Source organism: Vibrio sp. 10N.261.52.C11 (assembly GCF_041471405.1).
Lineage (GTDB): Bacteria > Pseudomonadota > Gammaproteobacteria > Enterobacterales > Vibrionaceae > Vibrio > Vibrio crassostreae_C.
On record NZ_JBFROI010000049.1, the window covers coordinates 1 to 54,577 of the forward strand.

Here is a 54,577-nt window from a genome sequence, read left to right on the forward strand (position 1 = left end):
GAAATACGCGAAACGGGGTTGTTCTATCTTTAAATTTAATTACGCAACAAAGCCGACTATCTGAGTTATAAAAATGAGCATCATAACTATTTTATTATATTGCTTTATATAATATTAATTATGACCATCACAAGTTAAACTACCTAAATCGTAACCTAAGTTATTATAATCTAGCGTTTAATTTACAAGTGATGTCTTTAGTTGGGGAAATAGAGTGAGACGGAGAATTTACCTTGCGGTTATTAATTAATAAATATCAACATGACAATAACACGTAAATAATTCGCATTAAAAATGCCAGTAACATCGCTACTGGCTTACTAAAGATTTTCAACCTACTTTAAAGGGAGACAGACTCATAACTATCATCTATAGCATGATAAAAAAACGTGTACTTGGCTACCAAAGTAATTTTGGTCGGCCTCAGGAGTATCTTCAGGACCTCTATAATACGTGATACCACCGTTTTCACTGGTTGGTTCCACGTAATTATTAATGTAAAACTTATAGAGCAAACCATTTCCTCGGAACCAAAACTCATCTAGGTAACCGGAATGTGAATATATACGACCTGCAGGTATGGCTTTATATGCAGGGTCTGCATTCCAAGCGCTAGCAAACCGAAGTGCAATAGTTGACGAGTCAAATTCTTTCCACCCACCACCATCGAAGTTTATTGATGAGCAGTAATATTGAGTCTGGCTGCTATCATATCCAGACTCTATAAAGTTCGCGTCATCTGCGTTATACCCATAACTGTTGAGTAACGAATACGTATAATCGGCAGTATCATTCGGAGCAAAAATCGAAGTATTATTATCACTATAGCGGAGTACTTGTTCTCTCGTAAACAACGGAAGAAATTCACTTCCTTCATATGAAGTTATACCCAAAGGTGCGAGTAAAGTAACGTTCAAGTTATCACAAAATGAGGCATAGCAAGCTTCAATATTAACATTAAATTGAGGTTCTGTATTTGCGGTAGAATACGCTGTCAAGATACCTGTATGTTCATCAAAGGTACTAACGTTCGACTCAGTTACTGTCCAATTGACATATTCGGCTGGAACTTGTTCCATTTGGCCAATTGAGTTAGTTATAGTCGCCTGATATAATTGATGTTTATCTAGCTCTAAGTCACGTTGAATCGAAGTCACACCATTTAAACTGATAGATACTGGGGTGATTTCTGGGATATAAAAAGCATTAGTACAAAGAACATAATTTACCTCTTCATTATTACTAGCAGTGACTGAACCATCAAATAGATTGACTAGTGTTGTGGTAGTTTCATCAACCTGGTCACGAGTCCAATACGGTTTGTCATTTGGATATCTATAGTCTGTAAATATTTGACCATCAGGCTTCCAAGCATAAAGTTCTTGCAAATCTACTTGATCCGGTAAAAAAGCACCTCTTGCAGTACAAATTGCTTCAGCAACACCTTTCGAATGCGCTACGGTTGTTACATTATCGACGGCATTGGTGCCATCTCCTGTTCCTATTATTTCGAATTCAATACTCGCAGTTTCTGCCTGCTCCATAGTTAAAGGTGGAGTAACAGATTGATATACATTGCCTTCATTAAAATCAATTATCGGGTATAAGTCTTCGGATTTTAACTTTATTATCCCGGTGGCATAGCCTCCTTTGTTATCAGAGACAACGTAAGTGATATTGTGATAGCCAGAATTAGAAGTAGTAAACGTGAAAATAGTGTCATTGAACAGATTACCATCTAAGTTAGCATCTTCTATAATGGCAACATCAGCATCGTAAGCATAGACATCAATTAATTGTAATGAATCACCATTAGGATCAGAAATGAGACTCAAAACGTCAATTGTGACCGTTTTCCCGTATGGAACTTCTGACACTATTTTTAAGGTATCAGGATCGGTAAATGTCTGTATATATGTAGAGTTAGCTATTGGAGCACCATTTACTGTTGTTGAAACTGCAATATCCAGGCTACCACTAAGAACATTTACTCCATCACTATAGCTATATAAAACCCTCTCAACTCCGGATTCAAGTCCAGCACCTGGAGTATACTCTATAACGTTATTCGCGGGATCAGATACTGCTGATGAAAGCGTTGAATCGCTATTAGGCAAAGTTAGCGTCATACTAAGTGTATAGCGACTCGTGTCGACCTCGTACCCCAAATTTGCTAACTCGTCCTTCACGTTCACCGAAATGGGTGTTCCAGTTGAAGTTGCAGATGATATGGGTATTAATTGTTCACTGTTTTCAGCTATAGCGATTCGAGCTGTAGCCTCACTATAGCCATCATAAGATATCGCTGTTGACATTCTTGACACAGAGGATCCAACACGAAATCGGTAGTCACATAGGTTTACTTGCGTTGCTTTAATATAAAAACCATTTTGGTCGTTAGAAACCACATCGCAATGATAGTCAGAATTAAGGGATTCAACATTCAGCAGAGCAACAGGTGTCCCATCAGAACTTTCCATATTGTTGGAGAGATCAACATAAAAAGTTTCACGAGGTTTAGTGTGCTGCATGGTATCTTGAACGGAGTAAAGTACGTTCGATTGAGCTGGCCTATCTGGGCTCGAAGTAGAACCAACTCCTGAATCACCATTACAACCTGAAACAGCCAAGATTAAAGCTACCTGTAACAAATTAGCCTTCTTTGGCAACACATCTAACATATCGTTTGACCTTTTTAAAATTTAACCTTGTAGCATACGAATGCTACATTAGATTGCGATGTTATCTTTTTGTAACTGGATATGTTTAGCAAATATGCAAAATTGACTCTTGGAAATGCCTAGTCATAAAATCACGGCCAAACTTCAAATGATTAAATGTATATCTTGATGGGAATACTGATTATAAGCATTTGGTTATAAATAGATAAACTGGTAGGCATTAAACACTTGATACTAAGCTAATATCTTGAGATGTTTAAACGACTGTCTTATATACATAAAGACACCAATGCATTAGCTTTCGCCATACGTTCTATAATTTGAACACGGTTATCGCATTGAACCTTCATTGAATAAAAAGGATTTATCATGAACAAACTCGTCATTATCATCTTATGTGTACTGCTTCCGCCTGTTGGCGTGTTCTTCGCTCGCGGCGCCGGGAAAGATTTGGTGATTAATATCATTCTTACTTTCTTCTTCTGGGTTCCAGGAATGATCCATGGTCTGTGGGTAGCCACCCGCTAACCCTTATTAACAAATAGATACCGAATAAAATATCCATAAAAACAAGCTCCTAGCCATGAAGAGTTAAAAATAGGATGAAATGAAAGTACTTTTCCACTATCATCCTGTCGCCTAAACGTAAGCGATTGCTTTCACAGATTTCGCTGAGTTTAGGCTCCAACTACATAACACTTCAAATGGTGGGAGCCTTCAATGACACAACTTACGATTACTCGTCCTGACGACTGGCACGTTCATCTACGCGATGGCGAAGTATTAAAAGATACAGTTCGCGATATCAGCCGTTACAATGGTCGAGCGTTAATCATGCCAAATACCATCCCACCGGTAACCGATACCGAAATGGCTCTTGCTTACCGTGAACGCATCATGGCAGAGCAGCCAAGTGAACAATTCCAGCCTCTAATGGCACTTTACCTGACAGACAACACAACACCTGATGAAATTCGTAAAGCGAAAGAATCTGGCGCTGTTGTAGCAGCGAAGCTATACCCTGCTGGCGCGACGACTAACTCTGATTCAGGTGTAACTTCAGCTCAAAAGATTTACCACGTACTCGAAGCAATGCAAGAAGTGGGTATGTTGCTGCTAGTACACGGTGAAGTAACGGCTCACGATGTTGATATCTTTGACCGTGAAAAAGAGTTCCTAGACACAGTTCTAGCACCGATTGTTAACGACTTCCCTAACCTGAAGATCGTTCTAGAGCACATCACGACGGCAGATGCTGCGACTTTCGTTAAGAACGCTAACGAGAACGTAGCGGCAACCATTACTGCTCACCACTTGCTTTATAACCGCAACCACATGTTGGTTGGCGGCATTAAGCCACATTTCTACTGCCTACCTATCCTTAAGCGCAACACACACCAGTTAGCACTTATTGAAGCAGCAACAAGCGGTAGCAAGAAGTTCTTCTTGGGTACAGACTCTGCACCACACGCTAAAGGTGCAAAAGAATCAGCGTGTGGTTGTGCAGGTTCTTACACAGCGCACGCTGCGGTTGAACTGTACGCTGAAGTATTCGATTTAGAAGGCAAGATTGAGAACCTAGAAGCATTCGCGAGCCACAATGGCCCAGACTTCTACGGCATGCCACGTAACTCAGATACAATTACGCTCGTTAAAGAAGAGTGGAATGTTGCTGAAACGATGCCTTTCGGTTCAGACATCGTTGTGCCAATCCGTGGCGGCGAGGCGATTGCTTGGTCTGTAAAATAAGCACTTGGGCTGTTAAATAAACACCCTCCATTTAGCGAAAAGGGTCACCATAGTAATTATGGTGACCCTTTTTTGTTTCGATGAAAGACTGTCTTATTCCCAGCAGTAATTTAACGATTACTTACCGCGAATTTTTCCGATAGCAGTCCAAATAGCAACGACAATCAATCCAGATAAAACCCCAATCACACCATTTAATAGCGTTGGTACCACCGCAGTCGCAATCGTATGTCCACTAAAATCCATAATAATCGGTTCAATTAAATGATGAATCGCAGGAACGTTGTGCACCACAATACCGCCACCAACCAAGAACATCGCAGCCGTGCCGACAACCGCAAGCATCTTCATCAGCTTTGGTGCAAAGGCGACTAACCCATTACCCAATCTGGTTTTAATGGTACTCCCATTCGATGTGCGCTGGAGATAAAAACCTAAATCATCCAGCTTAACGATCCCAGTCACTAAGCCATAAACACCAATCGTCATCATAACGGCTATCAAACTTACGACAAGAATCTGAGTCACGATACTTGTACCCGTTACGGTACCCAGAGCTATCACAATGATTTCCGCAGATAAGATGAAGTCGGTACGAATTGCGCCTGAGACCTTTCGCTTCTCATACTCTTCAACAGATTCACCCGAGCTGCTTTCCTCATCTTTCTCTTCGTGTTGATGAGCATGAGGAAAAAGCTTTTCTAAGATTTTCTCTGCCCCTTCAAAACAAAGAAACAGACCACCAATCACCAGTAGTGGCATGATCAACCAAGGAATGAATGCACTGATCAATAGTGCTGCCGGAACCAAAATCAGCTTGTTTTTAAATGAGCCTTTTGCGACCGCCCATACCACTGGGATTTCTCTTTCAGCAGAAACACCGGATACCTGCTGGGCGTTAAGGGCTAAATCGTCACCTAATACGCCTGCGGTTTTTTTAGCGGCTACCTTAGACATCAATGCGACATCATCCAACACGGTTGCAATGTCATCTAACAGTGTTAGTAAACTTGCTCCAGCCATTTTGTTGTCTCTTTATAAAGAATTGAACCATCAATAAAATGTAACACCATCAATTCACTCATCAAAGTTATGAGTCTGTAAAAAATAAAGTCACAAGTTGTGTTTTCTATTGCTGTCTCTGTTAGACAGGAATAATCTGTCTTAATCTTTCACGAACATAAAAGAAAAAGTATAGATGAAAAGTGAATCTACCTACCCGATTGGTAAGCCAGGGCAAAAATGGCAACAAGCAGAACGTGAAGCATGGTTAGCTCAACGAACGGTTAAGCGTGAATACCAGCAAGAAGTTGTACCAAAGATTAAAGCACTTGCAGACCGCTTTGACATCGAACAATACGGCGCACTGAGCTACGACGAAGCTCGCTTCCCACTCTTCGCTATCAAGAGCAAAAACTGGGACGAGTCAAAGCCGACGATTCTGGTAACAGGTGGTGTTCACGGTTACGAAACCAGTGGCGTGCATGGCGCGATCAAATTCGCTGCGACTCAAGCAGAAAAATACACGGCGCACTTCAACATTGTTGTCGCACCTTGTGTGAGCCCTTGGGGCTACGAAGTGATCAACCGCTGGAATCCAAATGCTGTTGATCCAAACCGCTCTTTCTACGACGGTACGCCAGCAGAAGAATCAGCAAACCTACGAGCTCTAGTAGCGTCTCTGCCAGAAGTATTGGTTCACGTTGACCTGCATGAGACGACTGACTCTGATGAAACTGAATTCCGACCTTCACTCGCAGCTCGTGATGGCATTGAGTACATCGAAGGTATGATCCCAGACGGTTTCTACACTGTTGGCGATACTGAAAACCCACAACCTGAATTCCAAGCTGCTGTCATCGCTTCAGTTGAAAAAGTAACCCACATTGCGCCTGCGGATGACGAAGGCAAGATCATTGGTTCAGACGTCACTCAACACGGCGTGATCAACTACCCAATGAAGAAGCTTGGCTTATGTGGCGGCGTGACTGACTGTAAGTACGGTACAACCACAGAGGTTTACCCAGACAGTGACAAAGTAACAGACGAAGAGTGTAACGATGCTCAAGTTGCTGCTGTTGTTGGTGCTTTGGATTACGTTATTCAGCACGAATTGAACGCGTAAGCGTAAACCCGCTCATAGCTAGAACCAGGCACCTAGACTAATAACTAAGAGCCAAGAACTAAAAGAGCCACAAATGACTACTCACTTGTGGCTCTTTTTTGTTTCTCTTTCGCTGATGTCTTCTACGGCATAAAAAAGCTCCCTTGCTCGCGGTGCAAGGGAGCTTTGAATCTGCTGATTAGAGTAAGTTCCTATCTAGAGGTACTTACTTAGTGGCCGGAGTAACCGTTTCTTGCCCTTTACCGACTTCTGTCAGTAGGCCTTTCAACAAGCTCACACAACCAATCAAAAGAATGATCGTAAACGGCAGTGCTGCAATAATCGTAATAGATTGCAGAGCTTGGATTGATTGAGTACCACCAATCCACAGCATTACCATTGCGATAGCGCCTGAGATAACCGCCCAAACCACTTTCTGTTTCACTGGCACTTCTAGTTTACCACCCGCTGTCATGCCATCGATAACGATAGAGCCTGAGTCCAACGTTGTAACGAAGAACACAATGATCAGTGCGACTGCGAGAACTGACAGAATGCTACCGAACGAGTAAGCATCTAGCATGTAGAACAAGCTTAGAGATACGTCTGTAATGCCTTGGTCGAGGCCAAGTTGTCCCACATGGTTAATTACTTGCTCGATAGCTACGCCACCGAAGATCGACATCCAAGCCGACGTTACCAATGTTGGGATAATCAGTACGCAAAGTAGGAACTCACGAACCGTACGGCCCTTAGAAATACGCGCTACGAACATACCGAAGAATGGTGCATACGCAACCCACCATGCCCAGTAGAACACAGTCCAACCATGCAGCCATGTTGTGTCTTCACGACCCGCACTTTGGCTCAAAGCTACGATATTTTTCACATAGCCCGTTGCCGCCGTTGCCATTGAATCAAGCACAGTTGTGAAATTCAATACAGCGATAAGACCAAGGAATATGAATGCAATAACCATGTTCAGGTTACTTAGGAACTTAACACCACCGTCCATACCACGTAGTACAGAGATGATCGCCAAGCCCATGATCAGAACGATGATAGATTGCTGAAGGAAGATGTTGTTTTCCAAGCCGAACACGTGGCTAATACCACTTGCTGCTTGTGTACCACCTAAGCCCAATGAAGTCGCAAGGCCAAACAGAGTAACCAGTACGGTTAGTACATCGATTACATCACCAGTTTTGCCCCACACACGCTCACCCAGAATTGGGTAAAACACAGAACGCATTGATAGCGGTAAGCCTTTGTTATAAACAAAGTACGCCAGACAAAGCGCCGTCATGCCATAGATAGCCCATGCATGAAAACCCCAGTGGAATACGGTTGCGCCCAGTGCTAATTCACGACCAGCGGCTGTGAAAGGTTCTGCGTCTAATGGCGTTCCGAACCAGTTCGTGAAGAATGCAGTTGGCTCTGCAACACCCCAGAAGATAAGTCCAATACCCATACCTGCTGCGAATAACATCGCAATCCAAGATGACATTGAATAGTCCGCCGTCGCGTCTTCACCACCTAAACGGATTTTACCCAACGGTGAAAAAGCAAGAACAACAGCAAACGCTAGCATGATGTTAGCTCCCCACATAAACAGGAAGTCAAACTTTGATAAAACAGCACCCTTAATAGAATCAATAGCAGCTTTAGCGTCTGCTGGAGGAAGAGCAAGAAGAGTGATGATGAAGAGAAGAGATAAGCCAACTGAGGCTATGAAGACGGTGTTGTGGACATCCATGCCCCATTTACTGACGTTATCTTGACCAACTTGATAGTCAGTAGAATCGATACTGTATTTTTTTGATTTAAAACTCATAAATTATGATGTTCACATATCCGAATCAACGAATATAAGGACGCTCTCCATATCCAATTACTACTTGATTGGCTCGCCGCACCACCCAAATAAAGGCGATAAAAATCACAATGATTGGTGATAAATGGACTTACTGGCTCAATCCCAAGGCGCGTATTATAGCACAGGTCGAAGCATTTTGATTGAGTTTTAGCTCAATAGTTACCCAAACCACCGTTGATAGTGATAGTTAACCCAATAAAAACAGAATAAAATAAACAGACAAAAATCTTAAAATACAATACGTTAAATTAAAATGATGCACCGTAAAATCTCATACAAACTTTCTACAGATAATATTAACAACAACCTGATTTATTTATAGCTCTAATAAAAAAGCCCCGCTATAGGGGCGGGGAAATTACCAAAGGTAAAAGAGAAATCAGTATTCAAATGTCAGTGCTGCGTCTCACAGATCAGCACTGCACATTTCAAAGACAGTTCGTTAGATTGCGAAGCAAAAACCTAGGTTATAGTCTTCACCATTTTTCGCTGTGAACTCTTTGTCTTCACTTGATGCATTCGGGCGGCCACTTTCATCGCCTTTTACTAAGCTCACCCAGTGACGGATGCCAGAAGAACGGCTGGCCTCAGTTTGACCAAACGTAGTGCACGTCTCTAATTGGATATCTTGAATATCAACCAACTCCAGACGGCCTGTGCCTTTACGAGCGCCGATTGTCACTTCAACGTGCGTACCGCTTTCATCACGGAATAGGATTGCTGAAGGCTTAGATTTATCACCTGTGTAAGCTACAAAGTGTTTAGCGCGTTTTAGGCCGGTGTGCTCACCGTTTTTGAAGTAAACCTGAACATGTCGGTAATCAATCTCGTAGCTCACCGCGTCTTCGTGTGAACCCGCCTCAAGAGGAAATAAAGTATCAAGCAACTGTTTCGCCATTTTCTGTTTTTCGAGTTGCTTGTCTGCTTTCACCATTTCGACGGCAAAGACAGCTTCAGCAATAAATGTTGAATGGTTTCTGTGAAGTTCTGTTTTGTCTAGTGTCAGCATATTCATAGTCTATCCCTCGTACGGCTTTAAATTTCATTTAGGTCAAACATCCCAATAGACCCTTTTCAAAATTGTTCTTTACTGTGTGGTTTCCATGTTTTTCATACTACTGTTATTTTTGAAACAATTTCACAACAAAAATTACACAGTGTGAATTTTACTAAATTGCTTTTTTACACAAACCGGCATTTCGAGCCCCCAGCCCTTTATTTAACTGGGTTGAGGTTTCCGTAGAAACGCGTTTACGTGTTGTTTGAATTTGTGTAATAACCCACCCCAACCAACTTATTGTCGATAACTCGATAGTAAGTGTGCTTAGTTTCCACTTTGCTCGACAGCGGATTTAACCATCGATAGGTGTAAACGCCACGACCATTTTCTTTGGCTAGATTTAACATCTCAGTGAGAATCGGTTTATCGTCAGGACTTAGAATCTCGCTGTGCGAACGCCCAACTAGCTCAGGAGAGACCCCATGCGCCAGCAACTTTCCAGAGCTCATATCCATCACAAACACATACAAATCCCCTTCTACAAAGCTGCCATCGGCATCATTAAACTCATTTAGGCTCTCTTGTTCTGACTCCACTATCGCGGTCATCGCTCTCGCCAGTAAATTCTTTGCTTCGGCCGCACTGGAACGTTCAGGGTAATAACCGACAGCGACAATCACATCACCCACACGTTCAAAGAAAGTCGTTTTCGGCTCACCCATTCGATCGGTCGGATTGGTCCAGTGATACTTCACTTCACCAAAACCCTTGTGGACCGCTTTGGTGATCATTTCACGGAAAAAAGGATTGCCGTAAACGTCTTGGGTATCCAACACACTGTCGCCTACCAGCACCATGGAAGAGCCGCCACTGGCAAGGAATTGGCCATCAATACCAAGAGCAAACACATAGAGCTCACCGTCTATATATTCGGCATCACTCATGAAGTCTTTGACGCTATCGTCGCCCTCTTTTTGAACGTGTATCACTGCCTTGGCAAGCAAGGTTTTAGCTCTTCTTTCAGCGTCACTGACCACATGTGGCTCAGAAATATCGAGCACATTGACTGGCTTAATCTCTTTCTCGACTTCTGAATGCTCTGCACGCAATCCAATGCCGCTGACCACAGCAAACAAGGCGCAGCCAATAAGGATTATTCTGGATAGATTCATCGTTGTGTCTCCTAATAGCCGACTAAGGACGGTAGCCAAAGCGTGATTTGTGGGAAGAAAGCGATAACGAAAACGCCCACGACAGATGCAAGTACAAAGGGATGGATCTTCGCGGTGATCTGCTCAACCGTAGAGCCACCAATCCCCGAGGCGACAAAGATATTTTCCCCAAGCGGCGGCGTTGCAAAACCTATCGATAAGGTACACACCACCACGATGCCCACGTGAGTTGGATCAGCGCCCAGCATGTACATGATTGGCAGTAACACTGGCACGATGATCATGATCGCCGCTAAGGTTTCCATAAACATGCCGATGAACAACAACAAGGTAATGGTTAGCGCCCACACCATGTACATGTTGTCGGTAAAACTGAGTAATGATTCAGCCACGACAACCGGGATCTTTTGCTCGATCAACAAGCGTCCAAATACTGTTGCTGCAAAGAGGATCAACAACACACGTCCGGTGATCCATGTCGTGGTCGATAGAGATTTCATCACACTTTTGAACGACAATTCGCGGTGAATAAATACACCCACAAACAACGAATAGAATATCGCTACAACCGCAGATTCTGTTGGTGTGAACATGCCGCTGTAGATACCGCCAAGAATCAAGAACGGCGCTAATATCGACCATAAACCGCGGCGCAAGTAGTGCCTTACATCGCCAAACGACCAGGTTTCAGTCAACCCTTTATAGCCTTCTCGCTTAGCAATGAAGTAGTTGGTTACCACCAGCGTCGAAGCCATGATGAAGCCCGGTACAACCCCAGCAACAAACAGTTTTGGAATAGACAAAGAAGCAAACTGGCCGTGTTGAGCAATGGCTTCCGGTGGCGCCATTAAGCCCATTGCGGAGATACCAAAGATAACCAAGGGAATGGATGGTGGGATGATAATGCCCAAGCCACCAGATGCAGCAGTAACTGCCGATGCGTAGCTCTTATCGTAGTCACGCTTGACCATCGCAGGCACCATTAGCATGCCTACCGCAGCGGTGGTTGCAGGGCCTGAACCCGAGATAGCACCAAAGAAAAGACACGCCATTACCGTTGCTGCACCAAGGCCACCTGTTACGGGACCCGCTAAGCTTTCGGCGATATCCACCAGACGTTTGGAGATACCCGCCGCCTCCATTAATGCACCCGCAAGAACAAAGGCTGGCAGGGCCATTAGCGGGAAGTTACCCACCGAGGTAAACGCGATTTGTACTAAAGCGATGGGATTTTTGTCGAGCAACATATAGGCCGCCATCGAAGCGCCAGCCAGTGATACTGTGATTGGTGCGCCCAGAATTAACAGCGTTAAAAAGCCACCAAATAAAATTAGAGTTAAATAGGATTCCATTATTACATCTCTCTATTACGACTATTCTCTGTGATGACTACTGCGCTGACTTTTGTGCCGTCATTTTGCGCAGCTCTTTGACTTCTGGATCTTCGTTGGTTGCGCCTTTGAATAAACGCTCATAGTTGTTCCAGATAATTCGAATCATCATCAGTGAAAACGCGATAGGTAAAATCATGTAGAAGTACTTCATCGGGATACCTGTAGTCTGAGACTTCCAAAACAGATTCATTTTGTTGAACACGAAGTCGTAGCTGAGGTAAACGAAGTAGCCGTTGAAACAGAGCCATAAGAAGTCAGCGATGGTTTCACTCACGGTCTGCACGATTGGCGGAAAGAATTTAAAGTGAAAGCTCACTCGGTTGTGCGCCGACATCTTGGCCGCAACAACAGCCCCTAGATAGGCAAACCAAACGAACATGTAAGTAGCGACCTCATCCCCCCAAGGGATAGAGTAATCAAAGAACTGACGAGTAAGGATTTGTGTAAACAGCAATAGGACAAAGCTTGCGAGCAGCAGACAACAGGTATATTCCTCAATGTTGTTTAGGTGCGTTTTTATTGTTTTAGCGACTGACATATAACCTCCAATGTTGATTTCCACATGACAACCAGTCGCTCACGGTCCTAAAAAGATCAGGTACAGAACAGATCAACGAGTACAGCCATGTAAATGCCCTATCTCACTGTTCTATCGCTAGGTGATTAAGTAGCGCAGAACAGCAGATAGGGCGAATCTAATCGTTACTTTCTACCTAGTAACTCAAGAACGTCGTCTAGCTTGTCTTTGCCTCCAATGCTTGAGTAGAACTTAGGCCAAACTGACTTAGTCACCTTGCTGATCCACTCTTGCTCGTTGTCTACTGGGTCTGTGAATACCATGCCTTTCGCTTGTAGCTCTTCACGGATCTTGTTTTCCGTATTTTCTAGATAAGCAAAACTGTGCTCTGTCGCTTCCTGACCTGCTTCAAGAATGATTTTTTGCATTTCAGGAGTCTGTTGTTGGAAGACCGTTTCACTCACAATTAGAGGTTCCAAAGAGAAAATGTAGCGAATGTTGGTCACGTACTTTTGTACTTCGTTGAATTTCATCGCGTGGACTGTGATGTAAGGGTTATCTTGTCCATCTACCACGCCTTGTTGCAGGCCAGTGAAAGTCTCAGACCACGCCATTGGCGTTGGGTTTACACCCCATGCTTGATAAGACGCGATCATGATTTCGTTACGAGGAACACGAATCACTAGCCCTTTCAAATCTTCTGGTGAAGCAACAGGCTTTTTCGAGTTGGTCAAAACCCTAAAGCCAGAATAAGCCCAACCGACAATACGAACACCAGCGTCACGAATCGTGTTATCAACTAAATCTTGGCCTACTTGACCTTGAGTCAGTAGCACTGCTTCTTCTGCGCTTTGAATCACGTAAGGCATGGTCAATAGACCAACGGTTGGAGAGAAAGGCGTCACGTTGTTGATCGCCAGTACAGAGAAGTCGAGAAGACCGATTGCTGCGTCGTTTACGGTGTCTTGCTCATTGCCTAATTGGCCATTCGGGAACAGGTCGATTTTCACTTTACCGTCTGTTTTTTGCTCCATCAGTTCAGAGAATGAGGTCGCTAATTCCCACTGCGTACCACCAGCAGCATCGCCGATAGCCATTTTAAAATTCGCTGCTGCCGCGGTATGAGATAACACCGCTGTTGCTACAATAGTGACACCAGCAATAATTTTATTTTTAATCAATTTCATAGTCTTAACCTTTCCTATCATACAGACGTCCTGCCTGTACTTTGCTCACAAGGTGACCTGGTACAACTTTCCTGGTCGTAATTCTATTTCCCTATTTTGGAAACAATGTTCGGGTAGTTACAGCCTTTCATCCTTTAACGAATACCACTGATAAAGGAACCGCTGCCCTACTCTTCGAAATGGTGCAAACATCTCAGATTCCACCACTTCCCTCACGTTGGGGAACGGAAGTTTTGATTCAAATATTGGCAAGTCAAGCTTATGACCTTCACCTGCGATCCACTGGGCAAGGCGCTTGCCTGCTTGAGCGGAATACATCACACCATTGCCGCCATACCCTAGTGCGTAAAAGATGGATTGCTTTGGATTCGGCTGATAGATTCTTGGCATCATATCGTGGCTAACATCCACCCACCCCCACCATGAATAATCGATTTTGATCTGATCGAGAGACGGGAATTTTCGGGTTAAATCCGCTCTCAACATGTCTTCGTATTTCTTTTCAGGTGCGTTCTTGCCACTGATGGCACTGCGTGTACCTATCTGCACTCGGTTATCGGGTAACAAACGGTAGTAATGACGCAGGATTCGGGTATCAGTAATCACCTGATTGGTTTTGAAGTTACACGCGGCAATTTCGTCTTGAGTTAGCGGACGCGTCACCATCGAATTAGAAAGTACCGGCAACAAGCGATTCTTAAGCTCTGAATGCAAACCTTGGCTAGTGTATCCACCGGTACAAACCCCAACAGAACGTGCCTTCACAACACCGCCGGGCGTTTTTAGGTAATGCACACCGTTGCGTGTTTCCCAACCCATAACAGGGCTAGTTGGATGCACTTTTACACCGAGTGCTCTCGCCTTTCTTAGATAGCCAAACGCCAATTTCCCTGCATGAATACCAATGCCTTCTGGTTCATGCATTGCGCCTGCCGCTTCTTGGTCACCAACGTAATCTCGTTTTACGGTTTCCGCATCTAAGATCTGCGCATCGTAATCGAACGTGTCGCGCAGCAACTTGGCTTCTTTTTCAAGTGTTGCCATCACTTTGGGACGATGGGCAACGTATAAGTGGCCGCCCGACTGTGGGTCACAATCAATGTCTTTGATCAGAGACTTAAAGGTGTTCATACCATCGACGCATTCGCGATGCATTTTCAGTGCGGTTTCTAGTCCCCAGCGTTCAATCCACTGAGAACGCTTCAAACGTCCTGACGCACACTGAGCCTGGCCACCATTTCGGGTACTGCAGCCCCAACTCATACGGTTAGCTTCAATCACAGTCGCTTTAATGCCGTACATTTCAGCAAGGTGTATCGCGGTGCTTAGGCCTGTGTAGCCTGAACCGATTATCGCCACATCCACATCCATATCCGATGTAATTGGACCATCATCTTCAGGTGGCGCGCCTGCGGTATCTACCCAATAAGTCGGGGCGTATTCCTTACCGTGACCTGGGCTCTTGTCTTTAAGTGGATCGTATTTTGGATCGTATTTATCTTGTGCTTGGGTGCTTTCTTTTGCTTGGGTGCTTGTCACCTTTGGCGGCACATCGGCTGCCGGTTGTTCCATTACTAAACTCATAATTCGACTCTCCTAGTCATAACACGTGGACTGATTTTGGTTTCGTGTCTAGCTCTTGGGAGTGTTGTTAGGAGTCAAAAGAGGTCGTGTTTTACGGAAGGCATTTTTTACGCTGATTTTTCCATCTTTCAGAGTAAACACGTCGACCATGCGAGCTTCGATGATGCTGCCATCCGGGTTAGTCGCAGAGAACGTTGATTCACTTACCGCGCGGTCGCCACACACAAAGTGGACAGGGTCGCTCCAGGCTGCATCTGGAAAGTTCTGCCAAACCAATTCAAAGCTATTACGAACGGCTTCGTACCCTTCGATAGTGTTTCCAAGTTCGCCTTCTCCTGCCACGGTGTGGAAGACACAGTCTTCGGTCATAAACGACATTAGCGCTTCAATATCATGGTTATTCCATGCATCACTAAAAGACTGTAAAAAGGCGGTGTCGACTTGGTTTTCCAGCACGAATGTCGCTGCATTGGTTTGCATATTCATATTCCAGAATCCTTTATGTTTTCGTTATTGGTTTAAATTTCAGTAGCTTTGCGCCACTTTTTTATTAGAGTGTTTAAACTAGATCTGTGAAAATTTAACAACTTGACAACAAGATTCGCCACTCTAACTTCGAGTTACTTTATAAACAATCTTTAAGCTCACAGATTTCATCTTTTTATAAATTAATTAGTGTTCTGATTTTATTTATCTCGTAATCACTAGATTTATATGAGGTCTAAATAAAATCATTAGAAATATTAGACTTTAGTCGAAATCAAAATCTTGATGGTACTTTCGGCCATACTGCTCAAGTTTACGGTTATGGGTATTCACTTGTAATTCAATATTCCCCTCACCTTTATTAATAACTTGATTGTTATCTATATGGGCTTCATTTTTTATATCGGTTAGCTTCTCTTCGATATAATCAGTCGGTTCATTTAAAACGTTCATGGATATTAACTCCTTTATCAGGTTTACTTTTACTGATGGAAGAATATGAACGGACACTAGACCGTTTGAATATTCTTTCTCATCGTACAGAGGCTGAATGGCATCATTGCCACCTTCCTTAAATGGGTGAATGGAATACCACTTGTCCTTGCGCGGCTCTTGCTGATCGCAATCCGCCACATTAAATATCTGAGTTTTGTTGATATTACACGGCGAGCTAAAAACACTAACCCGCTGATAATCAATAGCTTTAATTATGTTTATGCAGTCTTTACTTTGGCTGTGACACACCGACCAAAGCGCATTTAACAGGTTATCGGTCCATTCCAGTAAACGGGTGGGAAAGCCCTGCTTTTTGGCTAAACACATCAATAACCAGTCATTTATGTCGTTAGAACTCAGCGAGTGACCACCGTAAACTCTCACTGTTGAAAGCAACTCTTGTTCGACACGGCGTATGTTCTTACGATTGGAACGGCCTAAACTTGGCATTAGATTACTGTTTTCATAATCACACACGTTATACATCAAACCACGTTGGTCACTGCATTCATTCATTAATGAATTAATTATTTTATACAGCTCTTCGAGTGAGCTTATATAACGCTTATTGTTCACAGCATGCATGTAATAGGTCACTTAATTTAAATTTATTACAATTAAAAATTAACTATCATGGTTAATCAGTATCGTTACGAATGATTTTAAAAATGACAATAGGTATATGTCTTTATCAATGGCCATATATCCTCATCAATAACTAACAGTTATAAAACCATTAACTAAGGAGCAATTAGCTAAGGGTCGATTAATAAGGAACGACAAAGTTTATATAACTAAAACCACTTATATGTACCACAGCCATTTAATTCATGTTCTAACGTTTGACTAAGGATTATTGAAATACGGGTTGCCGGTATTCACTTAAGTACATTGCCAATACCCGTTAATATTGCCCGACCACATTCTCGATTGCACTTTCTCTAACACTCTCGAAAATACCGTGGCCGGACAAACTTCCTACGACTTATACGTAATCTTTGTATTTATCTAGGAAACGAACCGGTGTTGATAGCGCATCTCGGCGGAACGGGTCGCCCAACTCCTGAGTACACATGATTTCAATGATGGTTGTTTTGCCTTCGTTCATCTGCATGTCGATGGCTTTTTGCAAGGTTGGACCTACATCTTCTAGCTTATCAACCGTGATACCTTCAGCGCCCATTGCTCGTGCGATTTCAGCAAAGCTTTGGTTATCTAGCTCACCGGCAACAAAGCGTCGGTTGTAGAAGTCGACTTGGTTCTTCTTCTCTGCACCCCATTGACGGTTGTGGAATACCACGGCTGTCACTGGAATGTTATGACGAACACATGTCATGGTTTCCATCAGGCTCATGCCCCACGCACCGTCGCCTGCATAAGAGATAGCTGGGCGATGAGGTGCTGCTGCTTTCGCGCCAATGATGGTCGGGAACGCGTAACCACAGTTACCAAAACTCATTGCCGCAAAGAAACTACGTGGTTTTTCAAAGCGTAAGTAGCTGTTTGCCACCGAGTTGATGTTACCGATATCGGTTGAGACCATTACGTCTTCTGGCATCGCTTTTTCTAGCTCACGCAATACTTGGCGCGGGTGAAGGTATTCACCACCAGAGAACGGAGTCTCGTGTGAGTTTTCTTCAATCATATCCAAGCTGAACGAGTCACGTTCGTGTGTCCACTCATCAAGCTCTTTTTCCCAAAGTGCTTTCTCTGTTGCGACCGTGTCTTGACGAGCGCCTTTATTGTCATCACACAACAATGCACGGCCTTCCAATCTTTCAGATAGAGCAACCGCAGCTGCTTTCGCATCACCACAGATACCAACTGAAATCTTCTTAACCAGACCTAGCATCTTGTTGTCGGCATCAATCTGAATGATTTTCGCGTTCTTCGGCCAGTAGTCCATACCATGTTGAGGCAACGTACCAAATGGACCAAGACGTGTACCCAAAGCAATAACCACATCCGCTTGAGCCATCAACTTCATTGCTGCTTTCGAACCTTGATAGCCTAGAGGACCACACCATAATGGGTGGCTAGCAGGGAACGAGTCATTGTGTAGGTAACTGTTTACTACGGGTGCTCCTAGTCGTTCTGCCAGTGCCGCACACTCTTGAACGGCATCAGCCATTACCACGCCGCCACCAGAAATGATGACTGGGAATTTCGCTTCAGCAATCAAGTCTGCCGCTTCGTTCAGAGATTTTTCACCACCTGGGCCACGGTCTAAACGTGCTGGTTGAGGGATCTCGGTTTGAGTTTCACCGTAGAAATAGTCACGTGGAATGTTCAGTTGAGTTGGACCCATTTCACTCATCGCACGGTCGAAGCATCGACCTGTGTATTCCGCCATACGATCTGGGTGCGTTACGTGTCCTTGATACTTAGTAAACTCTTGGAACATTGGAAGCTGGTTACATTCTTGGAAACCACCTAAGCCCATTGTTTTAGTGCCTGTCTCTGGCGTCACAATCACGACCGGGCTATGTGCCCAGAACGCAGCTGCAATTGCTGTTACACAGTTACTGATACCTGGGCCATTCTGCCCGATAACCACACCGTGGCGACCAGATACACGAGAGTAACCATCTGCCATGTGGGCAGCGCCTTGCTCGTGTACTACTGGGACCAATCGAATGCCAGCAGGAGCAAAGATATCCATTGCGTCCATAAATGCTGACCCCATGATGCCGAACATGTCGGTAACATCATTAGCAACCATAGTTTCAACGAACGCTTCTGATGGTGTCATTGTTACTGTGCCGGAAACAACCGTACGTTTTTCTTGCTCGCTCATTCTTCCATTCTCCTTGAGTTAACCAAAATTTCATTTTTCGGAATGAATCGTCTCTTTTTCGAATTCATTTTCACCTTAGTAGTAGAATTTTTGCGCGTCAACTTTTTATATTAAATTGGAACAATTCATTCTAATTAATAAAACTGGATCACATTATTGGTAGTTTTTCGTACAAAAAGTTCCGTTAACTTAACTGGAGCTGTTAATAATCGATGACATATCGCGATAGCAGCGACAAGTGATGAGCTATATAGAGGGAAATATGATGAAAGAGGCGGAATTGGTACCAACGCAGCCGGTAAGTGTAAGAGAACGCTTTGGCATCGACAGCAACCTAACGGTGATGGCATTTGAACATGCGGGCGAATATGTTCCTAAAGTCGATCCTAACTACTGTTTCGACCCCGAAGTGACGTTGGCTATATTGGCGGGGTTCACCTCCAATCGTCGCACATTGATACAAGGCACGCACGGAACGGGCAAGTCGTCTCACATTGAGCAAATTGCCGCGAGATTGAATTGGCCGTGTTTGAGGATTAACCTAGACGGACACTTAAGTCGATTGGATTTCATCGGTAAAGACAGCATCGTCATTAAGGACGGAATGCAGGTAACTGAGTTTAAAGAAGGCATTCTTCCGCAAAGCATTCAACAACCCATCGCACTGGTATTAGATGAGTACGACGCTGGTCGCCCTGACGTGATGTTTGTGATTCAACAACTGTTAGAACAAGACGGCAAATACACCTCTTTAGAGCAAAACCGAGTGATCACGCCTCACCCTTCTTTCCGCCTGTTTGCTACCTGCAACACGCTTGGCTTGGGTAACTTCTCAGGTTTGTATTCTGGCACTCAAGTGCTTAACCAGAGTCAATTAGATAGATGGAACATCATCGCCACGCTCAACTATTTAGATCCACAACATGAAACTAAGATCGTGTTATCCAAGCTTCCAGAGCTGAATAATGAGAGTGGTCGACAACTGGTCGAGAAAATGATCGCCACCGCAGGATTAACGCGTAACGGGTTTAGGGCTGGTGACCTTTCAACGGTGATGTCTCCGCGAACGGTGCTCACTTGGGCCGAAAACATCCAAATATTCGACGATGTAGCGACTGCATTTAGATTGTCATTCTTGAATCGATGTGAAGACGAAGAGAAAGAGCTGGTTAGCGAATACTATTTCCGTTGCTTTGGTGAAGATTTAGAAACGCCTACTCAAAACTATTCGCACTCGGAGTCGTAAACCATGGCCAATGTTTCTTCCCAGCAGAAAAAGATCCTCGATATTGGTGTGTCTGTCGCCAGAGCAATCAGTGGCGAACTCAATCTGAACTACCGGGGAGAACGTCTCTATAAAGGCAATAGCCCCTGTTATTATCAGTCTGCGCATACTAACAATCTCACCTTTGTTTCTCGCCACGAGCTAAAAAACAGCAAGCTATCGATGCAGGGCAAGATCGATTCATCGGCACTGCGATTATTGCTTTCAGACGCTGACCTCCACTATTCACTACGCCCTCAAAACGAAATAGAACGTCTGCTTTACGACTTCTGCGAACAGGTCCGAATTGAATCTCAAGTCCCGCCTTATCTAAAAGGCGTGACCACCAGCATCCAATTCAACTTTGCGTATTGGAGCAACCAATATCATCAAAATGGCTTTACCGAATCACGAATAGGCATGTTGCTGTTTACACTGATGCAAGTCATCTACACCCGCTTAACTGGCGTTCCGGTGTCTGAGCCTATCGCTGAGACCATTGAGTCGACTCGCGCCGGCATCGTGCCTACTTTCGGGTACAGCCTGAAGCGCTTAAAGCAACATAGAACCGACCAACAACAGTTTGCTCACTGCGCCAATGAGCTTGCTGCCCTTGCAAAAGAGCTCATCAACCAAGAGCAAGAGAGCGATAACTCGGCTACGCCAACGGTTGAAGAAGACATAAAAATCCTTGCGCAGCTTGCCCTTATCGTTGATGGAGACATTCAAGATCAAGACGTCGATACTGACATCACAGGCAGTAGTAAGGTGTTCGAGCTTTCGGGCGCGAATTATCAGGTCTTTAATTCAGAATTTGATCAAGTCATCGCCGCAGATAAACTCGTCAGGCGCGCCCTATTACTCGAACTGAGGCAGAAACTCACCGATCACATCATGGCGAGACAAGTAAACACTCGCCGTTTAGCCGCTATGCTCACCAGCTTTGTCGCCACGCCACAAAGGAACCGACGTCAGGACCATTTAGAAGAAGGCATTGTTAACGCCACCACCATCACCAAGCTCATCACGTCGCCATTGGATCGCACTGTCTTTTATCAACCTGACATCGGCGCATCTCATCAATGTGCCATCACGTTTTTGATGGATTGTTCAGGTTCAATGCAAAAGCACAGTCACAAGCTAAGTTTGTTGATGGATACGATTCTCAAATCCGTTGGATTGGCTGATATCCCATTTGAGATCATTGGCTTCACTACCAACAACTGGAACGGTGGCAAGGTCTATCGACAGTGGCTTAAACAAGGCCAACCAAAGCACCCAGGGCGCTTGAACGAAGTTCGGCACATCGTGTTTAAGGATTTTGATACGCATTGGAGACGATCTCGCCTTGGCATTGCGAGTCTTCGTAAAGCAGACGTCTTTAAAGAAGGGATTGATGGCGAAGCGGTGCAGTTCGCTAGCCAGCGGTTGCAACAGCACACTGCTCAACGAAAGGTTTTGATCGTGTTCTCAGACGGCTGCCCAATGGATACCGCCACCAGCACCGCCAACGATCAGTTCTATTTGGATAACCACCTAAAACAAGTCATTGAACGTGAGTCGACCAAAAACGGAATTGAGATTCATGGCGTGGGGATGGGAGTGGATTTGAGCCCATATTACCGCAACAACATTACCTTGGACGTACAAGAGAGCTGCTTGTTCGGGCTATGTAGGAACATCTTTGAGATGCTAAAGCGCTGACGTGTCAGTGAGGAGGGTGTCATCAAGCATTAAACGAGAATCAAGCCCTCCTCCTTCAAAGATAATTTTGATAAAGAAAACGTTCTAAGCCAAAAACAACGACCATACAGAGACCGCCATCAAGTACCCACCAATCAACATCAACACAATAAACACTAACTTTCTGAGTTGATCATTAGACAACGGCGGTGGGAAACGTCGAGCAAACATCGTGACAAGCGCTACCAAGGGAACAGCAATAGCAGATAACCACAGTATGCTCTGTTCCATGTCGCCTGCAGCGTAGACATTGACAGTACGTGACATCGACGTACAAGCGAACACCATCAGCAGTGTGCTTCGCACCAGATCGAGCGAAAAAGGTTGCCGATAGAGATGATAAACAATCGGTGGACCTGCCATCCCAAACAACCCTCCCGCTAAGCCAGAACTAAAACCAGACAACAAAAACGATACAGTTGCCGAACGATCCTTTCTGGTTTTAGGTTTGAACATAAAACTCAAACCTGCGAATAGCACCATCGCACCCAATAGTCCTCGGAGAATATGCGTTGCCGAATCGCTTAACTCGTCCAGCAAGTACACCCCCATCGAAACGCCGGGAATAATACCGATGACCAACACCACCAGAATCTTGAGTTCCCCAAGCAGTGGCTTACCCATCAATGCGACCAAGCAATTGAACAAGGTCACAATACTGACCACAGCGGCTATAACGGGTAAGGAAACCAGATTAAGGCTAACCGTTAAACCAATCACGATGATACCGAGGCCAAATCCGGTGACAGTTTGAAAATAGGTACCCACCGCGATGGTGGCAAGAATAGCGAGTAAAACAGGTAACTCCATCAGCAGTCCTAGTTAGGTTGTTTTTGGGGGTTGATTTGAATGTGAGTATCAGCTTCAGGAGCTAGATTTTAGTATCTAAAATCAAATGTCGATTCTTCTTTTTCTTCAACATCAGCTTCAGTATCAGCCTTAGAGCTAGACACTTTCCCTTGCTGCGCTTGTACGGCAGTCACCGCGATCACATTAAAGATGTCTTGTGCGCAACACCCTCTTGATAAGTCATTCGCAGGTTGATTCAACCCTTGTAACAGTGGACCAATCGCAACTGCCCCGCCTAACCTTTCCGCAAGCTTATAACCAATATTACCTGCTTCTAAATTGGGAAATATCAACACGTTCGATTGACCTTTCACCTCTGAATCTGGCAGCTTTTTCGCGGCAATCTCAGTCACAATCGCGGCATCGAGTTGAACATCCTGATCGACGGCGATTCCGGGACAACGTTGTTTTACGAGTTGAGCCGCATTACGAACCTTATCGACCGATTCGTGTTTGGCACTCCCGTTGGTCGAAAACGACAGCATCGCTACTTTAGGCTCTTCCATCAGTAGCGTTTGAGCACTGTTTGATGCGGCCACGGCAATCGATGCCAGCTCGGTTTCATTGGGGTTAATCACCAAACCACAGTCACTGAAAATCATGCCACCTTTAAGATTATGGAAAGGCTCACACAACATCATCAGAAAGAAGCTCGATACCAATTCACTGTCTGGCGCGGAGCCGATAATCTGAAGCGCAGCTCGCACCACATCAGACGTAGTATAAACCGCACCATTAACGGTGCCATCCACCAGCCCCTCTCTGACCATCAGATTGGCAAAAACGAGTGGGTCTAGAACCAGATCTAGCGCATCATCGTAAGTCATACCTTTCGCTTTTCTTAATGTATACAACCGCTCAGCGAGCACTTCTTTGAGTGATGACGCTTGTGGGGAGACAATATGAATGCCTACAAGATCAATGTGATGTAATTCTGCAGCAGCGATGATCGCCGGTTCATCCCCTACTAGGGTGATGTAAGCGAGCTGTTTGTCTATCGCCATTCTTGCGGCTGCTAGCACTCGCGGGTCCTCAGCTTCACTCAAAACCACTCGCTTACGATCTAAGTGAGCCTTGTCAATAATCCGTTCAATCGCCTTCATCTTAAATTCCATTTATTGAGATTAATTGTTCCATAATTTATATTTATATTATTGAAATAATAAAAAAGGTCAAATTTTATTCAGATAATTGAAGAATAATGATTTGGTATGTACACTCTTAGGCATAGACATATCGCAAGGATGGATCATTATATGCAAACAGAAACACCACCAGTTCAAGGGGATACACCGACTCTCCGACTTTTTGCACTATTAGAGGTGATAGCGCAAAAAGACGAGTTTATTTCTCTTCAAGGATTAGTCGAAGAAACTGGACTGCCAAAACCTACGCTGCACCGAATGCTTCAGCAGTTAGAAGCGGCAGGCATTATTCAAAGAGACGGCGATGAGAAGCACTACAGCTCAGGTATTCGACTCAGAAAGCTTGCCGAAAACCTATTGTTGAATAGCACCATGCACAGTGCCCGACGCACTATTCTTGAAAACCTGAGAGCAGAAGTTGGTGAAAGCTGTAACCTAACGGCGCTATCAAGTGGCGAGATCATCTATCTTGATCGCGCAGAAACTGAAGCACCCCTTCGTTTTCATCTACACCCAGGTTCTCGCGTCCCGGTGCATTGCTCAGCAAGCGGAAAACTGTTTTTGGCGCACATGTCTAAGTCACAGCGCAGACGATTAATTGAAAATGTGCCACTGACTCAATACACCGTGAACACCATTACCGACTATTCAATGTTAGAGAAAGACATCGAAGAAGCGAAAATCCAAGGCTTTGCGATTGATGACGAAGAATTTTTGCCGGGCTTAGTCTGTATCGCCGTGCTGATCCCGTCATCTACGGGTCAATCAAACCTCGGCCTAGCGATACAAGCGCCTGTAATTCGAGTCAAGCCTGATGAAGCGATCAAGTACCTACCCGCTCTTCAGAAAGCCGCAAAAGCGCTAGCGAAAATAGAGTCTGATAATTGGAGTCAACAATAGATCATTTTCTTAGATCGCTTCGAGTGGCTATCGCTTCGAAAGTAACAACTTAAGCACTAACGAGCTAACGAGCTAACGAGCTAACGAGCTAACGAGCTAACGAGCTAACGACCACTATCTTCGACCAATCAACGGTTGGTCGAAGTCATTTGAACACTCGCCAACCCGCATATAAGCAACACGTCTAAAGTAATCACAACAAAGGAATCACGATGCTAAACATTAAGAACCAGCACTTACTCTCTTTTATGGTGACAGAAGCGAACAACGCAGTTGCAGTCACAAACCCAGCAACGGGTGAACTCATCGGGCACGCACCGATATCATCAGAAACAGAGTTATCGAGCGCGATTGAACGAGCTCATGTAGCGCAAAAAGAGTGGGCAAAAATCCCTGCTAAATCTCGTGCTGCACTACTTCATCGCTGGCACCAGTTGATCCTCGAAAACAAGAATGACCTTGCTCGAATCATGACGATTGAACAAGGTAAACCGTTAGCCGAAGCGGCAGGCGAAGTGGTGTATGGCGCGAGCTTCATTGAGTGGTTTGCAGAAGAAGCAAAGCGCACTTATGGTGATTCCATTCCTAGCACAGTCGCAGGCAAACGTTTGGTGACCATCAAGCAACCGATCGGAGTGGCGTGCGCGATTACGCCATGGAACTTCCCTATTGCAATGATCACTCGTAAAGCGGCTCCTGCCTTAGCTGCGGGTTGTAGCTTTGTCGTGAAACCTTCGGATGAGACACCGCTTTCCGCGTTTGCTGTGGTTGAACTGGCTTATCAAGCGGGTATCCCTAAAGATCTACTTCAAGTGGTGCTTGGTGAAAGCCCTGAACAAGTGGGCAACCTATTCACTTCGCATCCGCTTATCAAAAAAATCTCTTTCACTGGGTCGACCCGTGTGGGCAGTATTTTGATGGCTCAAGCAGCAAAAGGCATCAAACGCACCTCAATGGAACTTGGCGGTAACGCACCATTTATTGTGTTTGACGATGCCGACATCGATGCAGCCGTTCAAGGGGCAATGGCGTCGAAGTTCCGTAATGCAGGTCAAACATGTGTCTGTGCAAACCGATTCTACGTTCACAGTAAAGTGTACGATGAGTTTGTGGCTAAATTCGATCAAGCGGTTCAGCAGCTTAAGATTGGTAACGGCTTAGATGAAGGTGTCACGATTGGCCCTGTTGTCAGCCTGAACGCAAAGAACAACATCCAAGCTTTGGTAAACCGAGCGATTGAACAAGGTGCCACGCCTGTCACGCCAACTCAGGAACTTAATGGGCTTTTCATTCAACCTGTTGTTCTTAAAGATGTAAAACACAGCATGGACATCGTTCAACAAGAGATCTTTGGCCCAGTCGCGCCCGTGATGAAATTCGACACGGACGAAGAGCTTATCGAGATGGCCAACGATACCATTTATGGATTAGCGTCGTACTTCTACAGTCAGAACATTCATCGAGTGTGGAACATTGCAGAAGCGCTTGAGTACGGTATGGTCGGCATTAATGATGGTCTAATCTCAACCGAAGTCGCGCCTTTCGGTGGTGTGAAACAATCAGGTATTGGCCGTGAAGGTGCGAAAGAAGGCATCGATGAGTACATGGACATTAAGTATCTTTGCTTTGGCGGAAAATAAGGTTGGTAGTAACTAAGTTCTGGCAGTGATTAGGGCTCGGAAATAATTAAGTCTTAGTGATCACTAACTTGACCCACTTTCCACCTTTCCCTTCACAAAAATGAATCAAAAAAAAGCCGCGCTATAAAAGCGCGGCACCTTGGGCTCGGTTAAAGGGGGGGTTCTTTTTTTAGTATTTTACATTCTCTATTTTTGTTATTCGGTTGCTTCGCTATTCCTGTGCTTTCAGTTTTAGACGCATCGCGTGCAGTACTGGCTCGGTGTAACCGCTCGGCTGAGCACAGCCTTCGAATACCAACTGACACGCCGCTGAAAATGCAATGCTGTTTTCAAAGTCAGGCGCCATGTTACGGTAGCTCTGGTCGCCAGCGTTTTGCTCATCCACCACTGCGGCCATGCGCTTCATGGTTTTCATTACCTGAGCTTCCTCGCAAATGCCGTGACGTAACCAGTTCGCAATATGTTGGCTTGAAATACGCAGCGTCGCTCGGTCTTCCATCAAGCCGACATCGTTAATATCAGGTACCTTCGAACAACCAACGCCTTGATCAATCCAACGAACCACGTACCCCAGAATACCTTGTGTGTTGTTATCCAGCTCACTTTGAATATCTTGCGCAGTCAGCTTTTGGTTGCCCAGTAGCGGGATAGTAAGAATATCATCAACATTGGCTCTCACTCGCTCACGAAGCTCTTTCTGACGGCTTGGTACACTCACCTTGTGATAGTGCAGCGCGTGCAAAGTTGCGGCGGTTGGAGAAGGAACCCAAGCAGTATTAGCACCCGCTTGTGGATGTCCGATTTTCGCATCCATCATCTTCGCCATGTTGTCTGGCTCTGGCCACATACCTTTACCAATCTGGGCTTTACCTTGCAGGCCACAAGCTAAGCCAAGATCAACGTTTTGATCTTCGTATGCGCCAATCCAAGTCATGGTTTTCAGCTGTGTTTTAGGAGCGAATGGTCCCGCTTCCATACTGGTGTGAATCTCATCACCCGTTCGGTCTAAGAAACCTGTGTTGATAAACACAACACGATCTTTAGCCGCTCGAATACATTCTTTAAGGTTAACCGAAGTACGACGCTCTTCGTCCATGATGCCAACTTTGATCGTGAATCGATCTAGCCCTAATGCATCTTCAATGCGACCAAACAGCTCATTGGTGAACGCGACTTCTTCAGGACCATGCATCTTAGGTTTTACGATGTTGATACTGTTCGCAGTCGAGTTTTGGTACGCGCTGTTGCCTTTTAAATCATGCATCGCAATTAACGAAGTGATCATGCCATCCATAATGCCTTCAGGCACTTCATTACCTTCGGCATCAATAATGGCAGGGTTAGTCATCAAGTGGCCGACATTACGGATGAACAACATGCTGCGGCCTTTTAGTGAAATCTCACCACCCGTCACGCTGGTGTATTGGCGATCGGGATTAAGGTTACGAACAATAGTTTTGCCGTTTTTCTCTAGTGATTCTTGCAGATCACCTTTCATCAAGCCTAACCAGTTACGGTAAGCCAATGCTTTGTCTTCACCATCAACTGCAGCAACCGAGTCTTCGCAATCCATAATGGTTGTTAGGGCAGCTTCGACCAACACATCTTTAATACCCGCCACATCAACGCTACCAATCGGTGCGCTTGGGTCAATTTGAATTTCGATGTGCAGATTATTGTGTTTAAGAAGAATGCACGAAGGGGAACTTGCGTCACCTTGATAGCCAATGAACTGGTCGCTATCAATGAGAGTGACTTCTTCGCCGTTATCGAGTGTCGCTATGAGCTTATTGCCGATGCTAGCGTTACTGATGCTGTATTTGGTCACGTCTTTATGAGAGACACCGTTTAATGGCGCTGCATCATCAAGGAACTCACGAGCATAAGTCACTACTTTAGCGCCACGAGCAGGGTTAAAGCTTCCGCCCTTTTCCGCGCCATCACTTTCACTGATCACGTCCGTTCCGTAGAGCGCATCATATAGACTGCCCCAACGCGCATTGGCTGCGTTAAGTGCAAAGCGTGCGTTCATGATTGGCACCACAAGCTGCGGCCCTGCTTGTGTTGCGATCTCAGGCTCTACGCTCGCTGTCGTCACTTGAAAGTCATCGCCTTCAGGAACCAAATAACCGATCTGCTGTAAGAACTGTTTGTACTCTACAGGATCTAGCGTTTGCCCGGCACGCTCTTGGTGCCAAACGTCAATTTGATGTTGAAGATCTTCACGCTTGATAAGCAATGCGCGATTTTTTGGCGCCAAATCTTCAAGAATAGTTGCAAATGATTGCCAAAAGTCTTCAGCGACAATGCCTGTTCCAGGAATCACCTGCTCATTAATTAATTGGTAGAGGGTGCTATCAATGTTCAAGCTTCCCTGTTGAATACGACTGCTCATAAAATCTCTCTCAAACTAATTGATGGCTACTCAATAAATTTTCGTGACTAGCTCAAATTTACTTTACTGATTTAAACTTACTTAACGGACATGAATTTAGCTAATTTATGCCGGTTATATTGGATATTCATATAAAAAATACCCTACAAACTATGTTATTCCGTCACTCCACTCTCGATTTCGTTAGCGACACTTTTAATCAAACGACGCATCCACTGATGGTCTGGATTGGTTTGTAACAATGGACTCCACGCCATCTTCACCTCAAAGGGTTCAATCGCAAATGGCGCAGGCTTGATCAACAATCTAGGATTATTGCGCTGCAGTTGAGCTGCTTTGGTAGGAATAGTCAGGATAAGGTTCTTCTGCTGAGCGAAGAGAATCGCCGACAAATAGTGTCGAGTAAACACCGTGATGTTACGGGTTTTACCGATGCGCATTAATGCCTCATCTATCCAACCAAGCTTTTGTGCTTCACTTGGGTTTATTCCCACTCCCGTTCCCATACCTGTCTTACTTACCCAAATATGTTGTGCCTTTAAATAAGACAAAATATCGAAGTTGTCGGCGATCGGGTTGTCACAACTAAATAGGCAAGAAAACCCGTCGTGCCAGAGGCTCATCTGGTGAAACGACTGAGGAATATCGTCAAATCGGTTGATAATTATATCAACGGTACCTTGCTCTACATCCTGATAACTCACGTCACTTGGCGTCATGATATCCAGTCGTATTTTCGGTGCTATCTCACTTAACCTTTTCAGAAGAGGTTGAATAATGGTCGACTCTGCATAGTCACTCGCCATGATACGAAACACGCGTTCACTGTCTTCTGCATTAAACTCTGTGGTCGGTTGCAGTGTCTTCTCTACATTCGCCAAGATGTTTCGAATCAGTGGCTGCAACTTATGCGCGCGTTCGGTCGGTATCATCCCTTCACTTGTTCTTACTAATAGCGGGTCTTCAAACAGATCACGCAATCGGCGAAGGCCATTACTCATGGCTGGTTGAGTAATACCCAATTGATTTGCTGCTCGTGTAACGTTTCTTTCACGTAGCAACATGTCTAAATACACAAGCAAATTAAGGTCTATACGAGCAATATTCATAAGAAAAATACCGAATATAATAACTATAAATTAACAAAATTATCACATGAGTGGTTATTCTTTGTCCATAGCAAAGTTTTAATCCAAGCCAATTTGGCAACCATACCCCACGTGAAACTAAGGAATAGTTATGTCGCAAATTACACAAGATATCGAAATGATAGAAGTTGCAAAAAGCGCTGCTGGTGCTCCATGGGATGCAATTAACCCTGAATCTGCTGCTCGTATGCGAGCTCAAAACAAATTCAAAACAGGTCTAGATATCGCGCAATACACGGCAGATATCATGCGTGCAGACATGGCGGCTTACGACGAAGACAGCTCTCAATACACTCAGTCTCTGGGTTGCTGGCATGGTTTCATCGGCCAACAAAAGCTGATTTCTATTAAGAAGCACTTTGATGGCAAGACTGACCGTCGTTACCTATACCTTTCTGGTTGGATGGTTGCTGCACTTCGCTCTGACTTTGGTCCACTTCCAGACCAATCTATGCATGAGAAAACATCCGTTGCTGGCCTAGTAGAAGAGCTATACACATTCCTACGCCAAGCCGATGCTCGTGAACTGGGTGGTTTATTCCGTGAGCTAGACGCTGCGCGTGAAGCAGGCGATGTGAACCTACAAGACCGTATTCAAGACAAAATAGACAACCACGTGACACACGTAGTGCCAATCATTGCCGATATCGATGCTGGTTTCGGTAACGCAGAAGCGACTTACCTAATGGCTAAGCAGATGATTGAAGCGGGAGCTTGTTGTCTACAAATCGAAAACCAAGTAGCCGATGAGAAACAATGTGGTCACCAAGACGGCAAAGTAACGGTTCCACACGCTGACTTCCACGCAAAACTTCGTGCGCTTCGTTACGCTTTCCTTGAGCTAGGCATCGACAACGGCATCATCGTTGCTCGTACCGATTCACAAGGTGCTGGCCTAACAAAAGAAATCGCCGTAGTGAAAGAGCCGGGCGACCAAGGTGACATCTACAACTCATACCTAGATGTTGAAGAGATTGATGTTGCTGATATGGCTGAAGGCGATGTTTGTTTCAACCGTGACGGCAAGCTAGTTCGACCTAAGCGTCTACCTTCAGGTTTATACCAATTCCGCCAAGGTACTGGTGAAGATCGTTGTGTATTTGACTGTATCGAAGCAATCAATGCAGGTGCTGACCTACTTTGGATTGAGACTGAGAAACCACACATCGGTCAAATCAAAGAGATGATGGACGGCGTACGTGAAGTACACCCTAATGCGAAACTGGTTTACAACAACTCTCCATCATTCAACTGGACGCTAAACTTCCGTCAGCAAGCTTACGATGCGATGGTAGCAGAAGGTAAAGATGTTTCAGCTTACGACCGTGCAAGCCTAATGAGCGCGGAATACGATGAAACTGAATTGTCTAAACGAGCTGATGACAAGATTCGCACATTCCAAGCGGATGCATCTCGTGAAGCGGGTATCTTCCATCACTTGATTACTCTACCGACTTACCACACTGCAGCGCTGTCAACCGACAACCTTGCAAAAGAATACTTCGGTGACCAAGGCATGCTGGGCTATGTTGCAAATGTTCAGCGCAAAGAGATACGCCAAGGCATCGCTTGTGTTAAACACCAAAACATGTCTGGTTCAGACATCGGTGATGATCACAAAGAATACTTCGCGGGTGAGAATGCACTAAAAGCCGCGGGTGAAGCGAATACGTCTAATCAATTTGATTAACCGCTAACGCTAAAGCCTCCCCCGTCCTTCTCTCTTACTTAGGTAAGATCCGGGGGAAGGCTTTGAGATAAAGCTTGTACTGCCAGCTTTATCTCAAAGCCTCAGATTTGTGTTCCACACCACGGTTAACCGAACAACTTCTGTTTAAGCTAACTGTATACGTATTTGTTCAGATTCCTATTTGTTAAGATTCTTACTTTTTGAGAGTGCCTATGACTTCAATACCTACACACCTACAAGATGCAAAAACGCTGTTATCAGAGAATGGTTTCGCGACGGGTGATACTTGGTATCACGGCACATCTTCCGCTTTATTGGCTTCTATTCAAGGCCAAGGTTTAAAACGTTCTGGAGACAAAGCGCTCAACGAAGCAGCTTCAAAAACTATGGCGACCATCGGCAACAACTATACCGAATCGGTTGAGCCAGTGTTTCTCACTCAGAGTAAAGAACTGGCGTACTACTGGGCTCAACAAACCGTTCGTGAGCGAGGCGTTCGATTCGAAGGTGAAGAACAACCTATCGTACTAGCGGTAAACCTATCTGAAAAGCAACGCACCAAAGTAAGACCGGACGTAGGCGCAATGAGTCTATTGATGATGAGTGTGGGCGAGCAATTCATGTCTCATCTCACTGAAATTTATCAAGCCAACAACATTGCAGGCCCCGACATCGAGCTTCGCACTGCTGATCGCATGGACTACCTCAATAAACTCGGTATGGCCTACATTGATGAAGACATCAGCCGTGCTTGTGTTCAGGAGTTAGCTGAGCCCGAGTTGGCCGACTGAAAACGTTCAACAAATCAGTCTTCTTAAAAACAAAAATGGCTCCCAACACGGAGCCATTTTTATTTGCTATCAGCCTATCTCACAAGACACTGGCACATCTAGATTATGAGCACAGAAGACCTTTCTGTGCAGGTTGCGTCATTTCGATGTCACCTTGTAGAGAACGGTAAACGATGGTGTTCCACACTTCACCATTATCCATTTCAAACTCAATAGCGTAATTCAAACCCGCGACAACCTGAGTTCGAACACTCAAGATCTGCTTGAGCTCAGCTGAAGTGTTCATTTGGCTAAGAACTGCGTTTAAAGCTTGCTTGGCTTCTGGTGTTATCTCACTTTTCGACCAACCACCCGTCAGGTTTTTAGTGCTGCAGATGGGGTTCGCATTCTCTTGCGGTTGAGTTGGTACTTCTGATTTCTGACTACACCCAGCTAACGCCACGACACTAAACAAGGTTGCTGTTCCAAGTAATGATGTTAATCGTACGTTCTTCATAAATTCTCTCTACCTCAATCATTTACGAGGGATTACTCGCAATAATGTTTCATATGCAGGCAAGCTTAAACCTCGAATGTCATCACTTCATCAGAGATTATGGTGTAACTACTCTATAAACACAGGAGATTGTCAGGAAAACAAGACGAGCACTGGAGCTCTGCTTTTATCCACCTGATATTTAAATCAATAGAATGGGTAGCGAAGGAATAAGCGAGTATAAGACAGATATAATGCATCAGTTAATTACATATCTCACACCAAATACATTCACGCTGTAATTAATAAGATGAGCTCATGTTGATTTGGATTATGATATTGGTTCAAAAAATAGATATTTGAGATTATTTTATAAATTCAAAAGTTTATGCTCGGCGTAATCATGTCTGATTTTAAAACTGTGATCCAGCCCTACAAGTTGTTGATAATAATGTACTTTGTTCATCTGTGAATTCATTCAAATATGGAAAATCTTTATTGTTAAGGGTGGGTGCAAGTAGTAAAATCTCACCCGATTATGCAACTTACTTCTCACAACATGGACACAAGTAAAGTTACGATTAGCTCTCTCAAAGTAACGTAACTTCAAACACATACCTAAAATCAGTGTCCTATAGATAGTGCAGATCAAATAAAAATAATTATATAAACCTAGGCTAGGTTAAACATGAAATTAACGTCGTCTTTAGGCTCACTGTTGGCTAGCAGTCTGTCTATCGAAATAAAACAGCGAGCGCTGATAGAGCTCGTCATCAGCACTTATCAGCCACATGAGCGCACTGAGCTTTTTCAAAGCGTGACTGAATATCGTAGAAGCCAATTAGAATTGCTTTTCCCAGAGCATCAAAACAAAAGCTACTCTGTATTGTTTGAGGTGATGGACTACCGCGATCTGATTCTGCGCTATCCAAATACACTATCTGCAGAGATTGCTCTTCTAGAGCAGGCTGTAGGGCAGTGCTATATGCATTGGCTAGATTTCTGGTGTGAGTGTGAAATTGCTGCGATCAAAGCAAAATCTCCATTAAATCCAAGCTCCATTTCTCATGTCGACCTCCCTATCAATGACAGTGCTTATTACGGTGCGATCATCGAACAGATAGAACATGAGCCACTTTTGGTACAAACACCGAGTCACCCACAAGGAATGCCAATCAGCGATGCCATTGCTTTAAGCAATCTCGAGGTGTTCATCAAGGGCGAGAAATGGTTTGAGATGCTGCCTTTATTACACCTTTCTCAGGCAGGTAAGCATTTTATTCTGCTCAAGCATCCAGTCGATGAAGCCTTTCCAACACTGGTTTCCTCTGCGCTGATTCAAGACTGGTCTAAGAATGACACTTGGCTAAGTTACGCACCGCCGTTCAGCAATGAGCAATGGCAATACTGTTTACCCAATTACGGCTACGATGAACTCGCAGGGTTACAACTTTTCACACCGCCTACACTGTCAAAATGTTACTCTCTCCCAGAATTTGACCAACAATTCCAGTTACAATTGTCCGACAAAGATGCCCTGTGTGAGGTGTTACGTCTGACAGTCAGTGGCAATACCCAACAAAAGCTCTATTTCCTCTACCTTTCTCAAAAAGAGCTGATGAGTGTGTTACACCAAATAGGCTATAAGATTGGCTTCACTATTATCGAGCAACCTTTCATGCTTCAGTTTTATCAAACCATTGATTCCAATGCATACTTCCATTCTGGATATTGCGAATTAAATGACGATGGCACGACAATTTATCGTGGATTCTGGAATTTTGAGATGATGGTAAAAGCGTTCAATAATGTCGATTTTCGAAGCTACAAACGCGCAGTGCGAGAAAGCAGAAAGTCATTAGAAAAGTCGCGCTCGGCAGGAAAAACTAGCTCGGTGAAAAAGGATGAACATGTTTGATTTCGGCCTAGAGGCGATCATCTATGCAAAAGCAATCACACTGCTTGCAACCGTGGCTGTGGTTGTCATGTGGTTGTTCTATTACTGCTATCGCCTGAAACAGAAGAACGAAGTGATCGCAGGGACACACCATGCCCCTTACATCGCGTATTCGATCTGCATTGTTGCGTGGATCAGCAGTAACGCTTATTTCCATACCGACTTATTACCGGAACTTGGGGCCTCGGCCGCCGTGTTCGCCGCAAAGTTTGCCAACCTCGCCTCGTTCTTTGCGTTTGCCTTTGCCTATTACTTCTCGTGCAAACTCGCCGCTGAACAACGTAATGGTAAGGTTCATGTGTGGCAGCAAGCCATTTTCGTCACCCTGACCGTCTACTCCTTCTTTATCAATTTAAGTCCGGGGTTAACCGTTGAACACGTCACCATTGCAGGCCCAAGCCAGTTCGTGATTGAGTTTGGCCCGCATACGCCGTACTTCTTTATTGGGATGATTAGCTTTGTAGTGCTAACACTACTCAACCTGGTGGCCATGCGCGCCAACAGCAGCAAGCTAACTTTAGCCAAAACCAACTATATGATCGCCGGCATTTTAGTCTTCATGCTGTCTACTGCGACGATCCACCTAGGCATGACCTACTTCTTGCGTGATTTCTCGCTCACTTGGCTGCCACCAGCTTTGTCGATAAGTGAAATGTTGTTCGTTGGCTATGCCCTGCTGACCTCGCGCTTCTACAGCGTGAAATACCTGGCGTACATGAGCCTAAATGCGATGTTGGTTTGTGCTATTTTGGTGATCCCTTTTGGCGCGATATTTATCCCGCTGACAGACGACAGTCAATGGCTTGTTGCTATCCCAATCTGCGCGATTATCGGCATCACGTGGCATGTTCTCTACAAGCGCGTAAGACACTACGCCTCGTTCTTTGTCTACGGAAACAAGAAAACGCCAGTACAACAGATCCTCGCGCTAGAAGAGGATTTCAAGCTATCAATTGATGATGCAATGCGTCGTTTGGGTAGCCTACTGCAAATTCCAGAAGATAAGCTACGTCTAGTTAACAGCAACTATAACGAAACCTTCTACGAAGATTATCTGTCTACTAACAAGTCCGTTTTAGTGTTCGATGAGTTGTCTCAGGAGCTTGATTACACCGCACCAGCCAAGCGCTCAATCAAAGCCCTGTATGACAAGATGAGCTCCAACGATACCGCTTTGGTGATGCCTCTGTTTGGTCAGGGGAAATCGGTCACGCACTTGTTAGTATCGTCACACAAGAGCAACGATCAGATGTTCTCTAACGAAGAGATCTCTGCCCTGCAAACCTTGTTAACTCGAGTACAAAGCACTATCGAAGCCGATAGACGCATCCGCCAAAGCCGTGCCCTTGCTAACTCAATCGCTCATGAAATGCGTAACCCACTGGCTCAAGTGCAATTGCAATTTGAACTATTAAAACAGCACATTGATAATCAAGCTCCAGCGAAACAGATCTTACTTGATATTGAGAACGGCCAAGCTGCGATTCAACGTGGTCGACAGCTGATTGATATCATCTTGCGAGAAGTCAGTGATAGCTCACCCGAGCATGGACCAATCACCATGACCTCTATCCACAAGGCCGTGGATCAAGCCGTCAGCCATTATGGCTTTGAGAACGAGAAGATCATTGAGCGAATTCGTTTACCACAACATGCTGATTTTGTGGCAAAGCTGAATGAAACCTTATTCAACTTCGTCATTTTCAACCTGATACGTAATGCAATCTATTACTTTGATTCTTATCCAGAAAGCCAAATTGAGATCAGCACCAACACCGGACCTTACGAGAACGTTCTAATATTCCGAGATACCGGCCCCGGCATTGACGAAGCCATTACACATAAAATTTTTGATGATTTCTTCTCTTACCAAAAAAGCGGTGGTAGCGGCCTAGGGCTCGGTTATTGCCAACGAGTGATGCGTTCATTTGGCGGCCGAGTTGAGTGCCACTCTAAACTTGGGGAGTTTACTGAGTTCCACCTGTACTTCCCGGTGGTACCCAATGCCCCCAAAGCAGACGCACTTCGTACGCCTTACTTCGATGATTGGAAAGGTAATCAAACCGCAACTGAAAACAAAACCAACGCTGAAGCTAAGCCAGATAACCAAGCAGAAACGCAAAGTTCAGAACCAACAAGTACGCTAACCCCAGAGAATCATTTGGCTCCAACCGTGCTTATCGTCGATGACAAAGAGGTACAACGCACGCTTGTTCAGATGTACCTGAGTCGACTTGGTGTAAATAGCTTGCAAGCCAAAAACGGTGAGAATGCCGTCGAGCTGTTCAAAACACACAAGGTCGATTTGATCTTAATGGACGTACAAATGCCGATAATGAATGGTTTTGACGCAAGCCAAATCATCAAGGCACGCTCACCTCAAACACCAATCATTGCTTTGTCTGGCGAATCAGGACAACACGAGTTAGATATGATCAGCAAACTGATGGATGGTCGCTTAGAGAAGCCAACCTCTTTGAAGGCACTGCAACGCGTGCTCGATAACTGGCTAGAGAAAGGCTGTGCCTCAAATGCTTCCAAAGAAACCGAAGATGAAGAGTAGATGCAGGAAAACACGAATCGCCATTTTTCCAGTTGATTACTGTTTGTCTCATTACATTGCTTTAATTATTCATCAAAAAGCCAGCCGAACAAGGCTGGCTCTATCAGAACTAAACGCTCTAATTAATCTAAAAGTGAACGAACATAATCAGCGATTTCTTGGTTTTGGCAATGCTCAAAGAAGCATTGTTGGAAACGTTCGCTGCCAACCGCTGTTTTCACTAGATCTTGGTCGATGGCTCTCAGAGAATCAATAAAGTTATCTTTTACCACCGCCGCTTTCACTTCATTCAAAATTGCTGCATTACGTTGCTGTGGTTCTGCACGCTCTAGTGGATACCCATTACCACGCTCGCCTGTGAACGCTTTTTCAAAGATATAACGAATGTTGAGTTCACCTGCCCAGCCAAAGCCTTTAGCAAAAGCGAGAGCGAGAGCATTACCGTTGTTAATTTGGTTAAACAAGAAAGCATCTGATGGCTCTAGGCAGTAACCACAAACCACCCCCGGATGCAGGTTCAGTGACATCAAAGCACCTTGGCCAGTGCCACATCCTGTCACAACAAAGTCAACAGCCTTTGAGTTAATCAGAATGCTCGCCATAATACCTAGATGAATATACGTTAAGTGGTGATCGTTCTCGTCTGTCATTCCTAGGTTGAAGACATCGTGACCAAAACCACCAGCAACTGACTCTAGTTCAGCTGATACCATAGCATTTTTGCCTGCTTGACTGTTTTCCATCATTAAAGCGATTTTCATTTATCTTCTCCTGCAAGATTGCTGCAAACTCAAAATTTAGAATAAAAAACTAATTAGCGTGCTAACCAACCACCGTCAACAGCAATGGTATAGCCATTAATGTAATCCGATGCTGATGATGCTAAGAACACACAAGGACCTGCGATATCTTGCGGTTTACCCCAACGTTCAGCCGGAATACGCTCAAGAATCGCTTGATTACGCTCAGCATCTTCACGCAGAGCTTGAGTATTGTTCGTTTCCATATAACCGGGGGCTATCGCATTCACGTTGATATTATCGCGCGCCCATTCGTTCGCCATCGCACGTGTCACGCCCATCACAGCACTTTTTGAAGCCGTATAGGAAGGAACTCGAATGCCACCTTGGAATGAGAGCATCGATGCAATGTTAATGATCTTTCCGCCAGTACCTTGAGCCTTAAATTGCTTTGCAACAGCCTGAGACATAAAGAACACCGTCTTGGTGTTCACGTTCATTACGTCATCCCAATCTTGCTCTGAGAACTCAATAGCATCTTGGCGGCGAATAATTCCTGCATTGTTCACGAGAATGTCGACTTGGCCAAACTCAGCCAAAGTGCGCTCTATAACCCCTGGAATGCACGCTTGCTCGAGAAGATCAGCACTCACGTTTAGGAACGAATGACCTGCTGCACTCATTTTCTCAATAGTCTCTTCAGGCTCTGTTCGGTTAACACCGACAACCTTACAACCGGCTTCCGCTAGGCCTAATGCAATACCTTGCCCAAGCCCCGTGTTACAGCCCGTCACTATCGCTACTTTACCTTCCAGACTGAATGACTCTAAGATCATGCTCGCTTCCTCAATTACATTGGATTCATTGCGTATCGTTATTACCAATAATTAAATCATACAATAAGATGTAAATACGAGAGCGACGTTGTAGAAGTTCGATCTTGCACCAAAATCAGTCGAACAAGTGAAACGGCACCACAAACTAAATGAATAGGGGAAAGTGATTTGAAGACGAGAAACCTATAACCCACTATGAACAATGAGTTCGAAGATCACCCAAACCAGATATTGTAGGGATTTGACAACAATTCATGATTTAAAAGAGTAAAAGGGTTATACATAATAATGTGTTATCTAAATTACTGAAATTATCATGACGCTCAAAGAGATCCTTAAAATTCCCAATGTCCGCTACTTCTTAATGTTTAGAAGCAGCTACTTTGCGCGTTTTTACTACCCTATATTCACCCTACTTTATTTAGATTACGGGTTAACCCTGTCTCAATTCGCGATGCTCAATGTAGTTTGGGCGGCCACCATTGTGCTTGCTGAAGTACCGTCGGGTGCATTCGCCGATACCTTAGGCCGCAAGAAACTGGTGGTGCTGTCTTCGATTGTGATGTTTGTTGAGATCGCCATGATAGCGCTCGTACCAACCGGAAACCCAGACTTGGTGTTCATTGTTTTTCTGATTAACCGGATTCTCAGTGGCTTAGCGATGGCACTGGCCAGCGGTGCTGACGAGGCATTGGCTTACGACACCTTAAAAGAACAAGGCAATGAAGAGTTGTGGCCTCGAGTGCTGCAAATCCAGCTTCGTGTCGCCTCAACGGTCGGTATCTTTGTCACACTAATTGGTGCGGCGATGTACGACGTGAATTTTATGACGAACATCTTTCATTTCCTTGGACTAGCCGAACCAGAAAGCACCAAAGATCTGATGCGTATTCCTGTGTTCGCCACCCTATTTGTAGCGATGATCGCTATCTATGCCGCGATTAATATGCGCGAAGAAAAGAAGGTGATGCCAAGCGACCAAACCAAATTGGCAACCACCATCTCAAGTCTTAAATTGACGATCGATGCAGGTAAATGGGTATTCGCTACGCCTTACGTGCTGTTCATCTTGCTCTACTACAGCCTATTCGAACACACCTCACGCATGTTCCTAACCATGAACAGCCAATACTATCTGGCCATTGATATTCCAATTATCTACTTTGGTTTTATTGGTGCGGGTATCAGCTTGCTTAAGATTATATTGGCAGGACAAAGCCGAAGATTAGCAGAGAGTATGGAGGCTAAAACCTTCATTGTGGTTATGGGATTGGCAAGCATGGCGACTTATTACTGGATCAGTTTAGGTTGGTCGATTTACGGAGTCATTCCGGCACTAGTATTAATCTTTATCATCATGACGATGAACATTTTCATCAGCTACCACCTGAATAAAAAAACCGAATCACACAACAGAGCCACCGTTCTTAGTTTCAAAGGTTTGATGTTTAACCTCGGATACGGTCTGATCGGTATCTTGTACGCTTACTACTATAAGTTGGTGTCTCAGGGCTACACCGAACAAGAAATAGAACAGAACCTTGCCTTCTTGGCCTCACTGTCTTCTTTTTTCTATTACTTCACCTTACTGTTCGTTTTGATCAGCGCGCTGTTCTACTTCAAGAACAGAAAAGAAGCGATTTTCTAAACAATCGATTGATGTCGAGTGACAAGTAAATGAAGCCGTTAAGGTTTACAGCGCAAGTTTTAAAGACCGAATATTCTTCAAAACCGAGCGATTCACGCAACTGACTATTGCTTATTAAAAGAACAAGTCGCTTCTTATATTGGTTTTATTTGTTAATATAATCAGCAAATTACATAACACATGGACGCGTCATGTCTTTTAGTTGGATAGCCTTTACTCTCCTTGCTGCCTTTAGCCAATCTTGGCGCAATGCCTTTCAAAGTAAATTAAGTGGCACCATGAGCGTGGCTGGCGTAACGTTAGCGCGATTTATTTGGGCTAGCCCTATCGCCCTTATTTACCTCTGCGCCCTCTATCAATGGCAGCCCGTATCCGCACCGGATTTTTCGGGTGAGTTTGTTTTCTATATTGTTGCTGCCGCCATCATGCAGATCCTCGCGACCGGCTTAATGGTGATGCTGTTCAAGCTCGAAAACTATGCGATAGGCGCAGGCTTAGCCAAGTGTGAAGCCCCCGTATCTGCTGTGCTATCCGTATTGTTTTTTGGTACTGCTTTGACACTAACAGGTTGGGTCGGCGTACTTATTGGTACTTTAGGCGTGCTAATCATGAGTAGCGCTTCTGGCTGGCGAAGCTTGTCCCCGAAAGTGTTCTTATTAGGTATGACGTGTAGCACCGCCTTTGCTTTAACGTCTCTTTGGGTACGGGAAGCAAGTTTGAGCATAGGGTTGCCCTTCCCTCATAGCGCTGCTTGGGTGCTGTTCCTCGTCATTTCCCTTCAGACAGTGATTATCTGTACGTATCTCTTTTTCAGAGAACGCGACACGCTGCGCCTGATATTCAAGAAGTCGAAACTAGTCATCATGACAAGCTTAGCGAGTGTTATCGGTTCTCTGGGTTGGTTTAGCGCGATGTCGCTTCAAGCCGTGCCGTACGTAAAGACACTCGGGCAAGTCGAAGTGATCTTCATGGTGTTGATATCCTATTTCTGGTTAGGGCAAAGCATCGCGCGCAAAGACATTCTTGCGCTCATCTTGCTTTCTATCGCAGCAGTATTGGTTATGTGGCAGTGACGAGCTCGTTAATATGACTAGGACAAATTGAAGTCATATTGCGACCGTTTGTTTTCGCTTGATATAACGCTTTGTCGGCTCGGCTAATAAACCCATTCCAACTCTCATGCGGGTGAAGCTGAGCAACACCAAAACTCGATGTCAGAAACATCTCATGTTCTTGTACTGCTGATACCTCTGAAATAGACAATCGTAACTTGCAGGCAATAACCTGAGCTTGTTGGAAATCGACATTAGGCAATAAAATCATTATCTCGTCTCCGCCAAAACGAAACGCACTGGCTTTAGGCGATGTTTTTATCGCACTTTGAACCATTTCAGCAAAAGACTTGATCACGAGGTCACCTACAATGTGTCCGTGTTGGTCATTGATCGACTTAAAATTATCAATATCCATCATAATGGCACTAACAGGTGCAGTTTCCGCCTGCTTCATGATAACTGGAACCATCTCATCTAATGCTCTGCGGTTTCCCAGTACCGTTAGAGGATCGCTGTAGGACAGCTCGTGAATAGAACTAAGCAACCTTGCGTTAATCAGCCAAAGCATTGTAAAGCTCATCGACACAATAAGAACGATGCTCACTAAAAAGGCAAGTTGATGAATGAGAGTGGCCGCCATGAAATCCTGGAGCTCAGTTGAAAATAGCGTCACCACAACTCGAAAAACCATAAACCCGCCATATATCGTAAATGACAAGGCCATCATCCGAATACCTAGAGTCAAGTCATCACGCCGGCCCTTTAATACCGCAAAGGCAGTGCAAAGAGTCACAAAAGCCAGATATAAACTAATGAGGATAATTCGAGCCTTTATGGAAGGCTCATAGAACGTGAAGTAAATAAAACATGGCAAAAGAGCCAACATCATTAGACTACTGAGGTAGGTGCATTTGAGAGAGTATTCTCGAAACAGACATAAGCTATACAAGGCGAGATGAAAACCAAGCGCAATGACCATATTGGCACCAATAACGGTGACCCAATCAGGGAACTCCCCTCTTAGGCTCAACATCAACGGCCCAGTTCCGATAACAAATATTGAAATGGAAAAGATTGAAAGCCCTTTAATGGACTGTTGAGTGAATTGAAATAACAACAAGCCAATACAGTAAATGAAAGAGAACAAAATAATAATAAAATTAAGTGTTCTCATATCCAGCGAAAAACCATCCATGATTTTCTATCTTCCATACGCAACCAAATTTCAACATGGTCAATAATCATGCAAACCACAAAAACATTCACCATATGAATCTTTTCATTTTATAAAAAAAGGGGGTAGATCACATATGCGGAGATTTTTGTCGCATGAGTCCATGATGTGGATAGGCATGTAACACTCGCCCTCAATATTGCTTCATAACATCACCGAATCTACAGGCTTCTTCACTCGTTACTTGGTTGAATAACAACTGTCTGGCATTATGCGCCCAAGAAATCTCTAGGGGCTGTTGACCTTAGTTATTATACAGCAAAGAATGAACGAAGGTAGTCAGTGGTAGAAAACAGCCAACAATTAAGTGACCGTTACGACGAACATGGTTACTTTGTTATCAGAAATTATTTCAATGAAGCTCAAATTGCATCGCTTAGAAAAGTCGTGCTGAAATTTCATGAATCATGGAAAGCAGACAACGAAGAATTCTATAAAGAAGAAGCATTTAACTCGTCTTTAATTACGGGAAGCGAGTATTTGCCTGCCGACGATAGAAGCGTGCTTTTCGACTTCATCAGCTCGAAACAAGTGATGGATGTGGTTGATGCGGTGATTCCGAACAAGCCGGCATTCATGAATACACAGCTGTTCTTCAACCCAGTAAACCCGCAGCAAAAAGACTTCTGGCATCGTGACTGTCAATACGACTACGACATTGATGACCAGATGAAAGTCATCATGGAAACCCAAGTATTGCATCTGCGAGTGCCCCTTTTTGATGAGCCCGGCATGGAACTTATCCCCGGCACGCACAAACGTTGGGATAACGAAGAAGAGTACAATGTTCGCCAAGAAGAAAACGGCAAAGTGAGCAGCGATGACATCTCTGGTGGTAAGCAGATACCGTTAGCCGCAGGTGACTTATTGGTGTTTTCAGCGGATATGATCCACCGAGGCCGATATGGCTTGGATCGTTTGGCTTTGGATATTTTGATCTTCGATTCGGCGGCAGACTATGTCGACTACGTTGATGACGACTGTTTACCGACGCCAGCTATGTTAAGCAATATTAGCGACCCAAGGTTGTTTATGAACACGCTACACTTAAAATCAATGCAGTACTCATAATCCATAAAGGTGCCCAAACTATGACTGACACTAAGCAAAATACCCGAATTAGCCAGTTCCGTTTCGGTCAGCCAAAAGAATCTCTCAAGTTAGAACATGTCGCTTTAGGGGTACTAGACAGAGATAAAGTTCGCGTACAAATTGAAGCGACTAACATCAACCCTAGTGATCTGTTGTCGATTTATGGTGTGGGCCAATACAAACATAGCCATCAGCCGCCGAGAGTACCGGGATTTGAAGCGGTAGGAAGGATTGTAGAATCCAGCAGTGCTGAGTTTATAGTGAATCAACGAGTGCTTGTGGCAACCAGTGGAACATGGCAGAACTATGTTGATGTCTCACCAGATGATCTGTTCCAAATTCCTCAACATTTAGACAATGGCTACGCCTGTCAGTTGTACATTAATGCGCTAACCGCATGGGTGCTAACGACAGAAATAGCCAAGCTGACCCAAGAGGATGTGTTGATCATCAACGCGGGCAGTTCAGCCATCGGTAAGATCTTCTCCCAGTTATCAGCATCACTCGGCTTCAACATCATTGTCGTTACATCACAGCAGACACAATACCCTGCCACTTCCTGTTGGGTGATAGATGCGAACGCTGATCTAGTTTCTCAAATTAAGGCATTAGGCTTGCCTATGCCAACCGTTGCCTTTGATGCGATTGGCGGCTCACCCGGAACCGATCTTGTTCACACCCTTGGCAACAACGGGCGCTTTATCAACTATGGGACGCTGTCGTTGGATTTTTACGAGCCACGCTTCTTTGAGTACGCGAAAAACCAACACATCGATTTCAGCACCTTCTTCTTGCGTTATTGGGAGGAAGCAGAAGGTAAAGATGTTCGCCGTGATAAGTTCACGACCATGCTAGATCACTTCATCACAAACGACATTCAGCTCGACGTTGACCGCTATCTACCATTCGATGAAGTGCAAACCGCGATTGATCTCATTGAATCGAAAACCACACGCCTAGAGGGCAAGATCATCTTACTGCCACAGTAAGTGAGAGTTGGACGATATATACCTTGTTTATTTCAACAGGCAAGACGTTCAACAGCTTACAAGCGTGCTTGTTAATACACCATCGCTTAGGAAGTTTGATTAAAGAAATCGAAGATTGAAAAGATAGCGAAGAGTTGTGGTGCATTTCTCCATAACTTAAGTGGTTACGAGATGGTCATGAATCACATTTATTTGAAACATCAATTAGTTATATCATTAGAAATGTGATACTGATCACCCATAAGATAACCTCGATTCTATATGGTAGCGTCATACTTAAAACCACGATGTGAACATACTTATGAAAAGACACATACTATCAAGCGCCATCCTACTCTCTCTAGCCTTTCCCACCTTTGCAGCTGATGGCGATATACACGATGTCACGATACTGGGTACTTCAGATATCCACGGTCATTTTATGGCGTGGGATTACGCGGCAGATAAACTCAACACTCGTGGTAGCTTGAGCCAAATCGCGACCAAAGTTGGTGAGATCCGCAAAGAGCAATCTAACATTATCCTTGTCGACGCTGGCGATACCATCCAAGGCAACTTCGTAGAAACCTTCAAAGACGAGCCCGTTGATCCAATGATGCTTGGCTTTAATCACATGAAATACGATGTGTGGGTTTTAGGTAACCACGAATTCGACTTTGGCCTCAAAACCCTCAACAGGGCCGTTACCCAATTTAAAGGGCAGTCTCTCGGTGGCAACATAAAGAACAAAAACGGAAACCCATTCCTGCCTGGTTACACCATCCTAGAACGCGGTAGCATTAAGATCGGCGTGATCGGAATGGATACCCCAATGACGGAGGTCTTTGCGCAAGGTACCAACCGTTTAGAAGGCGTCACTTTCACTAATCCAACCTTGGAAGTGAAGAAAATCGTCAAAGAGATTGATGATAAAGTGGATGCCATCATATTGGTTGCCCATATGGGAATTGAGAACGAGAATGACATTGCCGACACCGGTGTCACCGACATTGCCAATGCAAACCCAGAGCTTGATGCCATCGTCGCTGGCCACATGCACACTCGCATCGATAAAGCCGTTGTAAATGGCGTTATTATTACTGAACCCGACAAATATGGCCGCGCCCTATCTCGTATTGATCTTCAATTTGAAGAGCGCGATGGCACATTCACTCTCGTCAACAAAGACAGCTTCACCTATAAAATTAAAGGTATCGACTCTGATGAGAATATGGACGAGTTATACCAGCCTTACCACAAACAACTCCGAGAAATGGCGAACAGACCTGTCGCTCAACTTACCGGCGTTGATTTAGTCCCAGAAAACGAAATCCGCGGTATCCCTCAAGTCCATGTTCAAGACACAGGCATCAGTGCGCTATTCCAAGAAGCGAGCTTCTTCTATGCACCCAAAGCCAATGTCATTGCACTTCAAATAGACAACGACAATGCAGAGCTCGATGTTGGCCCAATCAAAGCCAAAGACATCGCGTACAACTACCAATACGCAGGTGGCGAAATCACTGTCTATCAGATGACAGGCAAAGAGTTAAGAACCTACATGGAATGGTCTGCAGGCTACTTCAACTCAGTACAACCTGGCGATGTGACCTACAGCTTTAACCCTGAACGTAGAGCTTCAAAATATTCGACCAATGACTTCTTCGCGGGCGTGACTTATACCATCGACCTCACTCAACCTGCAGGTACCCGCATCACCAACCTCGCGTTTGCTGATGGCACACCGGTTACTGATCAAACAGAGATCCGTATTGGTATGAATAGCTATCGAATGGGTCATCTAACCAAGAAAGGCGGCGTGCTAGAAGGTGAATCATTCCCTGTACTCTTTGATACGGAAGCAGAGTATGGAGAAGAAGCAGGCACGATTCGTAACATGACTATCAAATATCTTAAAGAAGAAAAGAACGGCCAGTATGAGGGTAAGCCTCAACAACGATGGGCACTTTCTGGTTTAGAGAGTCGTTACAATGAACAGCGTGAGATCGTAAAATCATTGATTAATGATAAAACCATATCAATCCCAACCAGTGACGATGGCCGCTACACAAACATCGCTTCTATCAACGTAAAAGAACTGATGTTCAAATCTGACGAAGCCAAACAAGCAGCCATAACCACACGCGAAAAGAAACTGGCGCAGGCGACTGAGCAAGAGAGTAAGCAAATCAAACGCGAAATCACTCTGATCAAAGCGCTCAATTAAGCCCTGACCTAAAACCAATAACGACTTAACAACGCTTGGAGCGTGGTTAGGTCGTTGTCATTCCCACCCTACAACATCACATCTGTACTGAGTAAAACGGTTAATATTGGATGAATGATCTGCAAAGGCCAACTCATAGTTGGACAAAATCTTCTCAGCGAGTTTCCTAAATTAGTGATTTATGAATCACTTCAAGTATTGCAAACCTCCAATCAAGTGGCCAAATTCACTCAGCCACTACAGTACCACTACACGGTTGCTATAACGCCAACTCGTAAAGGTGATAAACGTCTTCACTGGTCAACGTTCTTGGGTTGCCTCCCATACAAACATCATCCATGGCTTTTTGAACCCAACCATCAATATCCGCATGCTTAACCCCAAGATGAGCCAGCCCAGAAGGGATACCCACTTCACGAGACAACGTGCAAATCAGGTCCACCGCTAATAGGGCTGCATTAGTGTCGTCTAACTGAGACGTATCCCCACCCATCGCTTCAGCTACTTCCCTAAACGCACTTGGAATCGTTTGAGCATTGAATGCGCTCACCACAGGCAGCAAGATAGCATTACAAACGCCATGCGCTAGGTTGTGTGTTGCCGAAGGCTGATGTGACAACGCATGAACCGCGCCTAATCCGGCTGAGTTGAACGACATCCCCGCTAAAAATTGCGCATCAGCAAGTGCCGACCGAGCTTCTATGTTCGCTCCATCCTTTACTGCCATAGGCAGCCATTTGGCAATTAGCTTAACCGCCTCGAGTGCGGTCGGAAGTGTTAAACGATGGGCGCCAGGAGTCACAACCGACTCAATGGCATGGGTCAGCGCATCCATACCCGTTGCAGCGGTAACAGAGGCAGGCAAACCAACCATCAATGATGGGTCGTTAACCGCAACATCTGGAATCTGTTTGGTGTCGACGATCACCATCTTAACGAGATTCTTCTCATCGGTAATCACCGAATTGGACGTCATCTCCGCCGCTGTTCCCGCCGTTGTATTAATAGCAATAAAGAACGCACCGCTATTCTTAACCAGGCCGACCCCATTATAATCGGTGATTTCGCCTTCATTTGATGTGACAATACGAATCGCTTTCGCACAATCAATAGGGCTACCGCCACCAACCGCAATCAAACAATCGCACCCGCTCTGTTGGTAAAACTCAGCACCTTGATTAACCAAACTAACGGTCGGGTTAGGGGTGACCTTATCAAAGGTGACATAATCGAACCCTTTATCATCGAGTGCACAATAAAGAGAATCTAATATCCCCAATTCAATAAGGTTTTTATCTGTCACTATCATTGCTTTTTTTACGGGTCGACAGTCCAACACTGCAACAGATTCTGCCACCGCACCTACGCCGGATAATGATAGTTTTGGTAAATTTAATGCAAACACCATAGTCATTCCTTTACGGTAAGAGCCCGACGGATCGGGCCGATATCAATTACTTCTCAACTCGCAATCCATACGTCTTGAACTTATCGAGTACATGATCCATCTCTTGGTTTGGAAGCACTGGAACGTCTGGCTGAATCGCTGCACACTTGAGATAAAGCTCAGCCAATACCTCGGTTTCATGTGCTAACCACAATGCTTTCTTCAGATTTTCACCAACGGTGATCATGCCATGATGTTGAAGAAGAATAGATTTACTTTGACGAATGCCAGCATCTACATAATCAGCCAACTTAGGAGAGCCAAAGGTAGCATAAGGTACACAAGGTATTTCTGCCGCGCCCGATGCTGCAACCATATAGTGGATCGCCTGGATTGGACGATTGAGTATAGACACTGCTGTCGCGTTAATGGCGTGGTTGTGAACAACGGCATGGCAATCCTCTCTCGCTTGGTAGCAGGTTAGGTGGAAAGCCCATTCGCTTGATGGAATTTTGCCTTCCTCAAATTCTCCGGATTCGCTTACAAAAACGATCTTTTCCGGTGTCAGATTCTCATATTCAATACCCGTTGGAGTGATCAATAAACCACCTTCATAGCGCACCGAGACATTACCTGCGGTGCCTTGGTTTAATCCCAGCTTAGTCATCTCTAAGCATGTATCGATAATGTCTTGTGCTAGTTCATTTCTTGTTATTGTCATCGTATTACTTCCTTAAGCTGGCGTTACGCCTTTCTTTAAAATGATGTTTCCGTATTTAGCGGTTTCGCCCGTCAGTACAACTGCAAAGCATTTTTCGGCGCGGTCGTAAAAATCAAAACGATCCATGTGTTCTAATGCAGGCTTGTCTTTCGTGGTCTTTGTGATTGCCGCCATGTATTTCGATTCAACTGTTGGGTCGAGCTGGTCACCCTCTACTGCTTGCATCATGATCAGCGGGCTTTGGCAGTACACGTCGAGCTCAAATAGCGGTATTGTGCCCTCTAACAGCGTATCGATATTCACGCCATCGGCTCTTAGCACCACATGCGATCCAAACGTCTCCGCAGGAAAATGGGCGTCGGCAAACAGAATTTCATCGCCATGCCCCATTCGACTTAATACGGCAAGCAGTTCTGGGCTTATTGCCGGATGGATTCCTTTAAGCATTGTGTAATTCCTCCAATAACTGGGCGTATTGTTCACGGCTCTCAGACGGGGTGATGACTTGGTAAGCAGGCTTCATATTTTCTTGGGCATGATTGGCATCAATAAATACCCCAGCCCCTGCAAAGGCATACATCGCTGCCCCCGTCACTGTGGCTTCAGGCTGTTCAACCACATGGATAGGGATGCCAACAACGTCAGCTCTTATTTGGTTCCACAGTCTATTTTTAGACCCACCACCCACCACCATTAAACACTCGGTATTTAAGCGACAAGTCGTGGAAAGATAGTGCAGACTGCTCTTGAGTTTGAAGGCCAGTCCTTCTAGAGCGGCGCGGTATATCTCGCCCCTTGTGGCATTAATGGACAGGCCAGTAATCGCACCATTTCCTTTACCGTCACCACCAAGTAAAAAGGATGGATCGAACCTAACGCCATTTGCACCGATAGGGGCCGCTTCCCCTTCCGAAACCATCACCGCGTATTTACTGCTGCTCTCGGCAATATCCGTAAAGTAGGTGTTGGCGACCCATTCCATTACTGCACTAGAGAGCCATTGGATTGCTGGGTTAAACAAATCATTTTTAGCATCAAGCTCTGTTGTCATGCCCTCTTTGAGATAGTCAGGTTTTAACTGAGGACGTGGCGAACGAGCCATCAAGATCTCCCAAGTCCCTGAGCTTAAGAAAGACTGATTCTCTTTGGCACCAGAGCCGAACAAAGCAAACTGAGTGTCGTGACCTGCTGAAATCACTGGAACTCTGTTTGGAATGCCAAGCAGGAAGGCGACATCGTCTTTTAAACAACCCACTATTTCGCCCGCTTCAACCATGGGAGGAAAGTGCGCCTTCGTCAGCTCTAGGTACTGTAATACCCCTTCATTCCAGTCACCGCTGTCTAGGTCCGTCATCATCGACGTGCCAGCCATCGTTCGATCGGTTGTTAATTCGCCCGTCAGCTTTTGTGTCAACATCGACGAAATAAACACCCACTTATCCATATTGCTATAGACTTTTGGTTCGTTGTCTTTCAACCACTTAAGCTTGAATAAGGTATTGAACGAATAATCCCCGATGCCGTTGGTCAAATACAGTTCATCGCGGTCAATATCTTGCGAGATCTGGCTCATCACAGGCGCGGTACGAGCACATTTCCAAGAAATAATGGGATAGATCTGCTTTCCATCTTTATCGAAGGGCGCCCCGTCCACTCCAAAGGTAGTGACAGAAACGGCAACAATATCCGTCGAATTAATTTGAGCCGTTACCTGCTTTGAACACTCAACAAGCTTTTTCCAAATCTGTTGAAAATCCCAAACATGTTTAGTGCCATTCTGTAGCGTTTCATTAGCAATATAGTGCGACGCAACAATTTCACCTTGCTGGTTAATCGCAATAGAGCGGACGTTGGTGGCTCCGCAATCAAGAATAATAGCAATCGACATAACTCACCCCTTTAAGGCCTACCCCAAGTTGGGGCAGGCAAAATTAGTTACCTATTGAATTACTTATAGATAGGGCCGAAGTTCTGACAAGCGCGATAGTCCTGTCCCTCAACATCCTGACCAAATGCAGACCAAGTATGCGGACGAAAGATGTCTTGGCTATCCACGTTATGCATCGATACCGGAATACGCAGCATTGCAGCGAGAGAGATTAAATCGCCGCCAACGTGGCCTGAAGTGATAACACAGTGGTTAGCGCCCCAGTTTGCCATAACGTCATAAACCGATTTAAATGCGCCTTGGCCAGTCAAGCGAGGGACGAACCAGGTCGTTGGCCAAGTCGCGTTAGTGCGCTCATTTAGGGTATTATGAACATCTTCTGGCAGTTCGATAGAGTGCCCCTCAGCAATTTGCAGCACTGGACCAATACCCGAGATAATGTTGATTCGATGCATAGTAAATGGCATACCACCTTCAGTTAGGAACTGAGACGAGAAGCCGCCCCCACGGAAGTATTCTTCAATGGCTGGGCACCATTTCGTTGCATTTAGAGACGCTTCAACGTCGGCTTGTGTCAGTTCCCAGTGCGGTTTCATCGCCGGCTTACCATCAGCTGTTCTCGCTTTACCTGCCCCATCGAGCGCTGCTGAGCCAGAGTTAACCAGGTGCAAGAAACCGGAATCTGGGCGGATCCCTGTCACACGCTCTACCGCATCTTCAGACCAGTAGGTACGAACATCATGGAAAACCTGAGCCTCACCCGTCAGTAGCTTACCAAACATCATATTTACGCCGTTCAACGCGTCGTTTTCTGTTGCCACACAGATTGGTTCACGAATGCCGTTCCAATCAAATGAGGAGTTCAAGATGGCCTCTGAAAAATCGCCATTGGGCAAATGATCTGTCCAATGACGCTGACCTTGGAAGCCAGCCAGAATAGCATTGTGTCCTAGCGATTCTTCACCAAAGCCTAGCTCTGCAAGTTTTGGGTTGCCTTGCATCAAATCGCGCATGATCATGGTCATCTTAATGACGGTATCCCAATCCTCTGCTTTACGCTCTTCGGTGAAAGGGGTGCCGTTATAATCTTTACCTTCTTTACACCAGTCTCGTACCCAAGCACGTGCCAGTTCAAACTCTTTCTTGTCATAGACTTCTCGATCCAAACGGCGTTTGATTTCTGTCATATCGACATATTCATTACGCATGCCCAGATACTTCTGGAAGAACTCAGGGTTAACCACAGAGCCCGCGATGCCCATAGATACAGAGCCCATCGAGAGATAAGATTTACCGCGCATTGACGCGACGGCTAAACCTGCACGGCAGAAGCGAAGAATCTTGTCCTGTACGTCACTTGGGATTGACTCGTCTCCTGCGTCTTGCACTTCTTTGCCGTAAATTGAGAATGCCGGTAAACCCACTTGTGAGTGGCCTGCCATCGCGGCGGCTAGGTATACTGCACCTGGACGCTCAGTACCATTGAAACCCCAGATGGCTTTTGGTGTATGCGGGTCCATATCAATGGTTTCTGTGCCATAACACCAACACGGTGTTACTGTCAGTACAAGGCCCACATTTTCACGTTTAAATTTGTCAGCCGTCGCAGCAGATTCTGCTACACCACCAATACAAGAGTCGGCAAGGACACACTCCACTTTCTCTCCGCTAGCATGGCGAATATTCTCTTGAATAAAATGAGCTGCGCGCTGAGCCATTCCCATAGTTTGATCTTCAAGAGATTCGCGTACACCCATTTGACGACCGTCGATGGTAGGACGAATACCGATTTTAACTAACTGTGACATCATTGATGTTCCTTATTATTTCTTTAATTCAGGGGGCAGGTTAATGCTGCCCCTGTGGATAATTCTTTACTTAACTTGGTAACCTTTTGCGCCGTAGTACACTAGGTAAACGAAGCCAATGAATGGGATAACAAATGCGGCACCAATGCCTGCTGCATCTGAGATTTGCCCCATGATGGCGGTTAGCAGTGCACCACCCAGGATTGCCATGATTAAGAAGCTTCCACCAAACTTTGAATCAGACCCTAAATCTCTCAGTGATAGCCCAAAAATAGTCGGGAACATCAGAGACATACATGCAGACACACCGACTAGTGCATAAGCTCCTGCTAACCCACCCACTACCATGATTACAGCGACTAAAATCGCAGCGATCGCAGCCAAAGCAGCAAGTAGTTTTTGTGGTTCAATGTGTTTCATCAGCGCGACACAAACCCAGCGCATGACAGAGAAAATCACAATAGATGTCAGTAGGTATGTTGATGCTTCTGCTTCTGTACCGCCGACTTCTTGCATCACGTAACGAATAGTCCATGACCAACAACCAATTTGCGCACCGACATAGAAAAACTGAGCTAACACGCCTTTGGTGAAGTGGCTTCGCTTGACAATACGGCGGTACGCCTGACCAAATGTAGACTCACCGGTAGTACTTGTGTCCTTTGCGGCCGGCATCTTAGTTTTAAGAATCAATAGCCAAATTAAAGCAATAACAACTGCTACGCCCATATAGGGCATCATTACTGCGTACAGTTCGTCAGATTGAATTTTCGCTAGTTCGTCAGCAGCCATGGCCGCACGTTCACTATCCGTTGCAGGGTTTAGTTGCGATAAGATGTAAAATTTGCCAATTAACACCCCAGTGATCGAACCAATAGGGTTACAAGCTTGAGCAATATTTAGACGTCGAGTTGCGGTTTCTTCAGGACCCATCGCTAATATGTATGGGTTGGCACTTGTTTCTAGAATGGAGAGACCGCCAGCTAGAACAAATAATGCCAGCAAGAAAGGTAAATATTCCATTGCTTGCGCGGCGGGATAAAATAGCAGTGCGCCGGTTGCAAACAATCCAAGGCCCAAAAGCACTCCGGCTTTATAACTGTATCGCTGTATGAAAAGCGCAGCGGGAAGAGCCAAACAAAAATAAGCGCCATAGAAAGCCGTTTGTACCAAACCGGATTGCATATCGGTTAAAGTAAATACTTTTCGAAACTGTGCAATAAGTACATCAGTCATGTTATTTGCCAAACCCCACATGGCAAAACAACAACATAGTAGCCAAAAAGCAAATTTAATTTCCTTTGGTATTACCTCTACTTTATTATTCCTCTGTGTTTCAGACGAACTTATATTGAGAGTATCATTCATAAG

Annotated in this window: 42 protein-coding genes; 16 read left to right on the top strand and 26 right to left on the bottom strand. The window is 44.9% G+C overall.

Going from position 1 to position 54,577, the window contains the following annotated elements:
- Nucleotides 1-365: 365 nt before the first annotated feature.
- Nucleotides 366-2,681 carry an adhesion domain-containing protein gene (locus tag AB4323_RS18120; RefSeq protein ID WP_372153021.1) on the bottom strand — a complete coding sequence of 772 codons (2,316 nt, stop codon included), beginning with the start codon at nt 2,679-2,681 and terminating at the stop codon, nt 366-368.
- A gap of 369 nt (nt 2,682-3,050) precedes the next feature.
- On the opposite strand from AB4323_RS18120, the gene AB4323_RS18125 reads away from it, so the two are divergent.
- Both AB4323_RS18125 and pyrC read left to right on the top strand, forming a co-directional pair.
- Nucleotides 3,051-3,209, top strand: a complete 159-nt coding sequence (locus AB4323_RS18125; protein WP_017059962.1) for a YqaE/Pmp3 family membrane protein — start codon at nt 3,051-3,053, stop codon at nt 3,207-3,209.
- A gap of 192 nt (nt 3,210-3,401) precedes the next feature.
- The gene (gene pyrC / locus AB4323_RS18130; RefSeq protein WP_017059963.1) at nt 3,402-4,430 is read left to right on the top strand and encodes a dihydroorotase; all 1,029 of its coding nucleotides are present in this window, start codon (nt 3,402-3,404) and stop codon (nt 4,428-4,430) included.
- A gap of 117 nt (nt 4,431-4,547) precedes the next feature.
- Here the strand turns inward: pyrC and AB4323_RS18135 are convergent, their stop codons facing one another.
- Complete coding sequence (locus AB4323_RS18135) at nt 4,548-5,453, bottom strand: DUF808 domain-containing protein (RefSeq protein WP_372153022.1); 906 nt, start codon at nt 5,451-5,453, stop codon at nt 4,548-4,550.
- Between the two features lie 175 nt (nt 5,454-5,628).
- Here AB4323_RS18135 and AB4323_RS18140 point away from each other — a divergent pair, with 175 nt between their 5' ends.
- Nucleotides 5,629-6,555: a M14 family metallocarboxypeptidase gene (locus AB4323_RS18140; RefSeq protein ID WP_372153024.1), complete on the top strand. Its 927-nt coding sequence runs from the start codon at nt 5,629-5,631 to the stop codon at nt 6,553-6,555.
- Nucleotides 6,556-6,760: 205 nt separating this feature from the next.
- On the opposite strand, the gene AB4323_RS18145 is transcribed toward AB4323_RS18140, so the two are convergent.
- From AB4323_RS18145 to xsc, 10 genes are all read right to left on the bottom strand, one after another.
- Nucleotides 6,761-8,368 carry a BCCT family transporter gene (locus AB4323_RS18145; protein ID WP_372153026.1) on the bottom strand — a complete coding sequence of 536 codons (1,608 nt, stop codon included), beginning with the start codon at nt 8,366-8,368 and terminating at the stop codon, nt 6,761-6,763.
- Between the two features lie 484 nt (nt 8,369-8,852).
- The gene (locus AB4323_RS18150; RefSeq protein ID WP_017070684.1) at nt 8,853-9,425 is read right to left on the bottom strand and encodes a malate synthase; all 573 of its coding nucleotides are present in this window, start codon (nt 9,423-9,425) and stop codon (nt 8,853-8,855) included.
- Between the two features lie 236 nt (nt 9,426-9,661).
- Nucleotides 9,662-10,582, bottom strand: a complete 921-nt coding sequence (locus AB4323_RS18155; protein ID WP_372153028.1) for a cache domain-containing protein — start codon at nt 10,580-10,582, stop codon at nt 9,662-9,664.
- An 11-nt stretch (nt 10,583-10,593) separates the two neighbouring features.
- Nucleotides 10,594-11,934, bottom strand: coding sequence for a TRAP transporter large permease (locus AB4323_RS18160; RefSeq protein WP_017064290.1), 1,341 nt, complete (start codon nt 11,932-11,934; stop codon nt 10,594-10,596).
- A gap of 37 nt (nt 11,935-11,971) precedes the next feature.
- Nucleotides 11,972-12,514, bottom strand: coding sequence for a TRAP transporter small permease (locus AB4323_RS18165; RefSeq protein WP_017059970.1), 543 nt, complete (start codon nt 12,512-12,514; stop codon nt 11,972-11,974).
- Nucleotides 12,515-12,678: 164 nt separating this feature from the next.
- Nucleotides 12,679-13,680, bottom strand: coding sequence for a TRAP transporter substrate-binding protein (locus tag AB4323_RS18170; protein ID WP_372153030.1), 1,002 nt, complete (start codon nt 13,678-13,680; stop codon nt 12,679-12,681).
- A gap of 117 nt (nt 13,681-13,797) precedes the next feature.
- Nucleotides 13,798-15,264: an NAD(P)/FAD-dependent oxidoreductase gene (locus tag AB4323_RS18175; RefSeq protein ID WP_372153032.1), complete on the bottom strand. Its 1,467-nt coding sequence runs from the start codon at nt 15,262-15,264 to the stop codon at nt 13,798-13,800.
- A gap of 48 nt (nt 15,265-15,312) precedes the next feature.
- The gene (locus AB4323_RS18180) at nt 15,313-15,750 is read right to left on the bottom strand and encodes a nuclear transport factor 2 family protein (protein ID WP_372153034.1); all 438 of its coding nucleotides are present in this window, start codon (nt 15,748-15,750) and stop codon (nt 15,313-15,315) included.
- Nucleotides 15,751-16,014: 264 nt separating this feature from the next.
- Nucleotides 16,015-16,830: an FRG domain-containing protein gene (locus AB4323_RS18185; RefSeq protein ID WP_372103881.1), complete on the bottom strand. Its 816-nt coding sequence runs from the start codon at nt 16,828-16,830 to the stop codon at nt 16,015-16,017.
- A 400-nt stretch (nt 16,831-17,230) separates the two neighbouring features.
- Nucleotides 17,231-19,042 (bottom strand): sulfoacetaldehyde acetyltransferase, encoded by a 1,812-nt coding sequence (gene xsc / locus AB4323_RS18190; protein WP_372145752.1) that lies wholly within the window; start codon nt 19,040-19,042, stop codon nt 17,231-17,233.
- 262 nt (nt 19,043-19,304) lie between these two features.
- On the opposite strand from xsc, the gene AB4323_RS18195 reads away from it, so the two are divergent.
- Together AB4323_RS18195 and AB4323_RS18200 are read left to right on the top strand one after the other, a co-directional pair.
- The gene (locus tag AB4323_RS18195; RefSeq protein WP_372153037.1) at nt 19,305-20,288 is read left to right on the top strand and encodes an AAA family ATPase; all 984 of its coding nucleotides are present in this window, start codon (nt 19,305-19,307) and stop codon (nt 20,286-20,288) included.
- A gap of 3 nt (nt 20,289-20,291) precedes the next feature.
- Complete coding sequence (locus AB4323_RS18200; RefSeq protein ID WP_372153038.1) at nt 20,292-22,010, top strand: cobaltochelatase CobT-related protein; 1,719 nt, start codon at nt 20,292-20,294, stop codon at nt 22,008-22,010.
- Nucleotides 22,011-22,094: 84 nt separating this feature from the next.
- Here the strand turns inward: AB4323_RS18200 and AB4323_RS18205 are convergent, their stop codons facing one another.
- On the bottom strand, nt 22,095-22,859 hold the full coding sequence (locus tag AB4323_RS18205) for a TSUP family transporter (RefSeq protein WP_372153040.1): 765 nt from the start codon (nt 22,857-22,859) through the stop codon (nt 22,095-22,097).
- A 68-nt stretch (nt 22,860-22,927) separates the two neighbouring features.
- Nucleotides 22,928-24,001: a phosphate acetyltransferase gene (gene pta / locus AB4323_RS18210; protein ID WP_372153042.1), complete on the bottom strand. Its 1,074-nt coding sequence runs from the start codon at nt 23,999-24,001 to the stop codon at nt 22,928-22,930.
- A 153-nt stretch (nt 24,002-24,154) separates the two neighbouring features.
- On the opposite strand from pta, the gene AB4323_RS18215 reads away from it, so the two are divergent.
- Nucleotides 24,155-24,943 carry an IclR family transcriptional regulator gene (locus AB4323_RS18215; RefSeq protein ID WP_004731927.1) on the top strand — a complete coding sequence of 263 codons (789 nt, stop codon included), beginning with the start codon at nt 24,155-24,157 and terminating at the stop codon, nt 24,941-24,943.
- A gap of 212 nt (nt 24,944-25,155) precedes the next feature.
- Entirely contained in the window at nt 25,156-26,583 is a 1,428-nt protein-coding gene (locus AB4323_RS18220; RefSeq protein ID WP_372153044.1) for an NAD-dependent succinate-semialdehyde dehydrogenase, read from the top strand.
- Nucleotides 26,584-26,794: 211 nt separating this feature from the next.
- Here AB4323_RS18220 and AB4323_RS18225 read toward each other — a convergent pair whose 3' ends face one another.
- Nucleotides 26,795-28,978 carry a malate synthase G gene (locus AB4323_RS18225; protein ID WP_136981763.1) on the bottom strand — a complete coding sequence of 728 codons (2,184 nt, stop codon included), beginning with the start codon at nt 28,976-28,978 and terminating at the stop codon, nt 26,795-26,797.
- A gap of 155 nt (nt 28,979-29,133) precedes the next feature.
- Nucleotides 29,134-30,087, bottom strand: coding sequence for a LysR family transcriptional regulator (locus tag AB4323_RS18230; protein WP_012600244.1), 954 nt, complete (start codon nt 30,085-30,087; stop codon nt 29,134-29,136).
- Nucleotides 30,088-30,217: 130 nt separating this feature from the next.
- Between AB4323_RS18230 and AB4323_RS18235 the strand changes: the two genes are divergently transcribed.
- Nucleotides 30,218-31,816, top strand: a complete 1,599-nt coding sequence (locus AB4323_RS18235; RefSeq protein ID WP_136981762.1) for an isocitrate lyase — start codon at nt 30,218-30,220, stop codon at nt 31,814-31,816.
- A 212-nt stretch (nt 31,817-32,028) separates the two neighbouring features.
- Complete coding sequence (locus AB4323_RS18240; protein WP_017059982.1) at nt 32,029-32,607, top strand: hypothetical protein; 579 nt, start codon at nt 32,029-32,031, stop codon at nt 32,605-32,607.
- Between the two features lie 103 nt (nt 32,608-32,710).
- Here AB4323_RS18240 and AB4323_RS18245 read toward each other — a convergent pair whose 3' ends face one another.
- The gene (locus AB4323_RS18245) at nt 32,711-33,103 is read right to left on the bottom strand and encodes a cystatin domain-containing protein (protein ID WP_017064277.1); all 393 of its coding nucleotides are present in this window, start codon (nt 33,101-33,103) and stop codon (nt 32,711-32,713) included.
- Between the two features lie 667 nt (nt 33,104-33,770).
- Here AB4323_RS18245 and AB4323_RS18250 point away from each other — a divergent pair.
- Nucleotides 33,771-35,000, top strand: coding sequence for an acyl-homoserine-lactone synthase (locus AB4323_RS18250; RefSeq protein ID WP_017064276.1), 1,230 nt, complete (start codon nt 33,771-33,773; stop codon nt 34,998-35,000).
- On the top strand, nt 34,993-37,602 hold the full coding sequence (locus AB4323_RS18255; protein ID WP_372153046.1) for a response regulator: 2,610 nt from the start codon (nt 34,993-34,995) through the stop codon (nt 37,600-37,602). Before AB4323_RS18250 ends, AB4323_RS18255 begins: the two co-directional genes overlap by 8 nt.
- Nucleotides 37,603-37,724: 122 nt before the next feature.
- On the opposite strand, the gene AB4323_RS18260 is transcribed toward AB4323_RS18255, so the two are convergent.
- Together AB4323_RS18260 and kduD are read right to left on the bottom strand one after the other, a co-directional pair.
- Nucleotides 37,725-38,363, bottom strand: coding sequence for an RpiB/LacA/LacB family sugar-phosphate isomerase (locus AB4323_RS18260; protein WP_017067927.1), 639 nt, complete (start codon nt 38,361-38,363; stop codon nt 37,725-37,727).
- A 53-nt stretch (nt 38,364-38,416) separates the two neighbouring features.
- A complete protein-coding gene (kduD, locus tag AB4323_RS18265; protein ID WP_017067926.1) occupies nt 38,417-39,178 on the bottom strand; it encodes a 2-dehydro-3-deoxy-D-gluconate 5-dehydrogenase KduD in 762 nt (253 codons plus the stop codon).
- Nucleotides 39,179-39,494: 316 nt separating this feature from the next.
- Here kduD and AB4323_RS18270 point away from each other — a divergent pair, with 316 nt between their 5' ends.
- Both AB4323_RS18270 and AB4323_RS18275 read left to right on the top strand, forming a co-directional pair.
- The gene (locus AB4323_RS18270) at nt 39,495-40,826 is read left to right on the top strand and encodes an MFS transporter (protein WP_136974696.1); all 1,332 of its coding nucleotides are present in this window, start codon (nt 39,495-39,497) and stop codon (nt 40,824-40,826) included.
- 191 nt (nt 40,827-41,017) lie between these two features.
- Entirely contained in the window at nt 41,018-41,899 is an 882-nt protein-coding gene (locus tag AB4323_RS18275; RefSeq protein WP_371721016.1) for a multidrug transporter, read from the top strand.
- Here the strand turns inward: AB4323_RS18275 and AB4323_RS18280 are convergent.
- On the bottom strand, nt 41,886-43,076 hold the full coding sequence (locus AB4323_RS18280) for a GGDEF domain-containing protein (RefSeq protein WP_136981756.1): 1,191 nt from the start codon (nt 43,074-43,076) through the stop codon (nt 41,886-41,888). The two genes, AB4323_RS18275 and AB4323_RS18280, sit on opposite strands and share 14 nt — an antisense overlap.
- 321 nt (nt 43,077-43,397) lie before the next feature.
- Between AB4323_RS18280 and AB4323_RS18285 the strand changes: the two genes are divergently transcribed.
- The 3 genes from AB4323_RS18285 to AB4323_RS18295 all read left to right on the top strand — a co-directional run bounded on the left by AB4323_RS18285 (nt 43,398) and on the right by AB4323_RS18295 (nt 47,402).
- Nucleotides 43,398-44,186 carry a phytanoyl-CoA dioxygenase family protein gene (locus AB4323_RS18285; RefSeq protein WP_017059991.1) on the top strand — a complete coding sequence of 263 codons (789 nt, stop codon included), beginning with the start codon at nt 43,398-43,400 and terminating at the stop codon, nt 44,184-44,186.
- Between the two features lie 20 nt (nt 44,187-44,206).
- Nucleotides 44,207-45,196, top strand: a complete 990-nt coding sequence (locus AB4323_RS18290; protein ID WP_372153048.1) for a zinc-dependent alcohol dehydrogenase family protein — start codon at nt 44,207-44,209, stop codon at nt 45,194-45,196.
- Nucleotides 45,197-45,497: 301 nt separating this feature from the next.
- Nucleotides 45,498-47,402, top strand: a complete 1,905-nt coding sequence (locus AB4323_RS18295; protein WP_372153050.1) for a bifunctional UDP-sugar hydrolase/5'-nucleotidase — start codon at nt 45,498-45,500, stop codon at nt 47,400-47,402.
- Between the two features lie 259 nt (nt 47,403-47,661).
- Here AB4323_RS18295 and AB4323_RS18300 read toward each other — a convergent pair whose 3' ends face one another.
- From AB4323_RS18300 to fucP, 6 genes are all read right to left on the bottom strand, one after another.
- The gene (locus AB4323_RS18300) at nt 47,662-48,810 is read right to left on the bottom strand and encodes an iron-containing alcohol dehydrogenase (protein ID WP_017059994.1); all 1,149 of its coding nucleotides are present in this window, start codon (nt 48,808-48,810) and stop codon (nt 47,662-47,664) included.
- Between the two features lie 46 nt (nt 48,811-48,856).
- On the bottom strand, nt 48,857-49,504 hold the full coding sequence (locus AB4323_RS18305) for an L-fuculose-phosphate aldolase (protein WP_029236427.1): 648 nt from the start codon (nt 49,502-49,504) through the stop codon (nt 48,857-48,859).
- Nucleotides 49,505-49,522: 18 nt separating this feature from the next.
- The gene (fucU, locus tag AB4323_RS18310; protein WP_017059996.1) at nt 49,523-49,957 is read right to left on the bottom strand and encodes an L-fucose mutarotase; all 435 of its coding nucleotides are present in this window, start codon (nt 49,955-49,957) and stop codon (nt 49,523-49,525) included.
- Complete coding sequence (fucK, locus tag AB4323_RS18315) at nt 49,950-51,398, bottom strand: L-fuculokinase (RefSeq protein WP_372153052.1); 1,449 nt, start codon at nt 51,396-51,398, stop codon at nt 49,950-49,952. Before fucK ends, fucU begins: the two co-directional genes overlap by 8 nt.
- Nucleotides 51,399-51,457: 59 nt before the next feature.
- Nucleotides 51,458-53,206, bottom strand: a complete 1,749-nt coding sequence (locus AB4323_RS18320) for an L-fucose isomerase (RefSeq protein ID WP_372153054.1) — start codon at nt 53,204-53,206, stop codon at nt 51,458-51,460.
- Between the two features lie 66 nt (nt 53,207-53,272).
- A complete protein-coding gene (gene fucP / locus AB4323_RS18325; RefSeq protein WP_017059999.1) occupies nt 53,273-54,442 on the bottom strand; it encodes an L-fucose:H+ symporter permease in 1,170 nt (389 codons plus the stop codon).
- Nucleotides 54,443-54,577: the final 135 nt, after the last annotated feature.

Coding starts and splice junctions, on each gene's coding strand:
- AB4323_RS18120 (WP_372153021.1), bottom strand. CDS start 2,681: ATGTTAGATGTGTTGCCAAAGAAGGCTAATTTGTTACAGGTAGCTTTA.
- AB4323_RS18125 (WP_017059962.1), top strand. CDS start 3,051: ATGAACAAACTCGTCATTATCATCTTATGTGTACTGCTTCCGCCTGTT.
- pyrC (WP_017059963.1), top strand. CDS start 3,402: ATGACACAACTTACGATTACTCGTCCTGACGACTGGCACGTTCATCTA.
- AB4323_RS18135 (WP_372153022.1), bottom strand. CDS start 5,453: ATGGCTGGAGCAAGTTTACTAACACTGTTAGATGACATTGCAACCGTG.
- AB4323_RS18140 (WP_372153024.1), top strand. CDS start 5,629: ATGAAAAGTGAATCTACCTACCCGATTGGTAAGCCAGGGCAAAAATGG.
- AB4323_RS18145 (WP_372153026.1), bottom strand. CDS start 8,368: ATGAGTTTTAAATCAAAAAAATACAGTATCGATTCTACTGACTATCAA.
- AB4323_RS18150 (WP_017070684.1), bottom strand. CDS start 9,425: ATGAATATGCTGACACTAGACAAAACAGAACTTCACAGAAACCATTCA.
- AB4323_RS18155 (WP_372153028.1), bottom strand. CDS start 10,582: ATGAATCTATCCAGAATAATCCTTATTGGCTGCGCCTTGTTTGCTGTG.
- AB4323_RS18160 (WP_017064290.1), bottom strand. CDS start 11,934: ATGGAATCCTATTTAACTCTAATTTTATTTGGTGGCTTTTTAACGCTG.
- AB4323_RS18165 (WP_017059970.1), bottom strand. CDS start 12,514: ATGTCAGTCGCTAAAACAATAAAAACGCACCTAAACAACATTGAGGAA.
- AB4323_RS18170 (WP_372153030.1), bottom strand. CDS start 13,680: ATGAAATTGATTAAAAATAAAATTATTGCTGGTGTCACTATTGTAGCA.
- AB4323_RS18175 (WP_372153032.1), bottom strand. CDS start 15,264: ATGAGTTTAGTAATGGAACAACCGGCAGCCGATGTGCCGCCAAAGGTG.
- AB4323_RS18180 (WP_372153034.1), bottom strand. CDS start 15,750: ATGAATATGCAAACCAATGCAGCGACATTCGTGCTGGAAAACCAAGTC.
- AB4323_RS18185 (WP_372103881.1), bottom strand. CDS start 16,830: ATGCATGCTGTGAACAATAAGCGTTATATAAGCTCACTCGAAGAGCTG.
- xsc (WP_372145752.1), bottom strand. CDS start 19,042: ATGAGCGAGCAAGAAAAACGTACGGTTGTTTCCGGCACAGTAACAATG.
- AB4323_RS18195 (WP_372153037.1), top strand. CDS start 19,305: ATGATGAAAGAGGCGGAATTGGTACCAACGCAGCCGGTAAGTGTAAGA.
- AB4323_RS18200 (WP_372153038.1), top strand. CDS start 20,292: ATGGCCAATGTTTCTTCCCAGCAGAAAAAGATCCTCGATATTGGTGTG.
- AB4323_RS18205 (WP_372153040.1), bottom strand. CDS start 22,859: ATGGAGTTACCTGTTTTACTCGCTATTCTTGCCACCATCGCGGTGGGT.
- pta (WP_372153042.1), bottom strand. CDS start 24,001: ATGAAGGCGATTGAACGGATTATTGACAAGGCTCACTTAGATCGTAAG.
- AB4323_RS18215 (WP_004731927.1), top strand. CDS start 24,155: ATGCAAACAGAAACACCACCAGTTCAAGGGGATACACCGACTCTCCGA.
- AB4323_RS18220 (WP_372153044.1), top strand. CDS start 25,156: ATGCTAAACATTAAGAACCAGCACTTACTCTCTTTTATGGTGACAGAA.
- AB4323_RS18225 (WP_136981763.1), bottom strand. CDS start 28,978: ATGAGCAGTCGTATTCAACAGGGAAGCTTGAACATTGATAGCACCCTC.
- AB4323_RS18230 (WP_012600244.1), bottom strand. CDS start 30,087: ATGAATATTGCTCGTATAGACCTTAATTTGCTTGTGTATTTAGACATG.
- AB4323_RS18235 (WP_136981762.1), top strand. CDS start 30,218: ATGTCGCAAATTACACAAGATATCGAAATGATAGAAGTTGCAAAAAGC.
- AB4323_RS18240 (WP_017059982.1), top strand. CDS start 32,029: ATGACTTCAATACCTACACACCTACAAGATGCAAAAACGCTGTTATCA.
- AB4323_RS18245 (WP_017064277.1), bottom strand. CDS start 33,103: ATGAAGAACGTACGATTAACATCATTACTTGGAACAGCAACCTTGTTT.
- AB4323_RS18250 (WP_017064276.1), top strand. CDS start 33,771: ATGAAATTAACGTCGTCTTTAGGCTCACTGTTGGCTAGCAGTCTGTCT.
- AB4323_RS18255 (WP_372153046.1), top strand. CDS start 34,993: ATGTTTGATTTCGGCCTAGAGGCGATCATCTATGCAAAAGCAATCACA.
- AB4323_RS18260 (WP_017067927.1), bottom strand. CDS start 38,363: ATGAAAATCGCTTTAATGATGGAAAACAGTCAAGCAGGCAAAAATGCT.
- kduD (WP_017067926.1), bottom strand. CDS start 39,178: ATGATCTTAGAGTCATTCAGTCTGGAAGGTAAAGTAGCGATAGTGACG.
- AB4323_RS18270 (WP_136974696.1), top strand. CDS start 39,495: ATGACGCTCAAAGAGATCCTTAAAATTCCCAATGTCCGCTACTTCTTA.
- AB4323_RS18275 (WP_371721016.1), top strand. CDS start 41,018: ATGTCTTTTAGTTGGATAGCCTTTACTCTCCTTGCTGCCTTTAGCCAA.
- AB4323_RS18280 (WP_136981756.1), bottom strand. CDS start 43,076: ATGGATGGTTTTTCGCTGGATATGAGAACACTTAATTTTATTATTATT.
- AB4323_RS18290 (WP_372153048.1), top strand. CDS start 44,207: ATGACTGACACTAAGCAAAATACCCGAATTAGCCAGTTCCGTTTCGGT.
- AB4323_RS18295 (WP_372153050.1), top strand. CDS start 45,498: ATGAAAAGACACATACTATCAAGCGCCATCCTACTCTCTCTAGCCTTT.
- AB4323_RS18300 (WP_017059994.1), bottom strand. CDS start 48,810: ATGGTGTTTGCATTAAATTTACCAAAACTATCATTATCCGGCGTAGGT.
- fucU (WP_017059996.1), bottom strand. CDS start 49,957: ATGCTTAAAGGAATCCATCCGGCAATAAGCCCAGAACTGCTTGCCGTA.
- fucK (WP_372153052.1), bottom strand. CDS start 51,398: ATGTCGATTGCTATTATTCTTGATTGCGGAGCCACCAACGTCCGCTCT.
- AB4323_RS18320 (WP_372153054.1), bottom strand. CDS start 53,206: ATGTCACAGTTAGTTAAAATCGGTATTCGTCCTACCATCGACGGTCGT.
- fucP (WP_017059999.1), bottom strand. CDS start 54,442: ATGACTGATGTACTTATTGCACAGTTTCGAAAAGTATTTACTTTAACC.